General features: G+C 65.3%; 30 protein-coding genes and 3 pseudogenes (1 of these 33 running past the window's edge). 10 read left to right on the plus strand and 23 right to left on the minus strand.

Annotated features, from left to right (window positions below; all coding sequences use genetic code 11):
- Positions 1-85: 85 nt before the first annotated feature.
- The 3 genes from dnaA to gyrB all read left to right on the plus strand — a co-directional run bounded on the left by dnaA (position 86) and on the right by gyrB (position 5,271).
- Positions 86-1,486: a chromosomal replication initiator protein DnaA gene (gene dnaA, locus FLM21_RS00005; protein ID WP_148713608.1), complete on the plus strand. Its 1,401-nt coding sequence runs from the start codon at positions 86-88 to the stop codon at positions 1,484-1,486.
- A 155-nt stretch (positions 1,487-1,641) separates the two neighbouring features.
- Positions 1,642-2,748, plus strand: coding sequence for a DNA polymerase III subunit beta (gene dnaN / locus FLM21_RS00010; protein ID WP_148713609.1), 1,107 nt, complete (start codon positions 1,642-1,644; stop codon positions 2,746-2,748).
- 96 nt (positions 2,749-2,844) lie between these two features.
- On the plus strand, positions 2,845-5,271 hold the full coding sequence (gene gyrB / locus FLM21_RS00015) for a DNA topoisomerase (ATP-hydrolyzing) subunit B (protein WP_148713610.1): 2,427 nt from the start codon (positions 2,845-2,847) through the stop codon (positions 5,269-5,271).
- 590 nt (positions 5,272-5,861) lie between these two features.
- On the opposite strand, the gene FLM21_RS00020 is transcribed toward gyrB, so the two are convergent.
- The 4 genes and pseudogenes from FLM21_RS00020 to FLM21_RS21155 all read right to left on the minus strand — a co-directional run.
- Positions 5,862-6,518: a hypothetical protein gene (locus FLM21_RS00020; protein ID WP_148713611.1), complete on the minus strand. Its 657-nt coding sequence runs from the start codon at positions 6,516-6,518 to the stop codon at positions 5,862-5,864.
- A 15-nt stretch (positions 6,519-6,533) separates the two neighbouring features.
- Positions 6,534-7,613, minus strand: a pseudogene (locus FLM21_RS00025) (IS3 family transposase).
- The gene (locus tag FLM21_RS00035) at positions 7,553-8,584 is read right to left on the minus strand and encodes an IS3 family transposase (protein WP_246120704.1); all 1,032 of its coding nucleotides are present in this window, start codon (positions 8,582-8,584) and stop codon (positions 7,553-7,555) included. The pseudogene FLM21_RS00025 and the gene FLM21_RS00035 overlap by 61 nt, the downstream one beginning before the upstream one ends.
- Positions 8,512-8,661, minus strand: a pseudogene (locus FLM21_RS21155) (transposase); the annotation flags it as partial. The gene FLM21_RS00035 and the pseudogene FLM21_RS21155, both read right to left, overlap by 73 nt.
- Before the next feature lie 493 nt (positions 8,662-9,154).
- Between FLM21_RS21155 and FLM21_RS00045 the strand changes: the two are divergent.
- A pseudogene (locus tag FLM21_RS00045) lies at positions 9,155-9,332 on the plus strand (IS3 family transposase); the annotation flags it as partial.
- Here the strand turns inward: FLM21_RS00045 and FLM21_RS00050 are convergent.
- The 3 genes from FLM21_RS00050 to FLM21_RS21010 form a co-directional block, all read right to left on the minus strand.
- The gene (locus FLM21_RS00050; RefSeq protein WP_222846736.1) at positions 9,313-10,485 is read right to left on the minus strand and encodes a Fic family protein; all 1,173 of its coding nucleotides are present in this window, start codon (positions 10,483-10,485) and stop codon (positions 9,313-9,315) included. The pseudogene FLM21_RS00045 and the gene FLM21_RS00050 overlap by 20 nt on opposite strands.
- A gap of 208 nt (positions 10,486-10,693) precedes the next feature.
- Positions 10,694-10,921: a type I restriction-modification enzyme R subunit C-terminal domain-containing protein gene (locus FLM21_RS21005; protein WP_222846737.1), complete on the minus strand. Its 228-nt coding sequence runs from the start codon at positions 10,919-10,921 to the stop codon at positions 10,694-10,696.
- A 28-nt stretch (positions 10,922-10,949) separates the two neighbouring features.
- The gene (locus FLM21_RS21010; protein ID WP_222846738.1) at positions 10,950-11,150 is read right to left on the minus strand and encodes a hypothetical protein; all 201 of its coding nucleotides are present in this window, start codon (positions 11,148-11,150) and stop codon (positions 10,950-10,952) included.
- A gap of 180 nt (positions 11,151-11,330) precedes the next feature.
- Between FLM21_RS21010 and FLM21_RS00060 the strand changes: the two genes are divergently transcribed.
- Positions 11,331-12,701, plus strand: coding sequence for an amino acid permease (locus FLM21_RS00060; protein WP_148713614.1), 1,371 nt, complete (start codon positions 11,331-11,333; stop codon positions 12,699-12,701).
- A gap of 176 nt (positions 12,702-12,877) precedes the next feature.
- Here FLM21_RS00060 and FLM21_RS00065 read toward each other — a convergent pair whose 3' ends face one another.
- On the minus strand, positions 12,878-14,305 hold the full coding sequence (locus FLM21_RS00065; protein ID WP_187360018.1) for an Ig-like domain-containing protein: 1,428 nt from the start codon (positions 14,303-14,305) through the stop codon (positions 12,878-12,880).
- Between the two features lie 166 nt (positions 14,306-14,471).
- On the opposite strand from FLM21_RS00065, the gene FLM21_RS00070 reads away from it, so the two are divergent.
- Positions 14,472-14,705 carry a hypothetical protein gene (locus FLM21_RS00070; protein WP_187360019.1) on the plus strand — a complete coding sequence of 78 codons (234 nt, stop codon included), beginning with the start codon at positions 14,472-14,474 and terminating at the stop codon, positions 14,703-14,705.
- Between the two features lie 74 nt (positions 14,706-14,779).
- Here FLM21_RS00070 and FLM21_RS00075 read toward each other — a convergent pair whose 3' ends face one another.
- Together FLM21_RS00075 and FLM21_RS00080 are read right to left on the minus strand one after the other, a co-directional pair.
- On the minus strand, positions 14,780-15,256 hold the full coding sequence (locus FLM21_RS00075; RefSeq protein WP_148713617.1) for an FKBP-type peptidyl-prolyl cis-trans isomerase: 477 nt from the start codon (positions 15,254-15,256) through the stop codon (positions 14,780-14,782).
- A gap of 130 nt (positions 15,257-15,386) precedes the next feature.
- The gene (locus FLM21_RS00080; RefSeq protein WP_148713618.1) at positions 15,387-17,039 is read right to left on the minus strand and encodes a cyclic peptide export ABC transporter; all 1,653 of its coding nucleotides are present in this window, start codon (positions 17,037-17,039) and stop codon (positions 15,387-15,389) included.
- Positions 17,040-17,201: 162 nt separating this feature from the next.
- On the opposite strand from FLM21_RS00080, the gene fhuF reads away from it, so the two are divergent.
- Entirely contained in the window at positions 17,202-17,966 is a 765-nt protein-coding gene (gene fhuF, locus FLM21_RS00085) for a siderophore-iron reductase FhuF (protein WP_148713619.1), read from the plus strand.
- Here fhuF and FLM21_RS00090 read toward each other — a convergent pair.
- Positions 17,944-20,319 carry a penicillin acylase family protein gene (locus tag FLM21_RS00090; RefSeq protein WP_246120785.1) on the minus strand — a complete coding sequence of 792 codons (2,376 nt, stop codon included), beginning with the start codon at positions 20,317-20,319 and terminating at the stop codon, positions 17,944-17,946. The genes fhuF and FLM21_RS00090 overlap by 23 nt on opposite strands.
- Before the next feature lie 68 nt (positions 20,320-20,387).
- The gene (locus tag FLM21_RS00095; protein ID WP_148713621.1) at positions 20,388-21,254 is read right to left on the minus strand and encodes a formyltransferase family protein; all 867 of its coding nucleotides are present in this window, start codon (positions 21,252-21,254) and stop codon (positions 20,388-20,390) included.
- Between the two features lie 261 nt (positions 21,255-21,515).
- Here FLM21_RS00095 and FLM21_RS00100 point away from each other — a divergent pair, with 261 nt between their 5' ends.
- The 3 genes from FLM21_RS00100 (at position 21,516) to FLM21_RS00110 (ending at position 26,215) form a co-directional block, all read left to right on the plus strand.
- Positions 21,516-22,607, plus strand: a complete 1,092-nt coding sequence (locus tag FLM21_RS00100) for a GNAT family N-acetyltransferase (protein WP_148713622.1) — start codon at positions 21,516-21,518, stop codon at positions 22,605-22,607.
- Positions 22,607-23,905 carry a lysine N(6)-hydroxylase/L-ornithine N(5)-oxygenase family protein gene (locus FLM21_RS00105; RefSeq protein ID WP_148713623.1) on the plus strand — a complete coding sequence of 433 codons (1,299 nt, stop codon included), beginning with the start codon at positions 22,607-22,609 and terminating at the stop codon, positions 23,903-23,905. The genes FLM21_RS00100 and FLM21_RS00105 overlap by 1 nt, the downstream gene beginning before the upstream one ends.
- A 171-nt stretch (positions 23,906-24,076) precedes the next feature.
- A complete protein-coding gene (locus FLM21_RS00110; RefSeq protein ID WP_148713624.1) occupies positions 24,077-26,215 on the plus strand; it encodes a TonB-dependent siderophore receptor in 2,139 nt (712 codons plus the stop codon).
- A 103-nt stretch (positions 26,216-26,318) separates the two neighbouring features.
- Here FLM21_RS00110 and FLM21_RS00115 read toward each other — a convergent pair whose 3' ends face one another.
- The 11 genes from FLM21_RS00115 to FLM21_RS21580 form a co-directional block, all read right to left on the minus strand.
- Positions 26,319-33,554 carry a non-ribosomal peptide synthetase gene (locus FLM21_RS00115; RefSeq protein WP_148713625.1) on the minus strand — a complete coding sequence of 2,412 codons (7,236 nt, stop codon included), beginning with the start codon at positions 33,552-33,554 and terminating at the stop codon, positions 26,319-26,321.
- A gap of 3 nt (positions 33,555-33,557) precedes the next feature.
- On the minus strand, positions 33,558-40,109 hold the full coding sequence (locus tag FLM21_RS00120) for a non-ribosomal peptide synthetase (RefSeq protein ID WP_148713626.1): 6,552 nt from the start codon (positions 40,107-40,109) through the stop codon (positions 33,558-33,560).
- Positions 40,110-40,246: 137 nt separating this feature from the next.
- Entirely contained in the window at positions 40,247-43,594 is a 3,348-nt protein-coding gene (locus FLM21_RS00125; protein WP_148713627.1) for a non-ribosomal peptide synthetase, read from the minus strand.
- A gap of 10 nt (positions 43,595-43,604) precedes the next feature.
- The gene (locus tag FLM21_RS00130) at positions 43,605-48,128 is read right to left on the minus strand and encodes a type I polyketide synthase (RefSeq protein ID WP_148713628.1); all 4,524 of its coding nucleotides are present in this window, start codon (positions 48,126-48,128) and stop codon (positions 43,605-43,607) included.
- Positions 48,125-53,407 carry a non-ribosomal peptide synthetase gene (locus FLM21_RS00135; protein ID WP_148713629.1) on the minus strand — a complete coding sequence of 1,761 codons (5,283 nt, stop codon included), beginning with the start codon at positions 53,405-53,407 and terminating at the stop codon, positions 48,125-48,127. The genes FLM21_RS00130 and FLM21_RS00135 overlap by 4 nt, the downstream gene beginning before the upstream one ends.
- Positions 53,408-53,431: 24 nt before the next feature.
- Positions 53,432-54,418 (minus strand): TauD/TfdA family dioxygenase, encoded by a 987-nt coding sequence (locus FLM21_RS00140; RefSeq protein WP_148713630.1) that lies wholly within the window; start codon positions 54,416-54,418, stop codon positions 53,432-53,434.
- 103 nt (positions 54,419-54,521) lie between these two features.
- Positions 54,522-55,241 (minus strand): thioesterase II family protein, encoded by a 720-nt coding sequence (locus FLM21_RS00145; RefSeq protein WP_148713631.1) that lies wholly within the window; start codon positions 55,239-55,241, stop codon positions 54,522-54,524.
- An 8-nt stretch (positions 55,242-55,249) separates the two neighbouring features.
- Positions 55,250-55,486 carry an MbtH family protein gene (locus FLM21_RS00150; RefSeq protein WP_148713632.1) on the minus strand — a complete coding sequence of 79 codons (237 nt, stop codon included), beginning with the start codon at positions 55,484-55,486 and terminating at the stop codon, positions 55,250-55,252.
- A 242-nt stretch (positions 55,487-55,728) separates the two neighbouring features.
- Positions 55,729-55,920: a FecR/PupR family sigma factor regulator gene (locus FLM21_RS00155; RefSeq protein ID WP_148713633.1), complete on the minus strand. Its 192-nt coding sequence runs from the start codon at positions 55,918-55,920 to the stop codon at positions 55,729-55,731.
- A gap of 117 nt (positions 55,921-56,037) precedes the next feature.
- Positions 56,038-56,562 (minus strand): sigma-70 family RNA polymerase sigma factor, encoded by a 525-nt coding sequence (locus tag FLM21_RS00160; RefSeq protein WP_148713634.1) that lies wholly within the window; start codon positions 56,560-56,562, stop codon positions 56,038-56,040.
- A 363-nt stretch (positions 56,563-56,925) separates the two neighbouring features.
- On the minus strand, positions 56,926-57,671 hold the final stretch of the coding sequence (locus FLM21_RS21580) for a carbohydrate-binding protein (protein ID WP_308418775.1). It continues 1,999 nt past the right edge of the window; only the last 746 of its 2,745 coding nucleotides appear in the window; the start codon falls outside the window, past its right edge; the stop codon is at positions 56,926-56,928.

Here is a 57,671-nt window from a genome sequence, read left to right on the forward strand (position 1 = left end):
AACTTTGCCAGACAGCACATGCTGTCCGGCGTGGGAATGCTTTGCCTTGGCGGGTCGATTTACCGCACGTTCAGAAAAGCACGCCATGTCCGCACTGGAACACTGCTGGTCGCATTGCCTCTCCTCGCTGGAAGAGCGCCTGGGCGCGGACCAGTTCCGCATCTGGATCAAGCCTCTGATGGCTGAGGTCAGCGCGGACGGGCTCAACCTGATCGTGCCGAACCAGATCTTCCTGCAGTTCATCCGCGATCGTTACCTCGGTCTGATCGAGGAAGCTGCCGGTGTGTTCATGGGCGGCGAGGCACCGCCGATTGCACTCAAGGTCGGCAGTGCCGCCAAGAAACCGGCGCCGGTGCGCGCCGCCGCGCAGCCGACTCAAGCCAGCCCGGCGGCCGCTGCGACTCTCGACACCCCCGTTGCACCGCCCGCGCCCAAGCCCATGCTGGCAAGCGGCGCCAACCATGAGACCACGCGGCTCAACCCGAATTTCACCTTCGATACGCTCGTCACCGGCAAGGCCAACCAGCTGGCACGCGCCGCGGCCCAGCAGGTGGCCGAGAACCCAGGCGTCAGCTACAACCCGATGTTCGTCTACGGCGGCGTGGGCCTAGGCAAGACTCACTTGATCCAGGCCATCGGCAACCTGGTGCACCAGCGCAATCCGGCCGCCAAGATCCGCTACATTCACGCCGAGAAATACGTGGCCGACGTGGTCCGCGCCTACCAGCACAAGGCCTTCGACGAGTTCAAGCGCTACTACCATTCGCTGGATTTGCTGCTGATCGACGACATCCAGTTCTTCGTCGGCAAGGACAAGACCCAGGAAGAGTTCTTCTACGCCTTCAACGCCCTCGTCGAGGCGCACAAGCAGATCATCATCACCTCGGATCGCTATCCCAAGGAGATCGATGGCCTGCAGGAGCGGCTGACCTCGCGCTTCTCCTGGGGCCTCACGGTGGCGATCGAGCCGCCGGAACTGGAAATGCGCGTGGCCATCCTCTTGAAGAAGGCCGAGCGCGAGAACTTCAAGCTCGATTCCACCGTGGCGTTCTTCATCGCCAAGAACATCCGCTCCAATGTGCGCGAGCTGGAAGGCGCACTCAAGCGCGTGCTGGCCTACGCCCGCTTCACCAACCAACCGCTGACGCTGGAAGCGGCGCGCGAAGCGCTGCGCGACATCCTGGCCGCCGGCAACCGGCAGATCTCGGTGGAGAACATCCAGAAGACCGTGGCGGATTTCTACAAGATCAAGATCGCCGACATGCACAGCAAGAAGCGCACGCGCGATATCGCCCGGCCGCGCCAGATCGCCATGGCACTGACCAAGGAAATCACCCAGATGAGCCTGCCCGCCATTGGTGATGCCTTCGGCGGGCGCGACCACACCACGGTGCTGCACGCATGCCGCACCATCGAAGACATGCGCCAGAACGACAACGAGCTGGCCCATCAGTACGGCGTGCTGCTGCAGATGCTGCGCAGCTGATCACGCACCAGCTTGCGCGTGCCGCAAGCGGATGCATGCGCAAGGCATGGGCTGCGCCCCATGTCGCGCGCAAGCCGGCACCGGGCCAGCTCGGTCGAAATCAGCCCCCGATTCGGGTAACATCCCTCTGTTCAACTTCCTGCGGATTCATCGACATGCAACTGCTGCAAGCCGAACGCGATGCGCTGCTGAAACCGCTCGCCACCGTCACCGGTATCGTCGAGCGTCGGCACACGCTGCCCATCCTTTCCAACGTGCTGATCCAGAAATCGGGCGACACGCTTACCTGCACCGGCACCGACCTGGAAATCCAGATCGCCGCCACGCAAAGCGAAGGCTTTTCCGGCAACGATTTCGCCATCACCGTTTCCGCCAAGAAGTTCTCCGACATCCTGCGCGCCATCCCGGACAAATCCGTGGTGACGCTGGAAGAAAACGAATCGCGCCTCACCGTGAAGGCCGGCAAGAGCCGCTTCGCGCTGCAGACGCTGCCGGCGGGTGACTTCCCCACGCTGTCGGTCGATACCAGCCTCAAGGCCACCGTGCGCATGCCACAGGGCCAGCTGAAGGCACTGCTGGGCCGCGTGCAATACGCCATGGCCCACCAGGACATCCGCTACTACCTGAACGGCCTGTTCCTCGTCACCGAGGGCAACCTGCTCAAGCTGGTCGCCACCGATGGTCACCGCCTGGGCTTTGCCAGTACCGAGCTGCCGACCAGCTTCGACAAGAACGAAGTGATCCTGCCGCGCAAGACCATCCTCGAGCTCTACAAGCTGTTGCAGGATGTGGACGACGAAGTGACCGTCGACATCGCCGGCAACCAGGTGAAGTTCAGCTTCGGCAATGTGGTGATCCACTCTAAGGTGGTGGACGGCAAGTTCCCCGACTACAACCGCGTGATCCCGCAGAACAACGACAAGCTGCTCAATATCGAACGCCAGCTGCTGCTGGCCTCGCTGCAGCGTGCCGCCATCCTCTCCAACGAGAAATTCCGCGGCGTGCGCTTGGTGCTGACCGATGGCCTGATCAAGATCCTGTGCAACAACAACGAGCAGGAAGAAGCACAGGAAGAAGTGGAAGTCGCCTACACCGGCGCCCCGCTCGATATCGGCTTCAACATCCAGTACCTGCTCGATGTGCTGACCAACAGCCAGGTGGAGAACCTCAACTTCACCTTTGGCGACGTGAACTCCTCGGTGCTGGTGACCATTCCGGACAACGAGCACTTCAAGTACATCGTGATGCCGATGCGCATCTAAAGGCGCGAGGTGTGAGGGGTGAGGTGCGAGGGAAACCCCGCCTCACCCCGAAGTTTTTTATGCCCCCGCCTCTCTTCCTCTTCCGGCTTTGAAGCAATGAGCGAAAACAACGATCTCCCGCAAAACCCCAACCCGCAGGAATACGGCGCCGACAGCATCCGCATCCTCAAAGGCCTGGAGGCGGTGCGCAAGCGCCCGGGCATGTACATCGGCGATACGCAGGACGGCACCGGCCTGCACCACATGGTGTTCGAGGTGCTGGACAACGCCATCGATGAAGCACTGGCCGGCCATTGCGACACCATCCGGGTGATCATTCATGCCGACAACTCGATCAGCGTGGAAGATAACGGCCGCGGCATTCCCACCGCAATCAAGGAAGACGACGAGTTCAAGCGCTCCGCCGCCGAAATCGTGATGACCGAGCTGCACGCCGGCGGCAAGTTCGACCAGAACAGCTACAAGGTCTCGGGCGGCCTGCACGGCGTGGGCGTATCGGTGGTGAACGCGCTCAGCGACTGGCTGCGCGTCACCATCCGCCGCGATGGCCATGTGCACAGCATGGAGTTCCGCCGTGGCGAGCGCGTCGAGCCGCTGAAGATCATCGGCAACAGCGACAAGCGCGGCACCGAGGTGCACTTCCTCGCCAGCGAAGAAACCTTCGGCGTAGTCGAGTTCCACTTCGAAATCCTCGCCAAGCGCATCCGCGAGCTCTCTTTCCTCAACAACGGCGTGAACATCACGCTGCTTGACCGCCGCAACGGCAAGGAAGAGAACTTCAACTACACCGGCGGCGTATCCGGCTTTGTCGAATACATGAACCGCAGCAAAAGCGTGCTGCACGGCAAGATCTTCCATGCCATCGGCGAGAAGGACGGCATGACGGTGGAAGTGGCGATGCAATGGAACGATTCCTACCAGGAATCGGTGCAGTGCTTCACCAACAACATCCCGCAGCGCGATGGCGGCAGCCATCTGACCGCGCTGCGCCAGGTGATGACGCGCACGCTGAACCAGTATATCGAACAAGCCGAAGTGGCCAAGAAAGCCAAGGTGGAAACCAGCGGCGACGACATGCGCGAAGGACTGACCTGTGTGCTGTCGGTAAAGCTGCCTGATCCCAAGTTCAGCAGCCAGACCAAGGATAAGCTCGTCTCCAGCGAGATCGGCCCCGTGGTGAACGAAGTGATCAGCAAATCGCTGGCCGATTTCCTGCTGGAACACCCGAACGACGCCAAGATCATCTGCGGCAAGATCGTGGAAGCAGCCCGCGCCCGCGAAGCCGCGCGCAAGGCCCGCGAGATCACCCGCCGCAAGGGCGTGCTCGACGGCCTGGGCCTGCCCGGCAAGCTGGCGGACTGTCAGGAAAAAGACCCGGCGCAATCCGAGCTCTACCTGGTGGAGGGTGATTCCGCCGGCGGCACCGCCAAGCAGGGCCGCGATCGCAAGTTCCAGGCCATCCTGCCGCTGCGTGGCAAGGTGCTGAACGTGGAACGCGCCCGCTTCGACAAGCTGATCGGTTCCGAGCAGATCGCCACGCTGATCACTGCACTCGGCTGCGGCATTGGCAAGGACGAATTCAACATCGACAAGCTGCGCTACCACCGCATCATCATCATGACTGATGCCGACGTGGACGGCGCGCACATCCGCACCCTGCTGCTCACCTTCTTCTATCGCCAGATGCCGGAGCTCGTCGAACGCGGCTATGTGTATATCGCCCAGCCGCCGCTGTACAAGGTGAAGCACGGCAAGAGCGAGACCTACCTGAAAGACGATCAGGAGATGAAGCAATTCCTGCTGCGCGCCGCGATGAACAACGCCGAGCTGCTGCCCGGTGGCGACGCGCCCGGCATTGCCGGTGAAGCGCTGGAGCTGCTGGCACGCCAATATTTCGTGACCGAAGCCGTGATCGAGCGCGAAAGCCGCTTCCTCGACCCGGCCATCCTCAACGCCCTGCTCAACGCCCCCGCCATTACGCTGGACGACGAAGCCAGCGCCCGCACTGCCGCCGAAGCACTTGCCGGCCAGGTGGATGGCGACGTCTACGCCATCGAAGCGGTGGTGGATGAAGAAGGCCTGCGCTGGACGCTGAAGATCGAACGCCGCCAGCACGGTGTGGTGCACCTGCAGTACATCGACGACAACTTCGTGAAGAGCGGTGACTACGCCCAGCTGCGCAAAACCGCCGATATGCTCACCGGCCTGCTACAGGCTGATGCCAAGGTGCGCCGTGGTGAAAACGTGCAGCCAGTGGCCAGCTTCAGCGAAGCCATCAACTGGCTGCTGAACGAAGTGCGGCGCAACATGAGCATCCAGCGCTATAAAGGCCTCGGCGAAATGAACGCCGAGCAGCTGTGGGAAACCACTATGGATGTGACCGTGCGCCGGCTGCTGAAGGTGACCATCGACGACGCTGTTACCGCCGATGAAATCTTCACCACACTGATGGGCGACCAGGTGGAACCGCGCCGGCAGTTCATCGAACAGAATGCGTTGATTGCGCGGAATATTGATGTTTGATTTGTCGGGTTGTCGGGTGACACAGAAAGTGGAAACTGTGCCAGGTAAGTGAAAAACTGCTGTCTAAAGGTAATGAAAAATTTCGCATGGCGCTTCAAGATTGGAGCGCCATGTTGAACATTGAGAGGGCGTATTCTCTCCCCTTTGAGAAAAGGTGAATTAAAAAATCCGCATTTAAATGCGGATTCTGGCGGACATGACCATCCGCTCTGTGGACTGACTAATTGTGATCGCATCGCCGATGACTTGTGCGCAGCCTACTGGTGATTTAACCGGCAGCTTTTTGTCTGCAATTCGGCCGAAGCAGACGTTCGAGACCTCGCCCGATAGCTACCGCATCTGATCCCAAGCGGTAGTCCGAGCACAACGAAAGCGGCCTTCTAGAGTTGAAAGTAACGGACAATCGGAGCCATGCAGCAGTAGAGGAATGGTTTGTCGGTCCTCGCGTCGTGAGCGCGCTTAACCCCAGTCGCCGTCGTGGTAGGCTTCAGAATCGTCGTGGACATACAAGCCCCCATCGACGTTTGAGAAGCCGAACTGCTTATGTAGGTAAGCGACCCCAGTCCGTAGTCAGTCCAACAATGCAATTATTAGCTTTGACTCTGCGTCAGAGTCGCGTGGTACATCTTTTTTAGGAGGGGCTCCACAAGTGCCAACGTGGGTTCCCAGTCCCTTTCGGTGAGCATGCTGTATTTCTCTGTGAGTATCTCTTCTCGATCGAAGGAGAAATCGGTAGGCGTCTCTAAGCCGACAATGAGTTGCATGCCGGCTGGTAGATCCTTCGCGATGAAGCTCAGGACGGCGGGCAAGTTGAAATCGTCTTGAGCCTGCTGGTTTGGGGAGTCGATGACCACCGGGACATCATAGGTGCCCGACTGGCTCTGAACGGTGCGCCAGATTGCAGCGTAGTAGGCCAAGATGGAGCGGGGGCCCCCACTGCCCGAAAGGGAAGGGCGGGACGCCAACTGCATGGTCTTAGTCGGCACGGGGTGCAGCTGCAGTGCGATACGGCTAGCTGCATAATGCTCGCGGAAATCAGTCAAGATTGCCTTCGTGCGCTTCGCCGAGCGAAGTTCGTTCATCCTGGTCTCAAGCGCATCGACGGTAAGAACCACGTCGTCAATTGCTGCCTGAATCTGCTTACGTTCTTCTTCGAAGGTCGCGAATGCGGACTCGGCGCCAAGGCTGTCGACCACATCCTTGAACTTCAGCTCTCCCTTGCGCGAATCCAGTTGACCTTCCCCCACGGAGTGAACCACTAATTAGTTAGCGATTTGCTCATGTTGGGGTTGATGGGTTTCCCAATACTGCATCGGGGTCTGGTACTGCAGGGCACTATGCGGCCGGACATGATTGTAGTCCTGTCGCCAAGATTCGATCATGGTTCGGGCTTGGGCCAGGTTGTGAAACACCAACTGGTTCAGGCACTCCTCCCTTAGTCGGCCATTGAAGCTCTCGATGAAGGCGTTCTCCACCGGTTTGCCGAGCCGGATGAATTGCAGCTTCACCCCATGGCGATGCGCCCATTCATCCAGTGCCCGACTGGTGAACTCCGGACCATTGTCGACCTGAATCAGCGCGGGCAAGCGGCCACCCAGGCGCAGTTGCTCCAGTACCCGTGCCACTCTGACACCAGAGAGTGAGTGATCCACTTCGATCCAGACGGCCTCACGATGCCAGGTGTCGATGATCGCCAGCAGGCGAATACGTCGGCCATTCCATAAACTGTCTGCCACAAAATCCATCGCCCAGCGCTGATCAGGTCCGGCTGCCAGCGGCAACACCACGCGCAAGTGACTGGGGCGTTTCTTGCGATGACGTAAACGCAACGACAAGCCTTCTTCACGGTAAAGCCGCTCCACCCGCTTGTGGTTGATACGCCAGCCTTCCCGCTGTAGCAGCACATGCAGCCGCGGCGCACCAAAGCGCCGCCGTTGTGCAGCCAGCTCACGCAGGCGTTGCCGCAATACCGCATTGGGGTCAGGCGGTGGCTGATGGCGCAGGGTATTGCGCGCGATCTGGACCAATGCACAGGCCCGCCGTTCCGAGATGCCGTGCGCCAGCATCAACTGGCGTGCAACAGTACGGCGTTGAGCGGGCCGGCTCAGTTTTTTGCCAGCACTTCCTTGAGCATCTGGATGTCGAGGGCTTGGTCAGCGACCAGCCGCTTGAGGCGATTGTTCTCGTCTTCAAGTTGTTTGAGGCGCCGCGCTTCGGGGACGTCCATGCCGCCGAATTTGGCGCGCCACCGACGTCACCCCCTCATGAATAGCATTTCGCTTTAGAGTCCGGCCCCCGATATTACCGGTTTCTTCCTCGCTAGCTGCCGGGCATAGGCCGATGGCGTCAGCCCGCCCAACGCCTTCTTCGGCCGCTCCTCGTTGTATTCCCGTCGCCAGGCTTCGATCACCACCCGCGCATGCGCCAAGCTGGTGAACCAGTGCTCGTTCAGACATTCGTCCCGCAGCCGGCCATTGAATGATTCGATGTAAGCGTTCTGGTTCGGTTTGCCCGGTTCAATCTGCCGCAGCGTGATGCCGCGCCGGTACGCCCAGTGCAGCATCGCTCGACCGCAGAACTCCTTGCCGTTGTCAGTGCGAATCACCTGCGGCAAGCCGCGTGAGACCGCTAATCGATCCAGTTGCCGCGTCAGAATTTCGCCACTGATGGCTCGCTCCGGGATCACCGCAATGGCTTCATGCGTGGCATCGTCGACAACGGTCAGGCATTTGATCACTCGTCCTTCGGCCGTGCGATCAAACACGAAGTCCATCGACCAGACCGCATTGGCGACCTGCGGCCGGATCAGCGGCTGCCGCTCCGATGGCGGCACCTTCTTGCGCTTGCGTCGCCGCACTTGCAGCCCGGCCAGTGCATATAGCCGTTCTACCCGCTTGTGGTTCACTGCCCAGCCGCTCTGGCGCAGCTTCAGATAGATCATCCCTGCACCGTAGCGACGATGGCGCTGCGCCAGTTCGACGATCCGCTGCCGTAACATGCCGTTCCGATCCGGCTTGGGCCGGTAGCGCAAGGCGCTCGGACTCATTCGGGCGATGCGCAACGCCCAGCGCTCACTCAGACCCCGTCCGGCGAGGAACCGCACCAGCTCGCGTCGCGTTGGTGCGGTCACCACTTTTTTTGCAGTGCTTCCTTGATGACCTCGTTTTCGAGCATCGAATTGGCCAGCATGCGCTTGAGCCGAGCATTCTCGGCCTCGAGTTCCTTGAGCCGCTTGGCGTCGGAGACGCTCATGCCACCGAACTTGCTGCGCCAGAGATAGTAACTGGCTTCGGAGAAACCGTGCCGGCGGCACAGTTCCTTGATGGGCAAGCCCGCTTCGGCCTCGCGCAGGAAGCCGATGATTTGTTCTTCGGAAAAGCGTTTCTTCACGTCCAGTCTCCTTGATGGAAGGGATTGGACTCTAAAGCTGCGTGCTACTCAAACTTGGGGGGACGTCGCACCTTACCGGGATGGCTTCGTTCAGCGTGAATCAAAACATGGGAAGCATTAATAAGAAATCTCTGAAATACAGAAAGCCGATTCGTCCAACGGAGAAGGTTTTAGTATTGCAACGCTTCGCTTGAGTATCGAGTCATTAAGAGAAGGGCAATTTAGGGGCGGACCACGATTCTCATTGCCGATTGTTGACACCTCCAGGATTAACCGGCTGGCCCACAGTTCGAGCCGTCCCGGTGAACATGTTTTGCGACGCACGCTGAAGCGAACGCAGATAGCGTCGTTTGCCTACATGGATGCCGGAAACTGGCTTGGCGCCGCTTGCGCTGCAGTCAACCAAACCGATTCAGCAGCCGTACCCCGGTCTGCGCGAAGTCATCCACGTTGCGTGTCACCAGCGCCAGGTCATGGATCAGTAAAATATCGGGATAATGCGGTGGCGGAGTCCTTCTTCAGTAGCCTGAGGGAGGAGTGCATCCGCAAGCGGATTTACAAAACCCGCGATCTGGTCAAGTCGGATGTGTTTGACTACATTGAGACGTTTTACAGCCCGCCGCCATAGCCACCTCGGCGATGTCAGCCCAATCATTGGGTTTCCTGGTTGAGCAGCGCGATATAGGCGCTGTAGGCAAAAATGCGGTTGCGCTTGTTGCCGGTGACTTCGCGCACGATGGCCAAGGTTTCGAGTGCGTCGAGCGCTTTGCCTATGGTGGCAGGCGTGAGGCCGGTGGTGGCGTTGAGCGCGCTGATATTGGCGACGGGGCGGGCAAACAGCGCGTCGAGAATCTGCGTGGCCGAGCCGGCCAGCCGGCCCAGTTCGGACAGTCTGGCTTTGTCGTCCGCCAGTAGGCGTCGCAACGCTTGCGCGGTGGCGACGGCCTGTGTAGCGGTGGCGGTGATTGCATCGACAAAGAACAGCAGCCAAGCCTCCCAATCGCCTTCGGTTCGCACCTGTTGCAGCAGCGCGTAATAGGTCTGGCGGTAGTGCTTGAAGAAAACCGAGAGGTAGAGCAGCGGTTCTTTGAGCACACCCGCTTCGACCAAAATCAGCGGAATCAGCAAGCGCCCCAGCCGGCCATTGCCGTCCATAAAGGGGTGGATGGTTTCAAACTGCACGTGCGCCAGCGCGGCCTTGATGACCGGCGCAGTGGCGACGGGCTGATCGTTGATGAACTGCTCCAGCGCGCCCCAGCACTCGGCCAGATGGTTGGCGGGTGGCGGTACAAACGTCGCTTCGTCGGCACGGTGGCCTCCGATCCAGACTTGATTGCGGCGAAACTCGCCGGGGTTACGTTGCAGGCCGCGGCCTGAAGTCATTAAGGCCTGATGCACTTCGCTGATCAGGCGCAAGGTAATGGGGTAGCCCTGACGGATGCGCTCAACGCCGAGCGTCAGCGCCTGCACGTAGCAAGACACTTCCTGCACGTCGTCCATCGGCACGCCGGGCAGGCCTTCCATTTCGTACAGCATCAGATCGCTTAGCGATGACTGCGTGCCCTCAATCTGCGAAGACATCACCGCTTCCTTGCGCACATAACCGTACAAAAACAAGTCGGCGTCCGGCAGCAGCGTGCTGATCGCATCCAGCCGGCCCAGCGCCAGCAAAGCGTCGTTCAGCCGCGCTTGCAGCTTGTCATTGAGTAGCAGCGGTGGTTGCGGCGGCAGCGATGCTGGAATGAAGGCCTGGCAGGCAATGCCCCCGGCGATGCTCGGTGTGTAAAGCCCGGTTAAACCACGCTGCATGGTGACCCTGATCAAGTTGAAATAAGCACAGCGCCATTTTAACTTAAAAAGAAAATTAAAATAACGCTGTGGCTTGTTTTACTCAGCGCGGCGGGTCAGCGTCGAAGCACGCCCTATTGGACTTAGGCCACTTGCGGCCCGCAAGCGTCTCGAGCACCTGCGGCAACTGCTGACCGAGCAACTTGTCGAGCTGGGCTGCACCGCCATCCTTGGCAAGAGTGAGTTATTTGGCCAGGCACTCTAGCCAGCGCCGCTGGACAGGTGCCCAGCTTTGCATGACATAAATACACTGGATCGCTTGCGCCACGCGCTGCTCGAAAGGCAATAGCGCCTCGGCCAAAGCAGCCTGACGGATGTTGCCGATGATGCTTGCAGCGATGCCCTGATTAGTGGCATTTCGCCAAGCGGCTTTCAGGCTAGCTTCGTTGAAGTGATGCTCGTCGAGCAGCACAGGCGCACTTCCTTGAGCTGGGCGCATGTCAGGTCTTTGGGGCGATTGACACCACCGATAACGCCACCGACTGGTTAACGTTGTGGGCGATAAAGTCTTTGAAACTATCGAGATAATCGGCGGGCTTGTGATACTGGCCGTAGCTTTGCTTACGCAGCACCAGTTCGTCTTTGTGTTGCGAGATTAGCGGCCGGTAGTCGGTGCCGATCAATTGGTGGGACTTGCGCATGCGGGCTCCTTGACCATGCTAACTACACCTGGAGGGGGAAGGTCAGGTTGACCCATGGCAATACGCTGCAAACCATTCACGCATATCGTATTGGCCATACGACCTTTGGATGGGTCCGTTGAGCTTCGGTACGTGGGTCAACAACGCTTACGAGTAATTTTTCGGCGTAAGGATGGAAGAATGGGTGTTCAACAAAACGGCGAAGCGCTGAAGCGCGGCCTGAAAAACCGCCATATCCAGCTGATTGCATTGGGCGGTGCCATCGGTACCGGCCTGTTTCTCGGCATCGCCGACACCATCAGGATGGCGGGCCCTTCGGTGTTGCTCGGCTACGCCATCGGCGGCTTCATCGCCTTCCTCATCATGCGCCAGCTCGGCGAAATGGTGGTGGAAGAGCCGGTCGCCGGCTCCTTCAGCCACTTCGCCTTCAAGTACTGGGGGGACTTCGCGGGCTTCGCCTCCGGCTGGAACTACTGGGTGCTCTATGTGTTGGTGAGCATGGCCGAGCTGACGGCGGTCGGTATCTATGTGCAGTACTGGTGGCCCGATATCCCGACCTGGATGTCGGCGGCTTTCTTCTTCGTGCTGATCAACGCCATCAACCTCACCAACGTCAAGGCGTTCGGCGAGATGGAATTCTGGTTCGCCATCGTCAAGGTGGTGGCCATCGTCGGCATGATCGGCTTCGGCGGCTGGATGTTGTTCTCCGGCAGCGGTGGCCCCGAGGCCACGGTCAGCAACCTCTGGGCCCAGGGCGGCTTCTTCCCCAACGGCGTGGGCGGTCTGGTGATGGCCATGGCCTTCATCATGTTCTCCTTCGGTGGGCTGGAGCTGGTCGGCATCACAGCCGCAGAGGCCGATGATCCCGAAAAGAGCATCCCCAAGGCGACCAATCAGGTGATCTACCGCATCCTCATCTTTTATATCGGCGCCCTGGCCGTGCTGCTCTCCCTCTACCCGTGGGGCAAGGTGGTCGAAGGCGGCAGCCCGTTTGTGATGATCTTCCACGCGCTGGACAGCAACCTGGTGGCCGACGTGCTCAATCTGGTGGTGTTGACCGCCGCGCTCTCGGTCTACAACAGCTGCGTCTACTGCAACAGCCGCATGCTGTTTGGCCTCGCCAAGCAGGGTAACGGCCCCAAGGCGCTGCTCAAGACCAACACGCGCGGCGTTCCGCTGACTGCGATCACCATCTCGGCGGCCGCCACCTTGTTGTGCGTGCTGATCAACTACCTGATTCCGGGCAAGGCCTTTGGCCTCTTGATGTCCCTGGTGGTCTCTGCCTTGGTCATCAACTGGGCCATGATCAGTTTGGCGCACCTCAGGTTCCGCAAGGCCAAGGCGGCCGAGGGCGTCACCACCAAATTCAAGGCACTGTGGAGCCCGCTTGGCAACTACCTCTGCCTCGCCTTTTTGGCCGCCATTCTGGTGATCATGTCCATGAACGAGGGCACTCAAATCTCGGTCGAACTGATCCCCGCCTGGCTGGTGGTGCTCGGCATTGGCTACCTGCTCAAGCAAAAGCGTCAGGGGGCTACCAACCTGGGCTAGCTGCCGCGCCCGCTCCCCGAATGCCGGTCACTGACCGGCATGTTTGGTTTATCTGTTGCCGCCGATGAATGTTGCCCACCTGCCAGTGCCTAACTGCACCATCCAAAAGTCGTTTTTCCCCAAAACAAAACCGGCCCGTACACGAGCATGTGCGGACCGGTCGTCTTCAGTGAAGATCAGTTTGCGATGGTAACGGTCCGCGTTGCCGCTGCCGTGCCGCCGCCAGCAGCTGGCTTGCTCTTCACGTTCGCCTTGATCGTATAGCTGCCGTTGCGCACCGTCGCGGTATCGAAGTACCAGTCGAACGGCTGCAGGTTTTCCTGGCGGGAGGCAATCACTTCACCGTTGCGGATCAGCTGGAACGTGACGCTTTCAATGCCTGCACCATCCGCCGTGCCCGCATCGCGATCGCTGGCGAAGGCGTTGATGTGCACCGATCCCTTCAATGTGGCCCCAGCGCGCGGCGCGGTGAAAGCGACGGTAGGGGGCACCGTCTGCACAGGCGGGGTGGTCGGTTTCGGGGTAGGCACTGCCGTAGGCCGTGGCGTGGGTATTGCGGTGGGCTTGGGCGTCGGCGTGGCGGTGGGCTTGGGCGTGGGGACCGGGGTGGGTTTTGGGGTAGGTGTTGCAGTCGGTTTCGGCGTGGGTGTGGCGGTCGGTAATGGTGTGGGCGTGGCCACCGGTTGCGACGGGCCAATTTCATAGATCACCGCTTCCAGTCCCTGCAGCACATCGGTGAGTGCGCCGGAAGCCACCGCGCGGGTCTGCCCTGCCCTGGTGCTGCCGGCGCTGGATAGGCCAACCAGCGTGGCAGTGGCGTTGCCAAAGCCATTGAGCGAGAACGTGATGGTCTGTGCGCTGGGGCTCTTGTTCACGGCAACAAGATACGACTTGCCGTTGTGGTTCTTCAGAATGGCATCCACGTTGCTGGAGCTATACGCCAGATTGGGATTCTTGCCGCCGAGGAACACCGGCGAGAGCTGCTTCAATTCCGCGATCAGGTTTTTCAGGAAGGCGGGATCACCGTCTTTCTTGATGTTGTGCACGCCGCCTGCGTCTTCCACATCGTAGGAATAGAAGATCAAACCGGTGGAGCCGAGCGCGATCGATAGATAGGTTTCAGCCCGGATTTGCGCATTGGTCGGCATGCCAAACTGGCTGCCGGTTTGAATGATCAGCCAGACGGGCTTGGGCGCCACCTGGCTTTGCATGAGCTTTAGTTTTTCCTTGATGTCGTACAGTGGGTTTCTATCGTTGTTGAACGGATATTGGTCGTTCAGGAAGATATCGGCGGAATTTTTGTATTCGCTGATATCACGTGCGTAATCGGTGAGGAATACCGGGTGGTTGGGATCGGCGGCCTTGATCACGTCGTAGGCCCACTTGGTATCCGCCGGGCTCAGGTTGGTGGCGGAAACCGGCTCATCCGGCAAGCCGTAGCCGAACAGGAAATCGGAACCCTTCACCTGGTTGATACTGCTGATGAAGCCGCTGGCATCCCTCCTGCGGATGGCCGCCGCATTTTCGTAATCACACGCCGGACCAGCGGTGTAATGTAGATACAGCCCGTTGCTTTCTCCTTTCCTGAATGCATCGTTGTTCACGCAGAAGGGGCGCGATGCAGTATTGATGCCCAGGCTTTTGGCCCCGGCCCAATCGGATTGGATGTATACACTGATCGGAAAGAACTTTGACCCATTCACCGATATGGTCTGATCGGGGTTTACGGTCACCACACTCTGGGCATGTACGCTGTGCATATACAATGCCGTGAAAATCAAAATCAGGTTTTTAATGGATTTTTTCATGGGTTATTCCCAATTGATTAAGATTTTATTGCGCAAAAAAACAAGCAGGGAAAATCAGCGTTTGATTGTGCGGCATGCGGCAATCCGCTCACGTGCCCTTCGTCAGGGCTTTGCGGCCTTCCGCGCCAGCGCGGCAAGCAATGAATGGTGGCTGAATCGTTCACCCTCCCAGGGAAGCAACGGCGGCCGGCCTTGATACCCGCCTATGCAACGCCGCAGCCATAAAAAAACCCTCCGCGAACGGAGGGCTTTTTTCAGCTGGGCAGCAGCTCAGTGGTGATGCCCGTGCTCACCGTGCACATGCTGGTGGGCAATTTCCTCGGCCGTAGCCTCGCGCACATCCAGCACCTTGAGGGTGAAACGCATGGTCTTGCCGCACAGCGGATGATTGCCATCCAGCAGCACGGTGGGGCCCTTGATCTTGGTCACGAAGTAATAGCGCGGCTCGCCATCCGGGCCGGGGCGCTGGATCTGGCCACCCACTTTGACGCCCGGCGGGAATTCGGCCTTGGGCATGCTGGTGACCAGCGCATCGTCGCGCTCGCCAAAGGTATCCGCGGAGGCCAGCTCCACCGTGGTCTGGAAACCCGCTTCCTGGCCTTCCAGCGCGGCTTCCAGCTTGGGGAACAGGTTGTCATAGCCGCCGTGCAGGTAGGCCATCGGGTGCTTGCCTTCGTCGTAGACGAAGCCATTGATGTCGGCGACTTTCAAACGCAGGGTAACGGCAGTGTTCTGGGTGATCTTCATAAGGCAATTCAGGCTGGGAACAAGGCCGAAAGGGTGGCCGTTCTGCCGGGGAGTGTCAACGGAAGCCACGTTGCTGGCGCTGCGCGGAGCCGGGCTTGGGCAACAAGCATCGCCAGCGTGGCGGGATGCGCTACGGCTGCGCCTCCAGCGCTTCCTGCCGGGCGGGTTGCACCGCAGCCGGCGCCACACCCTGCCCCACCACCTGCCCGCTCTCCATGCGGATCAGCCGGTCCGCCAGATCGAAATAGCGGTCGTCGTGCGAGATCACCAGCACCGTCTTGCCCTGCGCCTTCAGCTCCGGCAGCAGCTCGCGGTAGAACACGTCCTTGAACAGCGGGTCCTGATCGGCGGCCCATTCGTCGAACACCAGGAAGGGCCGATCCTCCAGATAGGCCACCACCAGCGCCAGCCGCTTGCGCTGCCCCTGCGATAGCGCGCGGGTGGTGAAGGCACCGCCCGCTACCTGCACCTTGTGATGCAGCTGCAGCTTTTTCAGCAGGCGGTTGCCCTGCTCGTCCAGATCGTTGGAGGCCACGTCCAGCAGGCGATCGAACAGATGGAAATCCGAGAAGATGGCGGAGAAGGTCTGCCGGTATTGGTCGCGATGCGTGACCGGCTGGCCATCCAGCTCGATGCTGCCGTGCTCGGGCTCGTAGAGCCCCACCAGCAGTTTGGCCAGCGTGGTCTTGCCGCTGCCGTTGCCCCCTACCAGAAACACGATCTGCCCCGGCTCGAAGTTGAGGTCCACCGGCCCTAGCGTGAAGAGATCGTCCATGCCCTCGTGAAAATAACGGTGCGATACCTGCCGCAGGGCCAGCTGCTGGAAACAGCGCGGCGCCGCAGCAGCAGCGGGCTGCTCGGCCTGCGCCAGCGCAGCGGTGATCTCCTCGATGCGCCGGGCGGAAACGCGGGCAAGGTTGGCGCGCGGCAGGCTGAGCAGCAATCCTTCCAGCGGTGCCATCAGGTAGATGAAGATCAGTGCGAAGCCGGTCATCACCTGGGTGCTGCCTGGTGCATCGCCCACCAGCGCGAACAACACCAGGCCGATGAAGGCATAGATCAGGAAGCTGCCCCAGCCGGATGCCGCCAGGAACACCGACATGCCACGCTCGCGCTCGCGCCGCACCACATCGATCGATCCACCCAGCACCTCATCGGCAAAGCGCGCCCGCTTGCTGGCATGCAGCCGAAGCTCCTTGGCCCCTTCGATCAGCGAGCGGAAATGATCGAACAGGCTGTCCTGCTCGCGCGCGGCCACATCCAGGTGGCGGATCGCCTTGAGGTGTGCCAGGTGATAGCCCAGCGAGCCCAGACCGATCACCACGATGGCCACCAGGAACACCGGCCAGGACAGCCACGCCAGATAGGCAAGACCGCCGATCACGATGATGGCGTTCACCAGGATCACCGGTACGTTCACGAAGAACGAGGCCACGCTGGCGCTGTGCTCGGAAAGCGCCGAATGCACGCGTGGGCCGCCGATTTCCTCCAGCTGGCGATAGTCGGCGCCGATGGCCTTGTCCGCAATGAAGCGCCGCAGCAATGCCTGCGCGCGGATGCTCAGCCGCTCGAACAGCACGGCAGATACCGTGTGCGCCAGTGCCGCCGCCACGGCAATGGCTGCAAAGCGCCACGCCAGCGCCGCCCGTGCTGCGGCATCCGGCGCGGTGAGTGCGGCGTTGATCTGGGTGACCAGCAGCACGCTGCATACCCCGGCGATCACACTGGCCACCGTGGCAGTGATCAGGGCGGCACGGGATTGGCGGATCAGATAAGCAAGCACGGCGAAACCTATGGCTGGAGCACGATGCCTGATATGACGGACTCGCGGCGCTGGCGTTTAGGCCACGACAGGTACACATGGCCGGCAAGGCTAAACAACGGCGCGCGCTCCGCGTCTGGCAGGTCAGGAAGGCATCCGCCTTGCACACTCTGGTAAGCCTTGATGATCCCGTTGTTGCAGCCGCTGTTTCGCGGCGATTGGTCCGCCTATGCGGAAACGCTGGTCTGCGCGCCCGCACCAGCCGACGCCATCCCGGTTTCCGCACTGATCGGCCAACCGCCGCTGCTGCAGGATGTTTTGGCAAAACAGGCGCGCTACCGGCGCGCGCACGGCACCGACCTGCGCGCAGTGGCCTCGGCCTGGGCCATGGACTACCTGTGGGCCTTGCTGCCCGGCGTGGTCGCGGCCGCCAGCGTGCTGCAGCACCGCTTTGCCATGGCGCCGGATACGCTGGCCGTGCAATTCAACGCCATCGGCCTGCCCACGGCCTTTTACCTGCGCGACGAAGGTAAGGCGCTACCGGGCAGCGACACCATGGCACGCTACGGCGAGCTGCTGCATGGGCATCTGCTGCCACTGTTCGCGGCACTCACCGCGCAGAGCCGCGTACCACGCAAGATCCTGTGGGGCAGCGCGGCGCGCTATATCGAAGGCATCCTCGATCAGGCACAGGCCCAGCTCGGCCGGCTGCCGGGACTGCTGGCCGATCGCGATCTGCTGTTGGAACAGCCCACCTGGCCAGGCGGCGAGCGCAATCCCATGCACGCCCGGCGCCGTTGCGTGGCGCAGCCGGACCAGGCCGCACCGCTGGCGTTGCACCGGCAGTGCTGCCTGTATTACCTGCTGCCTGGAGAGGATTACTGCGGCGCCTGCCCGCTGGCGCCGCAGTTCAGGCCCGCTGCGCTTACTGCAGCACCCGGCGGCTGAAGCCTGCATCGCGGCGGATGTCGGCCTCGCTGAACGGGAAGCTCAGCCAGGCCTTGTCCGCATAGCGCTGCACCGGCGCACTGCCGGCGCCGCCGCTCACCGCATCCTCATCCTGGCCGTGCGCCAACAGCGTGCGCGCTTCCACGCCACCACGCCGATCAAAGCGCACCAGCTGCAGATAGCTGTTGGCCACGGCATCCGGTCCTACGTGGCCGTCGTCGGCCAGGCCGCAGGTCACAGTGAAATAGCCCATCACATGGCAGCCGCCATAGAGCGGCACATTGCTGCCGCCGCTTTGCACATAGCGCCGTGCGCCCAGTGTTTCATCCGGCGTGATGCCCTGCACCGCCAGTGCCTCGATCGCGCCGGCCAGTGCCTGCTGCTGCGCGTCGTCGCTGAGCTTGATGCCACTTGGCGTGGTCAACGGCGCGGTCGGCGAGAACGGCACCTGATAGCGCTCGCTGTCCGGCAGCTCGTTCAAACGCTCCCAGAAGGCTTCCCACAGCAGTGGGCCACGGGCGTCGGCATCTCCGGTATTGCGCCATGCGCGCAGCACCTGGCAAGCCGGCGCCACCGTCACTTGGCGCACCGCACCAGCACTTGCGGCCTCGCCTTGTGCCGCCAGCTTGGCCGATTGCGGCCGCAGCGCCACCACGTCGTTGCGGCAGGCGCCCTGCAGTGCCTGTTCCTTGAACAGCACGGCCGAATACACCTCGGCGTCCAGCACTTCGCGCTCCAGCCGGCGCAGCACGGTAGCGGGCGCCTGGGGTGAGCCAATGAAGTTGCCGGCGATGTGGTGGCCCAGCCGGGTACGCAGCGACAGCGGCTGGCGCTCGCCGCCCAACACGGTGGCGTAGCCCTCCAGCGGTTGCGCAGCATTGCTCAGCCAGTAGCTGTCGTTCATGTTGGCCACGTAATCGGTACGCAGCAGGCTGGGCAGCCGGTCCACTGGCATGGCGCCCGGCTGCACCGAGCCGGCCTCGGTCAGCCAGTTGCAATCGGGCTTGCTGCCGTCGAGCACCGGGGTCAGTGGGTCCAGCGTGGCAAAGGCCTGGCCCAGCGCGGTGCCGCAGCGGGCGCGCAGGGCATCAGGCGCGTTGGGCACGTTGCCCACGTCCGCGTACCACACGCGCTGGTCGTTGCGGCCGATCGCCACGGTGTTCACCCAGGGGATGCCGGCCTCGCGGCGCTGGATGGCGATGAAGTCATCCAGCGATTTCGCCTGGTTCCAGTAGAAGAAGTTGCGGAAGATGCGAAAGTTTTCCGCGTTCACATCGCGGATCGCCAGCGCCTTCTGCGCGCTCCAGCCAAAGGCCGGGTGATGCCCGCCCAGATCCACCACCGGGCCGTAGCGCGTCTGGTGCAGCGTGCGGGTCTGCACTTGGCGGCTACCATCGGCCGCGCGCACGTCCACGCTGACTTCGCGCGCCGTCATCGGCTCGTCGCCCTCGCCCAGCCGGTAGCGATACGCCTTGCCGTCGGCCAGCGTGAGGTCGAACAGGCCGAAGCGGCGGGCCGCCGAAACGGTATGACTCCAGGCTACATGCTCGTTGAAGCCGACCATCACCACCGGAATGCCGAGGAAGGCCACGCCTGCCACATTGAGCTTGCCGGGGATGGTGAGGTGCATCTGGTAGAAGCGGTCCGGTCCGCCCCAGTACCAGTGCGGGTTGCCGAACAGCACGGCACCCTGCTGTTGCGTGGCGTCGCCACCCAGCGCCAGCGCATTGCTGCCGAGACCCGGCTCGTCGCCGATGCGCATCGACAGCTTGTAGCGCAGTGCGTCGGCATCAGCTGCATCCGATTGCGTGGGCGCAGCGGCGGGATGGGCGTTGACGATCTCCGGAATGAAGCGGGCGTAGCCAGCGGCGACCTGGGCCGAATACATGCGGCGGTAGATGTCCACGGCGGTGATCTCGCGGACCCAGGGCGCGTTCAGGCAGCTGCGCCGGGTGTCGCCATTGCGTCGTGCCTCAGCCAGATACCGGTTGTAGCCAGCGGCATAGCCTTCGATCAGCTGGTTGAGCTCGGGCGGGTGTGCCGCGCGGTAGGCGGCCACCACCTTGTCGTCGGCAAAGCCGCGCCAGAAGAAATCCAGCTCCAGATTCAGCGGTCGACCAAAGGTGGAAAGCCGCGCCGGGCGGCCATCGGCGCCGAAGAACCAGCTGCGCCTTCCTTCATAGGTGACGAAGGCTTCGGCCAGCGAGCACAGGGCATCTTCCGCCTGTACATAACCGACGCCGCGTCCCAGCGCGGTCCAGCTGGCGGCCTTCAGATGGGGGATGCCATCGGTGGTACGGCGAATTTCCACCGCCAGCGATCCAGGAGGCGCCGCCGTAGCGAAACAGGGCATTCCCACCAGGACAAGCGCCATCAGCGCTGCGTTGTATCTGCTCATCTCGTTATGCTCGGTAGTTGGAATCAGGCCGGGACGGCACTGCGGGCCAGCAGCGGCTCGGCCAAGCCAGCGCCAACCATGTGCGCCAGCCCTTGGGCCAGCGCGGGGAACAGGCTGCGGTTGAAGTTGTTCCAGCGCAGCTCGAGGATGGTGTCGGCGGGATCGATGTGGGTATCGAGCACGTCCACGATCACTTCGCCCGAGTCGATGCCGTTGTCCACGTAGTGAAACGAGGCGCCCGTCATCGGCACGCGGGCAACCGGCATCGTTGCTTTGGTCTGCCAGTCGATCACCTTCAGGCCACGCGCGCCGTACAGCGCGTCGAGCGTGGCATAGGCGCCGCGGCGCTGGTATTGCGAATCGGGCCGGGTGATGCCGGGATGGATGTTGACGATCTTGCGATCGAACCGGCTGCCTGGCCGCACCAGGGCGTCGAGGATGATCAGCAGGCCGTCGAGCACCACCAGCTCGGCCCCCAGCGCCATGAGCTTGTCTTCCAGCCGCTGCTCGAACTCCCGCTTGCCCGGCGCGCGCTCGGGCGCGCCCAGTGGCAACTGGCGATAGCGTGACGGTACGGCGATCAGCAGTTCATCGAGCGACCGGCCCTGCACCGCAAGCCCGACCGGATAGAACCATGGCGCGCCGGCGCTGCGGCTGAAGCCATAGTCGCGCAGCGCGGCGCAGTCGCGCGGCGATTGCGCGTCGTCGTCATTGATCACGCCGGCGAGCGTATACACGTCGCCCAGCCAGGTCTCATTCAGCAACCAGGCGAGGTGCTCGAGCGGCGACTGCATGTAGCGCTGCTCACCCTTGTAGTCGATGTAGCGGCCGGCCTGGTCGGCGGCGGCGTTGCGCAATGACCAGATGTAGACGAGTTTTGTCTTCGACATATCCACGCAAATTTAGGCAGGTTGCAGGGCGCAGCCTCCCGCGCGGGAAGCCGTTCTGCACAAGACGGCGACGCGGCGCGTTTGTTTAGCCCGCCAGCCAGACCACACCCCGCCTGCTTCGCACCCTTGCTAAACAAATCCGTCGGTACGTCGTCTTGCTTGGACATGAGATCGGCCCCCTGGCCGTGGTGCGCCATGGCAGTGCCGCATGGCACGGTCTCGCCCCGTTATCGATGCCGGCAGCGACAAGGAACCGCATGCATGAACCCGACCCACGCTCTCTCGACCGATGATCCGCTGGATTGGCATCGCGCCGAGGCCCTCACCAGCTACCCGCATGGCCGCAAGCTCCGTGTGGTGAAAGACGGCGACACGCTCAGGCTGCGCGACGGTGACAGCGAGATCGGCGCTTTCAGACTGGAAGCGAACCAGGTCGGGCTCGCCCTGCACTGGCAGAAGCAGGCGGGCCGCCAAGCCACGGACGAGACAGTGCTGGCGGCGCTGGAAGCGGCGTTCACCTTCCAGCCGGAACACGCGCAGTGCCGCGTTGTCGACGTGGTGCCATCGCGCGCATTGTGGCAAGCGGGGGCGCTGATCACAGATGCCGAAGGCGTGAGCGCACATCGCGACCTGCTGTGGCAGCAGCCGGCACTATGGTTGCCACAACCACAGCCAGCGATGGCCCAGCAGTATGTGCTGAGCCGTGGCATGCGCCACCCGCTGCGCCGCCCTAAGCCCGAAGGCCTGCTGTACCAGCGCTTCATCCCTTGGCTGGGCCGCACATTCTCGTTCCGCGCGCTCGATATCGAGGCCGATCTCTCGCTGTTCAACCGCTGGATGAACGACCCGGCGGTGGCGCAGATCTGGCAGGAGGAAGGCGACCTCGCCAAGCACCGCGCCTACCTGGAAGAGCTGGCGGCCAATCCGCACATCTATCCGATGATCGCGAGCCTGGATGGCGAGCCGTTTGCCTACTTCGAGGCCTACTGGGCCAAGGAGAACCGCATCTCGCCGTTCTGCGATGCAGCCGATTACGACCGTGGCTGGCACGTGCTGGTGGGCGAGCCGGCCTATCGCGGCAAGGCGGTGGCGGTGGCCTGGCTCACCTCGATCTCGCACTACCTGTTCCTCGACGATGCGCGCACCCAGCGCCTCGTTGGCGAGCCGCGTGCCGATCACGCGCAGCAGATCCGCAACCTCGACCGTTCCGGCTACGCCAAGGTCAAGGAATTCGATTTCCCGCACAAGCGCGCGCTGCTGGTCACGCTGCTGCGCGAGCGCTATTTCGTCGACGCCTTCTGGTGGCCGCGCCGCGATGCCGCCGCCCTTCCCTCATCCACAAGGAGCCAGTGATGATGGTTCATGACTTGATCGGCATCGGCTTTGGGCCATCCAACATCGCGCTGGCCATCGCGCTGGACGAAGAGCGCCAGACCGGCAAGGCGCTCAATGCGCTGTTCATCGAAAAGCAGCCGGGCTTTGCCTGGCACAAGGACATGCTGCTCGGGCATGCGCACATGCAGATTTCCTTCCTCAAGGATCTCGTCACGCTGCGCAACCCCACCAGCGCATTCACCTTCGTCAACTACCTGCACCAGAAGTCGCGGCTACCGGATTTCATCAACCTGAAGACCTTCTTCCCCAGCCGACACGAGTTCAACGACTACCTGGCCTGGGCCGCGGCGCATTTCGACGACCAATGCGCCTATGGCGAAGAAGTGTTCGACGTGCAGCCCGAGCACGCCGGCCAGGAAGTGACGCTGCTGCGGGTGCGCTCGCGCGATGCGAAGGGCAACGTGCGCGAGCGGCTGGCACGCAACCTGGTGCTGGGGCTGGGCGGCACGCCGCGCATCCCGGAGGATTTCCGGGCACTGCGCGGCGATACGCGGGTGCTGCACTCCAGCGGCTACCTGCGCGATATCGCGCGCAACCCGCAGGCCCGCCGCATTGCGGTGATCGGAGCCGGCCAGAGCGCCGCCGAAATCTTTATGGACCTGCACGGCCGCCACGCCGATACCGAGGTCGATCTGATCATGCGCGCCCGCGCGATCAAGCCAGCCGACGACAGCCCATTCTCCAATCAGATCTTCGACGCCGAATTCGTCGACCACGTGTACAACCGCAGCACCGCCGAGCGCGACGAGCTGCTGCGCGAGTTCTGGCATACCAACTACGCCTGCCCCGATCTGAACCTGATCGAGCAGATCTTCCAGGTGTTCTACCACCAGCGCGTGAGCGGCAACCTGCGGCATCGCTTCCTCAGGCGGCACCAGGTGGCAGCCGTGCAGGCGCAGCAGGACGGCATCCGGTTGACGCTGCACGATCTCAACAGCGGCCTTGAGCAATCGGTACGCTACGACGCCGTGGTACTCGCCACCGGCTACGAGCGCGCCCAGCACCAACAGCTGCTCGCCCCGCTCTCACCTTATCTGCAGGGCTTCGACACCGAACGCAATTACCGGCTGAAAACCCATGCCAGCTTCCGGCCGCAAATCTTCCTGCAAGGTGCATGCGAGCATAGCCATGGCCTGAGCGATACCTTGCTTTCGTTGACCTCCGTCCGTAGCGGGGAAATTTGTGAGGCAATGCTGGCAAAAACTGCGAGCAAGGGTCAGCTCCATGTAGAAAAACTGGGCAGCATGCTGGCGTAATGCCCATTTTTCCTTCAGAATGAGAAACATTCTTATTAATAGACGCTGATTCTGCCTTCCTGCCCGATGCTTGGACGTGCCTCGGTGCGCGTCCAAACTCGCACTCAGGGATAAGGGCCACAACGGCAAGTGAGCGTCTGCTTTCTTGTTTCTTGTTAACCCACCCTGACCATGAAAAACCGCAACCCGCACATTCTTCGCCTCAAGCCGGTCGTCCGTGCGATCGGCTTCGTTTCCCTGGGCCTCGCCTTCACACCGGCCGCATTCGCCGCCCCCGAATCCACGGCGGTGACGCTGCCAACGGTGACCGTCACCGCGCCGACCGAGACCGCCACCGGCCCGGTGGTGGGCTACACCGCCAAGCGCAGCGCCACCGCCACCAAGACCGACACCGCGCTGGTCGAAACCCCCCAGTCGGTTTCGGTCGTCGGCCGTGAGGAAATGGAGGACCGTGGCGCCACCACGCTGCTGGAAGCCATCCGCTACACCCCCGGCGTGACCGTGAGCAACTGGGGCTACGACATCCGCGGCTACGACTGGCTGCTGCTGCGCGGCTTCAACGCACAATCCACCAGCAGTTTCCGCGATGGCCTGCGTCAATCGGGCCTGGGCTACGTGGAGCCGATCACCGAGGTCTATGGCCTGGAGCGTGTGGAAGTGCTGCGCGGCCCGGCATCAGTGATGTTCGGCCGCGGCGATGCCGGTGGCGTGGTCAACCGCGTGAGCAAGGCACCGAGCGTGGATGCACCGCGCGAGATCGAGGTGCAACTGGGCAGCTTCCAGCGCAAGCAGGTAGCCGCGGACATCGGCGGTGCGTTCAACGCCGACAAGAGCGTGCTCTACCGCGTGGTCGCGCTGGGCCTCGACAGCAACAGCCAGGAGGAATACCCGAACGGCGACGATGCCTACCAGAAACGGCTGTACCTCGCGCCGTCGCTGCGCTGGGATCTGGCGCCGACCACCTCGCTGACGCTGTTGGCCGAAGTGCTGCGCAACGAGGCCTCGGATGACATCAACTACATCACCGGCCCCAACGGCGAGCTCACCAACATCAAGGAAGGCGATCCGCGCTACAGCATCATCGAGATCGACTCGACCACGCTGGGCTACCAGCTGGAGCACCGTTTCAGCGATACCTGGCAGTTCCGCCAGAACCTGCGCTACGCCAACCGCGAGGCCGACAAGCACCATATCAAGTCCTCGCTGGAAGCCGACGGCCGCACACTGTCGCGCACCGCATACTACGAGGACGAAGACCTCGACCAGTGGACCATCGACACCAACGTGCAGGGCAAGGTGTTCACCGGCCAGATGGCGCACACGCTGTTGTTCGGCTTCGATTGGGATCGCATGTCGGGCGACGCCGTGTCGAAATCGAGCGCCAACACCCCCAGCCTCGATATCCTGAATCCGATCTACGGTCAGGACATCCCCGAGCCCGACCAGGTGGATGCCGACGGCACCCGTACCATCAAGCAGTTCGGCCTCTATGCGCAGGACCAGATCCGCATGGGCGAACAGTGGCTGCTGACTGCCGGCGGGCGCTGGGACAAGGTGGAGCTCGACTATGACGACCACCTGGGCACCAATTCCGCCAGCCAGTCCGATTCCGAGTTCACCGGCCGCATCGGCCTCACCTACCTCGCGCCGAATGGCGTGGCGCCCTACATCAGCTACGCGCAATCCTTCCTGCCCAACTTCATCGACGAATACGGCACGCTGTTCGACCCCACCCGCGCCGAGCAGATCGAGGCCGGCGTGAAGGTGCAGCCAGCCGGCGCCAACTGGATGTTCACCGGTGCGGTCTACTCGCTGACCAAGCGCGACGTGGTGACCTTCGACGCCGACTGGAACGCCAGCCAGACCGGCAAGATCCGCTCGCGCGGCCTGGAACTGGAAGCCAAGGCGCAGCTCACACCACGCTTCAAGGCTGTGGCGTCCTACACCTACAACGACGTGGAAGTGCTGGAAAGCACCGCCGCAGCGGAAGTCGGCAAGACGCCGATGCAGGTGCCGGATCAACAAGCCGCCTTCTGGCTGGATTACACGTTGCCGACCGAAGTCGGCGCCTTCGGCTTCGGCGGTGGCCTGCGTTATGTGGGCGAGCGCTTCGACGATGCCGAGAACACCTCCAAGCAGGGCGGCTACACGCTGGCCGATGCGGCAATCCGTTGGCACCAGGGTGCGTGGTCGGTGGCATTCAACATCAACAACCTGTTCGACAAGGAATACTTCGCCGCCCGTACCTACGGCAACTACCAGTTGGGCGAGGAACGCAGCTACAACCTGACGGCCAAGTACCGCTTCTAAGCCGGCACATCCGCCACAGCGAAGGGCCACGCGCAAGCGTGGCCCTTTTCATTGCACCCCAGGGTATGCACCGGGCCGGGCGGATGCCCGGCCCAGCCACCCGCTACAGCACCACCGCGCGCGGTTCCGCGGCCTGCGCCAGCGCTGCGGCAAAGCTTGTGAGGAAAGCCGGCGCGCGCACGATATCGAGGTGGCCCACCCCGTCGATCATCACTTCGCGCACCGTGTCGGCATGCCGCGCCCAGGCGCGGCGCTTTCCGGCCGCCACGGTCTGCTCGGCGTGCCATGCATGCAGCGGCGCTGCGATGCGGCCATGCCGGTGCAGCGCCACCGCGTTGTTGACGTTGATCTCCGCCCACAGCTGGTATTCACGCGCCTGGATGCCGGCACCGTCGCATGGCAGCGCATCGCCGACATCGGCCACCTCATAGCGATACTGGTCACGCTGCGCCGGGGCGAGCCGCTCGAACAGCGCCTGCCATTGCGCACGCATGCCGGAGCGAGCAAGCCACGATGCGACGGTATCATCGACCAGCTGCAGCTGTTGCGGCGTCAACGGCGGTCGGTTCGGCGCCAGCGGCTGCGCCACATCGATCAGGCCGACGAAACTGACCTGGATGCCGTCGGCCTCCAACTGCCGCGCCGTCTCCAGCGCAAGCTCTCCACCCAGCGACCAGCCAGCCAGCGCGCAGCGACCATCACGCACCCTGGTACGAATGTAGGCGGCATAATCAGCTGCCATGCCAGCCACGGTGAAATCGCGCCAGCGCTGCGCGGTCAGCGCATGGCTGACGAAGCCGTACACCGGATTGTGCCGCGCCAGTGCACCGATCAGCGCCTTGTATTCGGCAGTGTTCACGAAAAGGCCGGGGAACAGGAACAGCGGCACGCCAGCGGCATCGCGATTGACGATCAGCACATCACGGTCGTCGTCCTCGGCACGCGCTACCATCGCCGCGGCGAGCGAGGCCACATCCCGGGCGCGCAGCACGTCGAGCAGGCTGACGCTGGTTTCGCCCCACTGCGCCTGGATGCGCTGCACCAGCTGCAACGCCAGCAGCGAATGCCCGCCCAGCTCGAAGAAATTGTCGTGCCGGCCCACGCTCGCCAAGCCCAGCAATTCGGCCCAGAATGCCGCGAGCGCGGTTTCCAGCTCGCCAACGGGCGCCACCTGTTCAGCAGCCTCATCGACCGCTGGCAGCGCCTTGCGATCGATCTTGCCGTTGGGATTGAGTGGCAACCGTGGCACCACCACCACGGCAGCGGGCACCATGTAGTCCGGCAGGGCTGCGGCGAGGTTGGCGCGCAACGCGGGGCCACCGAGATCGAAACCTGATTCGATCGCGGCATAGGCGAGCAGCCGGATGCCGGTAGCCCCTTCCTGCGCCAGCACCACCGCCTCGCGCACCCCGGTGATGGCCAATAGTTGTGCCTCGATCTCGCCCAGCTCGATACGGAAGCCCCGCACCTTCACCTGGAAATCGATGCGGCCCAGGTATTCGAGCTGGCCGTCGTTGCGCCAGCGCACCAAATCGCCAGTGCGGTACAGCCGGCCACCGGCCGCATCGAACGGATCGGCGACGAAGCGCTCGGCGGTCAGGCCAGGGCGGCCGCCGTAGCCGCGTGCCAGCAGCGGGCCACCGATGCACAGCTCGCCCGGCACGCCAGGCGGCACCGGGTTGAGATCGGCATCGACCACGCGCAGCCCGCGACCCGGCAGCACCTCGCCGATCGGCATCTGCGCCGGCATGGGTTTGGCACCGCTCACATACGGCGCGCAATCGAGCACAGAGGCAGTGACGGTGGCTTCGGTCGGCCCGTAGGTATTGAGCAGCTTCACATGCGCGAGGCCTGCTGCCTGCCACGCCCGCACACCCTCGGGCGGCATTGCTTCGCCACCAGCGTGCACCTGTCGCAGCGCGCCATAGTCGCGGATGCTCATGCGGGCGAAATCCTGCACCAGCACCAGCCAGTAGGCAGTGGTCAGGTCGACCACGCTGATGCGCCGGGCCAACAGCTCGTGGTGGAAGGTGGCGCTGTCCCACAGTTCGGGGCCGCGCAGCACCACGGCCGCACCCGTCAGCAGCGGCGGGAACAGTTGCTCGACAAAGCCATCGAAATTGAGCGTGGAGAACTGCAGCATGCGATCGGCAGCACTCAGGCCAAAGAAGCCGATGGACGCATGGCTGTGCTGGTGCAGCGCCGCGTGAGGAATGCCCACGCCCTTGGGCTTGCCGGTCGAGCCCGACGTGTAGATCACGTAGGCGAGGTTGTGCGCATGCACGGCCACCTGCGGATCGGCGGCGGCCTCGTCCTGTGCCAGTGCATCGAGCAGCAGTACCGGCAGTCCATCAGGGACGGGAATGCCTTCGCGCACAGCGGATTGCGTCAGCAGCAGCGCAATGCCGCTATCCGCCATGATGTAGGCCAGCCGCTCGGCCGGGTAATCCGGGTCCAGCGGCACGTAGGCGCCGCCTGCCTTGAGGATGGCCAGCAGGCCAACCACCATGCCGATCGAGCGCTCGACAGCGATGCCCACGCGCGCATCCGGCGCCACGCCTTGCGCGATCAGCCGCACGGCCACGGCGTTGGCGCGGCGGTTCAGCTCGGCATAGCTGAGCTCCACCTCGCCATGGACCAGCGCGATCGCATCGGGCTGCTCAACCACCAGCCGCTCGAACTGCGCCTGCACCGGCTCGAAACCATCATGCAGCACCGGCGCCACGCCCCAGCGCTGCAGAGAGGCCTGCTCGGCTTCATTCAACAGCAGAAGATCACCCACGGCCTGCTCCGGCGCCGTGGCCAGCGCGTGCAGGATCGCTTGCAACTGCCGCGCCCATCCCGCCACGGTATCCGGCTCGAACAACTCGGCCGCGTAGTTGAACAGCAGGTCGACCCGACCGTCGGGGTGCTCGTGGCTGTTGAGCGTCAGCTCGAACTGCGCCTCCTGCTCCGACAGCGGGTAGCCATCGATGGTCAGCCCCGGCAGGCTGGACAGCGCACGCAGGTCGCCGCGCTGGTGGTTGAACATCACCTGGAACAGCGGCGTGCTGCCGAGGCTGCGCTGCGGCTGCAGCGCCTCCACCAACTGCTCGAAAGGCAGGTCCTGATGCGCCTGCGCGCCGAGCGCCGCCTGCCGCGCCTCGGCCAGTACCTCGTGCAAGGCGCTGCGGCCATGCAGCCGGCCCCGCAGCACCTGGGTGTTGACGAAGAAGCCGATCACGCCCTCGGTCTCCACCCGCTGGCGATTGGCGATGGGCACGCCGATGCGGATGTCCGGCTGGCCGGTTTGCCGGTGCAGCAATACCTGGAACGCCGCCAGCAACACCATGAACAGCGTGGCGCCTTCGGCCTGCGCGCGGCGCTGTACGGCATCGACCAGCGTAGCGGGCAGGCTCAGCGCCAGATCGGCACCACGGTAGCGGCCATCGGCGCGCCGCGGGCGGTCCGCCGGCAACTGCAGCACCGGGTGGACCTCGCCGAGATGTTCGCGCCAATACGCCAGTTGCCGCGCCTGCTCGCCCGCTTCCAGCCACTGCCGCTGCCACAGCGCGTAGTCGGCGTACTGGATGGCCAGTGGCGGTAGTGCCGCCGCCGGCCCCTGACGTTGCGCCAGGTAGTGGGCGGCGAATTCATCGACCAGCAGCTGCATCGACCAGCCATCGGAGACGATGTGATGCATCACCACCACCAGCACATGCGATTGCGTGCTCTCGCGGATCAGCGCGGCACGCAGCAACGGGCCGCAGGTGAGATCGAACGGCGTGGCATTCACCGCCAGCGCAGCTTGGCGTACCGCGGCATCACGCTCGGCCGGCAGCAGCGCCGATAGATCGGTCAGCGGGATCTCCAGCGGCCCAGCCGGCTGGATGCGCTGCAGCGCCAGTCCTTGCTCAGCCGCCTGGAACACCGTGCGCAGTGATTCGTGCCGTGCCAGCGACGCATCAAAGCTGGCACGCAGGGCAGGCACGTCGAGCTCGCCCGTCAAACGCAGCGCGCCGGCGATGTGATAGGCGGTGCTGTCGGGCTCCAGTTGCCAGAGAAACCATAGCCGCGACTGCGCATACGACAGCGGCAGCCACTGGCTGCGCCGCTCGGCGGGCAGCCTCGGGATGCCCATCGCGGGCGCCGTCGCCGGCTGTACTGCGGCGGCAATGGCCGAGAGCGTCTGCAATTCGAAGAACTGCTTGGCGGTGAGCTTGAGACCGCGCTTGCGCGCCCGCGCCACCGCCTTCAGGCAGAGGATGGAATCGCCGCCGAGGAAGAAGAAGGAATCGTCTCTGCCGACACGCACCACGCCCAGCAACTCGCACCAGATCTCGGCCAGCACCGTCTCCATCTCACCCTGCGGTGCTTCGTGCTGCGTGGCAGTGACCGCCAGCGGCGCCGGCAACGCCTTGCGGTCAAGCTTGCCATTGGCCGTCAGCGGCAGCGCCGCGAGCGCGGTCAGCGCGCTCGGCACCAGGTAGTCCGGCAGTTGCGCGGCCAGTGCAGCGCGCAACGCGCTGAGGTCCAGCGTATCGGGTGTGAGGTAAGCCAGCAGCTGCGCGCGGCCATCGGCAGCAGCACCGGCGATCACTTGCGCATCCATCACACCGGGCTGCGCCAGCAAGGCGGCACGTACCTCACCCAGCTCCACCCGGTAGCCACGGATCTTCACCTGGTCGTCGGCCCGGCCGAGGAACTCCAGGCTGCCATCCTGCAGCTGGCGCACCAGGTCACCACTGCGATACAACCGCTCGCCATCGCCAGCAGGGTGGGCGACAAAGCGCTCCGCGGTGAGGCACGGCCGGCCCTGATAACCGCGCGCCACGCCGGCACCACCGAGATACAGCTCGCCACTGGCGCCGGCTGGCACCGGATTGAGCGTGGCATCGAGCACCCAGGCCTCGATGTTGGCCAGCGGCACGCCGAGCGGCAGCGCAGCAGCGGCGCGGCTGGCCGAGGCAGCCGGCTGCGTCAGCACGCCCACCGTGGTCTCGGTCGGGCCATAGTGGTTGATCACCCGGCACGCCGGCTGCAGCGCAGCGATGCGTTCGAGCAAGGGCCAAGACGTGGCCTCACCACCAACAACGAGTGCGTGCGCCGGCAACACGTCCTCGGGCCGGGCAGCCTGCAGCAGCGCCTGCAGGTGGCTGGGCACGATCTTCAGCACGTCAATGCGCTGTTCGGCGATGTAGCGGGCGAAGCGATCCGGGTCGAAGGCACTGGCGGCATCGATCAGATGCAGCGTGCGGCCGCTGCAGAGCGCGCCGTAGAAGCTGGTATGGCCAAGGTCGGCCGACACCGTCGACACCATCGCCACATTGCGCGCGGCTTCCGGCAGATCGAGCGCGGCGAGCACCGACTGCGTGTAGTTGGCGAGCGCGCCATGGCTGATCACCACGCCCTTGGGCTGACCGGTGGAGCCCGAGGTGTAGATCAGGTAGGCCGCCTGTTCCGGCGCGATCACCGGCCAGGACCCGTCGGCCACGGCAGGCGCTGCGACAAAGCGCAATGGCAATACCGGCACGGCGCCGGGTGCCGATTCCGGCTGTGTGGACAACAACAGCCTGGCACCGCAATCGCCGAGCAGGAAAGCGAGTCGCTCGGCCGGCAGCGCCACGTCGAGCGGTACATAGGCGGCACCAGCGCGCAGCACCGCCAGTACGCCGAGTACGAACTCGGCGCCGCGCGGCGCATGCAGGCCCACTCGCGTTTCCGGCCCGACGCCGGCTTCTCGCAACTGCATGGCGAGCGCCGCCACCTGTGCATCAAGCGCGGCATAGCTGTAGGCCTGTGCCTCGTCCTGTACCGCCAGCGCATCCGGCGTGCGCGCCACTGCCGCATCCCAGCCTTCCAGCACGGTGCGGTACTGGTGCGCGATGCGCGCCCCCGCCAGTGCCCCGGCTGCCCTCGATACAGCCCAGTCGGCGAGCCGACTGCCCGGCGCAGCAACCGCCTGCTCGGCAAAGGCCAGCAACGTATCGGCCAGTTGTTGGACCGTGGCAGCATCGAGCCGCTGTGCCGCGTAGGCGAAATTCAGCGTGATGCCATCGCTGCCGACCATGAAATCGACGCTGAGATCGAAATGCGCCTCGCCGGCCGCGGCACTCGCCAGCTCGATCTGCAAGCCGGCCACAGTGCGACGGGTCTCGGTCGCGGCCTGCTGCGTGCATTTCACCTGGAACAACGGATGCTCACCGGCACGGCGTGTGACCTGCAGCGCATCGACCAGCGCATCGAACGGCAGGTCCGGATGCTGCTGCGCGCCCAGCGTGCTATCGCGCACCGCCGCCAGCAGCTCGATGAAGCGCATGCGCGCGTCGACCCTGCCGGCCAGCACCTGTAGGTTCAACAGGTAGCCGATCAGGCCTTGGGTCTCCGCCTTCTGCCGGTTGGCCATCGGCGTGCCGATGCGGATTTGTTCCTGCCCGGTATGGCGGTGCAGTGTGGCCTGCAGCAGCGCGACGATCACCATGAACAACGAAGCGCCTGATTCGCGCGCCAGCCGTTGCAACGCGGTAGCGGTATCCGCCGGCAACGTGAGCGTGTGGCTACCATCGCCACTGGCCGGCGTCTGCGGGCGCGGCAGTGACAGCGGCGCATGCTCGCCATCGTCGAGCTGCCGCCGCCAGTAGTCGAGCTGCCTGTCCTTCTCGCCCGCCTCCAGCCAGTTGCGCTGCCAGACGGCAAAGTCGGCGAACTGGATGGGCAGAGGCGCCAGCGCGGCGGACTTGTTACTCGCCGCCGCTTCGTACAGCGCCAACAGTTCGTCGACCAAAAGTCCGATCGACCAGCCATCGCCAGCGATATGGTGCAGCACCAGCCCCAGCGTGTGGTGCGCTTCGCCAGTTCGCCACAGCGCGGTGCGGAATGGCGGCTCGCGATCGAGCGCGCACGGCGAGCCGACCAGTGCCTGTTGCAGCTGCAACAACCGGACATCGCGCTCGGTATCGGCCAGATCACGCAGATCAGTCTGGGGCAAGGCCAGCGGCGACGGTGGCAGGATGTGCTGCCACGGCTCGCCATCGCCTTCCGCCAGGTAGACGGTGCGCAGCACCTCGTGGCGCGCAATCAGCTGCGTCAGCGCCGTTTCCAGCGCGGCCACGTCGAGCGCGCCGCTGAGCTGCAACACGCCGCCCATATTGTAGGCGGCACTGTCCGGGTCCAGCCGCCAAGTGAGCCACAGCCCGCGCTGGCCGTAGGACAACGGCAGCCGGCCCTCGCGCGGGGCCGGCACGATGGGCAGCTCGGTGAACTGGAGCCCGGCTTCCTGCAACTTGGCGAGGAAGCCGCGCCGGGCTTCCGGCGCCAGCGCGGCAAAACGATGGGCGATTTGGGATGCGTCGAACGACATGGATCAGACCTCGAATTCGTCGAGCAGAAGGCTCATTGCAGATAGGCGTTGGTTGCGGTCCTGACCACCAAGGCCTGCCGCGGCGAGGGGCTGGGCCAGGGCAGCCAGCGTGGGATGGTCGAACAGCGTGCGCACCGGCACGGTGACCGCGTGACGCTCACCGAGCAGTGCCGCCACCTGCAGTGCCAACAGCGAATGACCGCCCAGCTCGAAGAAGTTGTCGTGCCGGCCGATGCGTGCGGCGCCCAGGAGCTCGGCCCAGATCTCCGCCAACGCCTGCTCCACCTCACCCTGCGGTGCTTCGTACTGCACCTGACCACCGAGCTCCGCCGCCGGCAGCGCCTTGCGGTCCACCTTGCCGTTGGGGTTGAGTGGCAAGGAGTCCAGCACCGTCAGCACGCTGGGCACCATGTAGTCCGGCAGGCGCGCGCCCAGCGCGGCGCGCAACCCGGCCGGATCGAGCTCGCTCCCGGCCTGTGCCGACACATAGCCGACGAGGCGTGCGCCAGCCAAGCCATGCTGCGCCACCACCACCGCCTCACGCACGCCCGGCTGTGCCAGCAACTGCGCCTCCACTTCGCCGAGCTCGATGCGGAAACCGCGGATCTTCACCTGATGATCGATGCGACCCAGGTAGTCCAGCTGGCCGTCGCCATTCCAGCGCACCAGGTCACCGGTGCGGTAGAGCCGACCACCCGCTGGATCGAACGGATCGGCGACAAAGCGCTCGGCAGTGAGCCCCGGCCGACCCAGATAACCGCGCCCCAGGCCCAGGCCGCCGAGGTAGAGCTCGCCGGCCACGCCTTGCGGCGCGAGGTTGAGATCGGGATCGAGCACGTAGGTGGCGGTCTGGCTGATCGGCGCGCCGATCGGCACGGCATGGCCCGCTGCTTCGGCACGGCAGGTCCAGTGCGTCACGTCGATGGCGGCTTCGGTCGGGCCATACAGGTTGTGGAGCTGCACCCACGGCAGCCGGTCGAATACGCCATGCTGCGCTTCCAGCGGCAGTGCCTCGCCGCTGCAGACGATACGGCGCAGGCCGGTGCATGAAGTGATGCCGGGATGAACGAGGAAGGCCTGCAGCATCGGCGGCACGAAGTGCAGCGTGGTCACAGCATGCTGCATGATCAGCGCCACCAGCCGTGCCGGATCGCGATGATCGCCCGGCGCCGCCACCGCGAGGCGGGCGCCGACCATCAACGGCCAGAAGAACTCCCACACCGAGACGTCGAAGCTGAACGGCGTCTTCTGCAGCACGGTGTCGTCCGGCCCCAGTGCGTACGCCTGCTGCATCCAGGCCAGCCGGTTGAAGAGCGCAGCATGGCGATTGCCTGCACCCTTGGGGCGGCCGGTGGAGCCGGATGTGTAGATCACGTAGGCAAGCTGCTCGCCGTCGATGGCGAGGTCCGGGTCGTGCGCCGGCGAGTCGTCGAGGCGCAGTGTATCGAGTGTCAGCGATGGCAAGCCGGCATCGCGCTCGATCAGCCCGGCAAGCCGGCTGTGCGTCAACAGCAGCGACAGGCCGCTGTCTGCCACCATGTAGGCCAGCCGGTCCTGCGGGTAGTCCGGATCAAGTGGCACATAGGCAGCGCCCGCCTTCAGGATGGCCAGTAGCGCCACCACCAGCTCCACCGAGCGCTCGACCGCCACACCGACCAGCGCCTCGCGCCGCACGCCCTGGGCGATCAGGTGATGGGCCAGCTGGTTGGCACGCCGGTTGAGCTCGGCATAGCTGAGCGCAGTGTCGCCGAACAGCAGTGCCACGGCATCGGGCCGGCTGCGCGCATGTGCCTCGAACAGCCGGTGCACCGGCTGCATGCCCGGATGACGTTCTGGATTCACGCTCCAGCGCTGCAGCGCGGCACGCTCCGCATCGCCGTGCAGCACGATGTCGCACAGCGGCCGTGCCGCCTGGGTGGAGAGCGCATCGCTCAGTGCCTGCAGCGCGGCGGCCATGTCATCGCACACGCGCTGCGCCGATACCGGTCGGGCGGACTGGACCTCCAGCGTGAACGCATCGCCCAGATCGTCGATCGAGATCGTCAGCGGATAGTTGGTGCGCTCGCGCGCCGCCAGGATCTCCATGCCTTCCCAGCGCTGGGCGGGTGCCGCTGCGTCGTGCGCCGAGTAGCGATAGTTGAGCAGACTCGAGAACAACGGCGTGCCGCCGGGCAGTGCACTGCAGCGCTGCGCCAGCGACAGGCTGGCGTGCTCGTGCCGCAGCAGTTGCGCCAGCCGCTGGTGCGCTTGGCGCAGGCCATCGGCCACGCCATCACTACCGACGTCGAGCCTCAGCGGCAGCGTGTTGATGAACAGGCCGAGCGCACGGCGCGCACCCTCGCCCTGCATGCGGCCGAACAGCACCGTGCCGAACACCACATCACGGCGGCCGGTGGCACGCGCCAGCACCAGCGCCCATGCCAAGTGGCACAGCGTGGCAGCCGACACACCATGGCGCCGTGCCTGCTCGCGCACCGCAGCGGCCAGCGCAGATGGCAGCGGCGATGTGGCAGTATCGAGATCACCACCATCGCCCTGGATATCCAGCAGGCCAAATGGCGCTGTCGGCTCGGCCAGATCCCCAAGCTGCTTGCGGAAGTACGCCTCGTGCTCAGCCTGGCTCACACCGAGCCGCGCCTGGGCAACGAAATCACGGAATGGCACCGGCTGTGGCAGTGGGTCGCCGCGCTGGATCAGGTCGATCTCCTCGACCAGCAGCTCCAGTGTGGTGTGATCGGTGATCAGGTGATGGCAGGGCAGCTGCAGCAGCCAGCGCCCGGCTGCGGCATCGTGTGCGGCAATGGCGTGGATCAGCGGCGCGCGCTGTACATCGATGCGGTAATGGACGGCATCGACATGGCGCGCCAGCCGCGCAGTGGCGTCCTCGCCTGCGGCGATGTCGAGCCATTGCAGCCGCAGTGGCGCCTCGCGCCATACCACCTGCAGCGGCTCGGCAAAGCCGTCCCACAGCACCGAGGTACGCAGGATGTCGTGCCGCGCGATCACTGCGTCGAGGCTGGCGGCGAAGTGCTCCAGGCGCTCGCGGCTGTCGAAAGCCAGTGCCTGCGTGGTCACATACACGTCACCCTGCGCCTGCAGTGCGTGATGGAACAGGATGCCTTCCTGCAGTGGCGCCAGCGGGTAGATATCCTGGATATTCGCCGCGCCGCCCGGCACCAGCGCGGTGATGCGATCGAGCTGCGCCGCCTCCAGCGCCACCAGCGGCAGCATATCCGGGGTGATGGCGGTGCAACCCGGGGGGATGCCATTGGGCGGCACCACCACGGCGGGCACCGTCTCCGCCACCATGATCGCCGCAGCCAGCTCGGCCAGTTGCGGATGCTGAAACAGCGCGCGCACTTCCATGACCCAGCCGCGGCGCTGCACCGCTTCGACCAAGCCCAGCGCCAGCAGCGAATGGCCGCCCAATTCGAAGAAGTTGTCATGCCGGCCGACACGCTCGATGCCGAGCAGCCCGGCCCAGATCGCCGCCAGCGCGGTTTCGATCTCGCCTTGCGGTGCTTCGTAGTGGGCATCGCCGCCCAGCTCCACCGCAGGCAGGGCCTTGCGGTCCACCTTGCCGTTGGGGTTCAGCGGTAGCGATGCCAGCACCATCAGCGCACTCGGCACCATGTAGTCCGGCAGGCGGGCGGCCAGCGCCGCACGCAGTGCGGACGAAGCCAGTGACTGCCCCGCCACGTACGCGACCAGCCGCGCGCCAGCGGGGCTGCCCTGCGCCACCACCACCGCCTCGCGCACGCCCGGTTGCGCCAACAGTTGCGCCTCCACCTCGCCCAGCTCGATGCGGAAACCGCGGATCTTCACCTGATGATCGATGCGGCCGAGGTATTCCAGCTGGCCATCGCCATTCCAGCGCACCAGATCACCGGTGCGGTAGAGGCGGCCGCCTTGCTCGAACGGATCGGCGACAAAGCGTTCGGCAGTGAGGCCGGGTCGACCGAGATAGCCGCGACCGAGGCCCAGGCCGCCGAGGTAGAGCTCGCCCGTGCCGCCCTGCGGCACCAGATTCAGATCGGCATCGAGCACATAGGCGCTGCGCTCACCCATCGGCCGGCCGATCGGGGCATAGGCCGAATCAATGCCGCGATCGGCATCGGCCTTGAACAGCACGGGCGTCACCACCGCCTCGGTGGGGCCATAGCCATTGATCAGCCGTTGCGGGCGCAGATGGGCGCGCACGGCATCGTAGCCTTCGCGCGGCATCGCTTCGCCGCCGAAGGAATAGAGCGCCACCGGCGGGCAATGGCCGTCCTCGCGAGCACTCTCGGCCAGTTGGCGCAAATAGGCAGGCGGGAAACCCGCGTTGCTTACGCCATGCTCGGCCAGCGCCCGCAGCGTGGTCTGTGCGCTCCACAGCGCGTCGTCGCGCAGTAGCACGGTGGCACCGCAGCACAACGCCGTGAACAGCCGCTCATGGGCGCCATCGAAGGAGAACGACAAAAAGTGCAGCTCGCACGACTGTGCATCCATGTCGTAGCACGGCGCCGTTTCCTGGCAATGCATGCTGAACGGACCGTGCGCCACTGCCACGCCCTTGGGTTGGCCGGTGGAGCCTGAGGTGTAGATCACGTAGGCCAGCTGCGCATCGTGCACCGGCAAGCCGGGGTTGTATGCCGGCTCGCCGGCCAGGTCGGCCTCGTCCAGCGCCAGTACCGTAAGGCCAGCGAGCTGCGGCAACTGCCCGAGCAGCGTACCGTGGCTGAGCAGCAGCGCGATACCGCTGTCGGCCATCATGTATTCGAGCCGCTCGGCTGGATAGGCTGGATCGAGCGGCACATAGGCACCGCCTGCCTTGAACACCGCCAGCAAGCCGATCACCAGATCGAGCGAGCGCGTCATCGCCACGCCGACGCGGGTTTCCGCGCCCGCACCCAGCTGGATCAGCCGGTGCGCCAGCCGGTTGGCACGGGCATTGAGTTCGCCATAGCTCAGGCGCTCGCCGCCAAGGATGATCGCCGTGGCATCGGGCCGGCTCTCAGCCTGGTGCTCGACCAGCTGCGGCACAGGGGCCTGCACCGCCACCTTGGCGTGGCTGCGGCCCCAATGCGCAAGGTTGCCAGCCTCGGCAGTACCCAGCAGCGCAACGTCGCCAACAGTCAGGTGCGGCGTATCGGCGATCGCCGCCAGCAGCGCCTGGTAGTGCTCGGCCCAGCGGGCAATGGTAGCGGGCTCGAACAGCTCGGCGGCGTAGTCGAAGCGCAGGCTGAGGCTGCCATCATCGTGCTCGTGCGTGGTCAGCACCAGCTCGAACTGCGCTGCCTGCCCACCAAGCGGATAGTCCTCCAGCGCCAGCTCCGGCAGTTGCTGCAACGCACGCAAATCACCCTGCTGATGGTTGAACATCACCTGGAACAAGGGGCTGACACCAAGCGTGCGCTCGGGCTGCAACGCCTCGACCAGTTGCTCGAATGGCAGATCCTGGTGCGCCTGTGCCCCGAGCGTGGCCTCGGCCGTGGCCTGCAGCAACGCGCCAAGACCGGTGCGGCCATCGAGCCGGCCACGCAGCACCTGGGTATTCACGAAGAAGCCGATCAGCCCGGCCGTCTCCTCGCGCTGGCGATTGGCCGTAGGCACACCAATGCGCAGGTCACCCTGGCCGGTATGGCGATACAGCAGCGCCTGGAACGCAGCCAGCAGCGCCATGAACAGTGTCGCGCCCTCGGCCTGCGCACGCAGGCGCAGGCTGGCCGCGAGCTGGAGTGGCAGTATCACCGCATGGCTGGCACTGCGATACCGTGCGCTGGGCAGGCGGGGACGATCGGTGGCGAGCTGCAGTACCGGTTGCGACTCGCCCAGCTGTTCACGCCAGTAGCCGAGCTGGCGCTCGCGCTCGCCGGCATCCAGCCAGTTGCGCTGCCAGGCGGCGTAGTCGGCGTACTGGATCGGCAATGGCAGCAGCTGCACCATGCTGCTGTCGCAGTGCGCGCGGTAGTTCGCGACGAACTCGTCGACCAGCAGCTGCATCGACCAGCCGTCCGACACGATGTGGTGCATCACCACCACCAGCACGTGATCGTCCGCGGCGAGCTGGATCAGTCCCAGCCGCAGCAAAGCGCCCTGCGTCAGATCGAACGGCATGGCGTTGAAGCGCTGTGCTGCAGCGAACGCCTCATCCTCGCGCCGCTCGGCGCCGAGCTCGCTCAAGTCGATCACGGTCAGATCGGGCGCCGCAGCTGGACGGACATGCTGCACCACACCACCTTCGGCCCCAGGCCGGAACACCGTGCGCAGCACCGCATGGCGCGCAACGATGGCGGCGAAGCTCGCCTGCACGGCATCGTGCGCCAGCGGGCCGCGCAGGCGAATCGCGCCAGCGATGTGGTAGGCGGTGCTCTGTGGCTCCAGCTGCCAGAGGAACCATTGCCGCAGTTGCGCGAACGACAGCGGCAACGCGTCGTCAGCGTGTGGCGCCGGTACGATGGGCAAGCTGGAAAAGTCGAGGCCCTGCTGCTGCAGGGCTTGCAGGAACACGGCCTGCTTGGCGCGCGGCAGCCGGGCGAAGCGCTGCGCGATGTCGTGTTTGTCGAAGGTCATGACGGGGCCTGCGATGGATGGAGCAATGGGTGGGCGATGCGCAACCGGGCAAGCAGGTTCAGGCGCGGCATGGCGGACAGGAGGCACCAGCGGCACCTCCCGGAATGACCGGATCGCGAACGGGGATAGCCATGCGGCTAGCCTTCCAGCGTGTCGAGCAAGGCCTGCATCTGCGTCAATGCGGCGGTATCTGCCCCCACGCTGGCCGCGCGGTTCGCCGCCAGCGTGGCCGCGAGTTCGGCGAGGCGTGGCTGACGGAAGTAGTCGGACAACGGCAACTTCACGCCGAGCCGCTGCTGCACACGCGTCTGCACCTGCAGCACCGCCAGTGAATGGCCACCCAGCTCGAAGAAGTGATCGTCGCGCCCTACCCGCGTAAGGCCCAGCACCTCTGTCCAGATTGCCGCCAGCCCCTCCTCCACCTCGCCCTGCGGCGGTACGTGGCTGCGCGCGACGGCATCCGGCTCGGGCAAGGCCTTGCGATCGACCTTGCCGTTGGCATTCAGTGGCAGCGCATCGAGCACCACGAAGCGCGCCGGCACCATGTAGTCGGGCAGCGACTGAGCCAGCGCGGTACGCAACACGGCAATATCGGGCGCATGATCGCGCTGCGCCGAGACATAGGCGACGAGCTCCGGCCCGGCCACGGCCGGGCGCGCCAGCACCACCGCCTCGCGCACGGCAGGCTGCACCAGCAACTGCGCCTCGATCTCGCCCAGCTCGATGCGAAAACCGCGGATCTTCAGCTGGTGATCGATCCGCCCCAGGTATTCCAGCTCGCCCGCCGCGCGCCAGCGCGCCAGATCGCCACTGCGGTAGAGCCGCCCACCCAGCGCATCGAATGGGTCGGCAACGAAGCGCTCGGCGCTGAGCCCCGGGCGATCAAGATAGCCGCGCGCCAGGCCGGCGCCACTCACGTAGAGCTCACCCGGCACGCCGATCGGCACCGGGTTCAGCGCGCCATCAAGCACCCGCACGCCCAGGTCCGGTATCGCCACGCCCACCGGGCTGCGCCCGGCACCCAGGTCAGCACTGGTGATGCGGCGGTAGGTCACATGCACGGTGGTCTCGGTGATGCCGTACATATTGATCAGCTGCGGCGTATCGTCGCCAAAGCGCGCGAACCAGCCGCGCAGCGTTTCCGGCTCCAGCGCCTCGCCACCGAAGATCACATAGCGCAGTGCCAGCTCGGGCCTGCCGCCCACCACCTCCACCGCGTGGGCCAACTGCCCGAAGGCCGACGGCGTCTGGTTCAGCACGGTGATACGCTCGCGCACCAGCAAGGCGAGGAAATCCTCGGGCGATCGGCTGACCCAGTACGGCACCACGACCAGCCGGCCCCCGCTGCACAGCGCCCCGAAGATCTCCCACACCGAGAAATCGAAGGCATAGGCGTGGAACAGGGTCCAGCTGTCGCCAGGGCCAAAGCCGAACCACGGTGCGGTGGCGGACAGCAGCCGCGTCACGTTGTCGTGCGTGAGCTGCGCACCCTTGGGCCGGCCGGTCGAGCCCGAGGTATAGATCACGTAGGCAAGATTGGCGCCCGCTACCGTCACGCCCGGGTTGTCGGTCGATTCGGCGGCAAGGTCCAGCGTATCCATCGCCAGCACCTGCAGGCCAGCCTGATCGGCAAAGCGCGGCGCCAGCTCGTGCTGGGTGAGCAGCAGCGCGATACCGCTGTCCTGCGCCATGTAATCGAGGCGCTCCTGCGGATAGGTCGGATCGAGCGGCACATAAGCGCCGCCTGCCTTGAGGATGGCGAGCAGCCCCACAACCAGCTCAACCGAGCGCGCCACGGCGAGGCCGACCCGCACTTCGGGGCGCACGCCGAGCGCGATCAGCCGGTGCGCCAACCGGTTGGCGCGGCGGTTCAGCTCCGCGTAGTCGAGGGCAGCATCCTCGCAGCGCAGGGCCGGCGCATCCGGCCTGCTGGCCGCATGGTGCTCGAACAGCCGGTGCAATGGCGACTGCGTGGTACTGCCGTTGCGTACGGCACCCCAGTCCTGCAGTTGCGCGGCTTCGGGCAGCGCCAGGAGGTTCACCTCCTCGACCGGCAGCTCTGGCTGGTCCGCCAGGGCGGTAAGGAGGCGCAGGTAGTGGCCAACCCAGCGCTCCGCCGTTGCCGGCTCGAACAATTCGGCGGCGTACTTGAATTGCAGCTCGACCTGGCCGGTTTCGTCCTCGAAGGTCTGCAGCGTCAGCTCGAACTGCGCGGCGGGCTGCATCAGCTCCAGCCGCGTCACCTGCAGTGCTGGCCAGCCGGAGAGTGCGCGGCGATCGTGCCGCAGGTGATTGAACGCCACCTGGAACAGCGGCGACACGCCCCAGCTGCGCTCGGGCTGCAGCGCTTCGACCAGCTGCTCGAACGGCAGGTCCGGATGTGCCTGGGCGCCAAGCGCCGCATCGCGCGTTTGCGCCAGCAATTCGGCCAGCGTGGTGCGCGGCGCCAGCTGCACGCGCAGCACTTGGGTATTGGCAAAAAAGCCGACGATGCCGGCGGTGTCGGCATGATGGCGGTTGGCAGTGGGCACGCCCACGCGCAGGTCGGTCTCGCCGGTATGGCGATACAGCAGCGCCTGGAAGCCTGCCAGCAACAACATGTAGAGCGTGACACCCTGCGCTTGCGCGCACTGACGCAGCGCCTGGCCCAGCAATGCCGGCAACGGTACGCATACCTGCGCCTGGGCATAGCGCGCGTCGGCCTGCCGCAGGCCATCCACCGGCAACTGCAGTACCGGCTGGTCCTCGCCCAGTTGGGCGCGCCAGTAGGCCAGCTGACGCTGGCGCTCGCCGCCATCGAGCAGGCGGCGCTGCCACGACGCAAAATCGAGATACTGCACCCGCAGCGCAGGCAAGGGCGACGCGATGCGCTGACGTTGCGCACGGTAAAGCGTGGCCAGCTCGTCGAGGATCAGCTGGGTGGACCAGCCATCGGACACGATGTGGTGCATCACGACCAGCAAGCGATGCTGGTCAGGGGCAAGCCGCAACAGGCTGAGCCGGAGCAGCGGTCCGTGTTCGAGATCGAACGGCATGGCGCACAGGCGATGCGTTTCCTCGGCCAGCATCGCCTCGCTCGCTGCAGCATCGCGCCCACCAAGGTCCAGCCATTGCAGCATGTCGTTGCCGGACGGCTGCACCTGCTGCGTGAGGCTGCCATCGGCCGCCTCGCAGAACACGGTGCGCAGCGATTCATGCCGGGCCACCAAGGCCTGCAGCGCAGCGCGCAGCGCCACCACGTCGAGCGTGCCGTCGAACTGCAAGCCGCCACTCAGGTGGTAGGCGGCGCTGTCAGGGTCCATCTTCCACATCAGCCATTGCCGCTGCTGGGCAAACGAGGCCGGTGCCGCTTCGCGCGCGGCAATGCGCTCGATGTGCGGCGCAGCAGGCGCGGCCCCGCTGCCGCGCAGCCGCTGTGCCAGTTGCGCGCGTTGCGCGTCGCTCAGGCGGGCGCGACGCTCGGATAGATCATGCAGGTCGGACATTCGGCTTTCCTCAGACTGCGAGTGGCGCCGGCTCGGCCGGCTGCACGTTTTCCAGTTCTTCGATCAGGTGTGTTTCGATCTGCCGCGCCAGCGCGGCAATGGTCGGCGCGCGGAACAGCGTTCCCGGGTGCAACTCCACGCCATAGGCCTGCCGTACCCGCGCCAGCAGCTGGATTGCCAGCAGCGAATCGCCGCCGAGCTCGAACAGGCTGTCGTCCGCCCCGATTCCGGTGATGCCGAGGAATTCGCTCCAGAGCACGGCAAGGTCGGCCTCCAAGCCCTCCTCCGGCGCCAGGAACGGCGTGGTGAGCATCGGGCGTGGATGGCCGGCGCGACGCGGTGGCGTCTCGCCGCCCAGGCGCTCGGCCAGCGCCAGCGAAGGCTGGCCGGCAAGCAAGGGCTGCAGCGGTGCGGTCGAAACCGCCAGCTGCGATGCCGCCGGCATGGCCAACAGTTGTTCGAGCAGCGGGCCGGCGTCGTGTGCGCCGATGCCAATGCCGTCAGGCAATTGCTGCGCCGCTGCCATGCCCAGGCCGCGCCATACGTCCCAATTCACGGTGAGCACCGGACGCTGTGGCGTGGTGGTTTCCGCAGCCAGCGCATCAAGAAAACCATTGGCTGCGCAATAATCGAGCTGGCCGAAGCCACCGGTCAGCACGCTGAGCGATGAGCACAGCAGTACGAAATCGAGCGGCGCATCACCGAGTGCATCGAGCAGGCCGCGCGCTGCGAGCTTGGGCGCCAGCACCGCCTCGGCATCCGCGCGACTGCGTTGCGCCGCGATGCCGCCCCCGGCGATGCCCGCCGCGTGGATCACGCCATGCAGCGCGTCAAAGCGCTGCCGCACAGCTGCCAGTACCACAGGCCAGGCGGATGCATCGGCCACATCGGCGGCGAGCACCAGTACCTCGGCACCAGCGGCTTCCAGATCCAGCACCGCCTGCAGTCGTGCCGCCTGCGCGGGCTCGCCCTTGGCAATCAGCGCCGGCCATTGCTCACGCGGCGGCAGCGCACTGCGGCCCAGCAGCACCAGTTGCGCCCGATGGCGCCGGGCCAGATGCCGAGCCAGTGCCAGCCCCACGCCGCCCAAGCCGCCCGTGATCAGGTAGACACCGCCCTCGCGCAACCGCGAGGACGCCGCCGGGGCAGTCACCGCTTCGTAATCCTTGAACCAGCGATGCCGGCCGCGCAGCGCCAGTGGCGACGGCCCGTCGGCCACGGCCATCTCGGTGCAGACAGCCTCCAGCCACGCCGCATCCGGCATAGCCGCCGCGATCACGTCGACCAGCCGGCAGGCCAAGTGCGGATATTCCTGCGCCAGCACCTTGCACGCGGCCGGTAACGTCGCCTTCTCCGCACACAGCCGCTCGCTGCCGTCGACATCCTCGACGCCGTCGGCCAGCACAGTCAGCCGCAGCGGCTGCCCGGCGAGCCCTGCCGAATCGAGCGCCTGCGCCAGCGCCAGCAGGCTGTGAAACCCGCGCGCCAACAGCTCGGCCGTTGATCGACGCTGTGTGCCATCCAGGCTCCACAAGTGGACGATATCGGTGATGGCGCCGACCTCGCTCAGCAGCGCCGCAAAGTCGTTGCGCTCGGCGACGCGTACCTGGAAATGGTCAGCACCGACCCGGTCAAACCTGGAACCTGGCTCCGCCACGATCACACGCCGACCGGCAGCACGCCAGCGCGCAGCAAGCTGCGTGGCAATGCCGAGCGCATCGGCCAGCAACAGCACCGGGCCATCGCCCGTTGGCAGGGCATCCGGTTGCGGCACAGCGCGGCGCCACAGCGGCGCATACAGCCAGCCAGCGGGGCCCGTCTCGCGCGCCGGTGCAGCGGCCACACCAGCTGCTGGGGTGATCCAGTACGACGCGCGCTCGAATGGATAGCTCGGCAGCGGCACCCGCCGCATGCCGGCCGTATGCCGGGCCAGCACGTCAAGCTCGATGCCCGCCACCCACAGCTGTGCCAGCGCGCGCAGAGGCTGGCGTGCGTTCTGCGCGCGACGGTCCGGATGGCACTGGCTGGCAATCGCCGGCCGGCCGGCCAGCGCCGGGTGGCGCCGCGCGAGGCTGGTCAGCGTTTCTCCCGGCCCCACTTCCAGCAAGACGCGGTCCGGACGCGCCAGCAGTGTGGCCAAGCCATCGGCGAAGCGCACCGTACCCCTCAGGTGCTCCAGCCAGTAGGCGGGATCGCAGGCCTGCTCCGGCGTGATCCAGCGGCCGGTGACATTCGAAGCGATGGGAATGCGCGGTGGCTGCATTGCAATGCCGGCAAGCAGCGCGCCGAACTCGGCCAGCATGGGCGCTACCAGCGCAGAGTGGAATGCGTGCGACACGCGCAGCCTGCGCAGCGCCACACCGTTTGCTGCATAGGTGCGCTCGGCGGCGTCGATGGCGTCGGCGGGCCCGGCGAGCACGCACAAGTCGGGGGCATTGATCGCCGCCAGATCGCAGCCGGCCGGCAAGGCAGTACGCAGCGACTGCTCGGGCAGACCCACCGCCAGCATGGCGCCGGGCGGGCAGGCCTGCAGCAAGCGGCCACGGGCGGCGACCAGGGCCAGCGCATCATCGAGCGTGAACACGCCGGCAATGCATGCCGCCACATATTCGCCGATGCTGTGCCCGAGCAATGCATCGGGCTGAGCGCCCCAGCTCAGCCACAGCTGGGCCAGCGCGTACTGCTGCACGAACAGTGCGGGCTGGGTCAATGCAGTCTGGCCGAGCTGAGCTGCAGCGGCGTCCTCATCACCCGGCTGCGGGTGGAACAGCGTGCGCAGGTCCAATCCGAGCTGCGGTTGCAGCCGCTCGCAGCAGTAGTCGATCGCATCACGGAACACCGGCTCGTCGCGATACAGCGCCTCGCCCATTCCGGCGTGCTGCGCGCCCTGACCGGGGAACAGCAGTGCGAGGCCCGGCGCGGCGGACAATGCCTCGCCGGCATACGCTTGGCCAGTGCGCGTGTGGCACAGTGCGTCGATTGCACCGGCGTGATCGTCTGCCAGCACCACCGTACGCTGGGCGAAGCGCTTGCGCCCCAGCCGCAGCGTGTGCGCCACATCCGGCAGCGCGAGGCCAGGCTGCCCGGCCAGCGCATCGGCCAGGCGCGCCGCGGCAGCATCGCGTGCTGCCGCGCTGCGTGCGGACACCAGCAGCAGCTGCGTGCGTTCGGCCGCAGGGGTGGCCATGTGCTCGGGCGCCTCTTCCAGTACCAGATGCACGTTGGTGCCCCCCATGCCAAAGGAGCTCACCCCGGCGCGGCGCGGCGCGGCGCCAGCCGGCCACGGCCGGGCGCTGGTGTTGACATAGAACGGGCTCGCCGCGAAATCGATATTGGGATTGGCGCGACGGAAATTGAGGCTGGGCGGCAGCGTGTGATGCGCCAGCGCCAGCGTCGTCTTGATGAGGCCGGCGACGCCGGCTGCGGCGTCCAGATGGCCGATGTTAGTCTTCACCGAGCCGAGGGCGCAGTAACCCAGCCGTGGCGTACTGTGACGGAAGGCTTGGCTCAGCGCCGCGATCTCAATCGGATCGCCCAGCGTGGTGCCAGTGCCATGTGCCTCCACATAGCCGATGGAATCGGCCGGCACCTCGGCGATCGATTGCGCGGCGAGGATGACCTCGGCCTGACCGTTCACGCTGGGCGCGGTATAGCCGACCTTGTCGGCGCCATCGTTGTTCAGCGCCGAGCCCTTGATCACCGCGTGGATGGTGTCGCCGTCGGCCAGCGCATCGGTGAGCCGCTTGAGCACCACCACGCCGGCGCCGCTGCCGATGGCGGTGCCCGCCGCTTGCTCGTCGAAGGCGCGGCAGTGGCCGTCCGGCGACAGGATGGCACCCTGCTGGTGGCGGTAGCCTTCGCCCTGATGCAGGTTCAGCCACACGCCGCCGGCCAGCGCCAGATCGGCCTCGTGGTTGAGCAGGCCACGGCAGGCCAGGTGCACCGCCACCAGCGAGGTCGAGCACGCGGTCTGCACCGACAGTGCCGGGCCGCGCAGGTCGAGCTTGTAGGCCACGCGTGTCGCCAGCGAATCCTTGTCATTGCCGTTGAGCGCGCCGAGGAAAGCGGCGATGTCCTGGCTGCCATTCAGCGCCAGCGCCGGCATCAGCTGGCGCGTGAGATAGAGGTTGGCGCCGCTGCCGGCATGCACGCTGACAACGCCAGCCTGCGCCGGATCGCCATAGCCGGCATGCTCCAGTGCCTGCCATGCGGTTTCCAGGAACACTCGCTGTTGTGGATCGAGCATTTCGGCATCGCGCGGCGTATAGCCGAAGAAGCCGGCATCGAACTGGTCCATGCCGTCGAACACGACGCCGGCCTTGACGTAGGCTTGGTCGGCCAGCGCGGCCTCGGACACCCCGCGCTGTCGCAATTGCTCGTCGCTGAACCGGCGGACCGATTCGACGCCATCACGGATGTTGCGCCAGAAGGCATCGATGCCGTCGGCGCCGGGAAAGCGCCCGGCCATACCGACGATGGCGATCTCCATCCCGGTCAACGCATCGAGCGGGTCGTCGCAATGGCGCGCGTTCATGAAGGCGTCCTTTCCAGGTTGGGCTTGCGTTGCATCATCGATGCGCGCTGGCGGCGGGCGCGCTCCTGGGCCTCGTCCAATGCCGCAACCTGGCGCGTGCTGCCCTGTTGCAGGAAATCGGCCAGCGCCGCGATGGTCGGGTACTGGAACAGCTCCACGACGCTGACCGGACGTGGCAACACGTCCTCAGCCCGCCGCAGCACTGCCAGCAGCAGCAGTGAATGGCCGCCCAGTTCGAAGAAGTTGTCATGGCGGCCTACGCGCTCGGCGCCCAGGAGCTCGGCCCAGATCGCCGCCAGCGCCTGCTCGACTTCACCGTGTGGTGCGGCGTAATGGCTGCGCAAACCCAGCTCCGCCACTGGCAGGGCCTTGCGATCGACCTTGCCATTGGGGTTGAGCGGCAATGCATCGAGCACCATCAGCGCGCTCGGCACCATGTAGTCGGGCAGCTGGGCCGCCAGCGCGGTGCGCAGTGCGGCGGAGTCGATCGCTTCTCCAGCGTGCGCCGCCACATAGCCGATGAGGCGTGCACCGGCCGGACCATCCTGCGCCACCACCACCGCTTCGCGCACACCGGGCTGTGCCAGGAGTTGTGCCTCGACTTCACCCAGCTCGATGCGGAAGCCGCGGATCTTCACCTGGTGGTCGATCCGGCCCAGGTACTCCAGCTGGCCCTCGCCGTTCCAGCGCACCAGATCGCCAGTGCGATAGAGCCGCCCCCCCTCGGGATCGAACGGATCGGCGACAAACCGCTCGGCAGTGAGGCCAGGTCGGCCGAGATAGCCGCGTCCCAGGCCCAGGCCGCCGAGATAAAGCTCGCCCGCTACCCCCGGCGGCACCAGGTTGAGATCGGCATCGAACACATGGGTGCTGGTGTGGTGGATGGGCCGCCCGATCGGCACCTGGGTCTGGCCATCGATGCGGCAGGTCCACTGAGTGACGTGGATGGTGGTCTCGGTCGGGCCGTACAGGTTCTGCAGGCTGATGCCGGCCAGCCGTTGCAATGCCTCGCGCTGGGTATGCGCCGGCATCGCCTCGCCACCGCAGATCACGTAGCGCAGGCGGGTACGGTGCTCGATGCCGCGATGGGCGAGGAAGGCCTGCAGCATGGCCGGCACGAAATTGAGCGTGGTGATCTGGTGCCGCTCGATCAGCTGCACGATGCGCTCCGGATCGCGATGGTCACCCGGCTGCGCCACCACCAGCCGCACACCGGCGGTCAGCGGCCAGAACAGCTCCCACACCGAGACATCGAAGCCGAACGGCGCCTTGTGCAGCACGGTGTCCCCATCCCCCAGGGCGTAGACATCCTGCATCCAGCGCATGCAGTTGGTCAGCGAGCGGTGGCGGTTGGCCGCGCCCTTGGGCCGGCCGGTCGAGCCCGAGGTGTAGATCACATAGGCGAGCTGATCGCCATGCACTGTCACCTCGGGATCGCCGTCGCGCTCGGCCGAGAGATCCAGCGCATCGAGCGTCAGTACTGGCACATCGGTACGCTCCGGCAGCAGCGACAGCAGGCTGCGCTGGGTGAGCAGCAGGCTGATGCCGCTGTCGGCCGCGATATAGGCCAGCCGGTCGGCCGGGTAGTCCGGATCGAGTGGCACATAGGCCGCACCGGCCTTGAGGATGGCCAAAAGGCCGACCACCAGCTCCACCGAGCGCTCGAGCGCCACGCCGACGCGGCTTTCCGGTCGCAGACCCAACACCAGCAACCGGTGCGCCAGTCGGTTGGCACGACGGTTCAGCTCCCCGTAGCTCAGCGCCACCTCGCCGAACAGCAGCGCCGTGGCATCGGGCCGTTGCCGTGCATGGCGGGCAAACAAGCGGTGCACCGGCTCGATGTCGTCGTAGCGATGCCGGTTCACGCCCCAGACATCGAGCTGGGCCCGATCATCGTCATTCAGCAGTGCCACATCGCCGATCGCGATGTCGCCGGTGTTGGCGAGTGCCGCCAGCATCCGCTGGTAGGCATTGCCGAAGCGCGCCATCGTCGCCGGCTCGAACAGCTCGGCGGCGTAGACAAGTTCCAGCGCCAGCACACCATCACTGCTCTCGCGCACTTCCAGCGTAAGGTCGAACTGCGCGTGCTGCTCCGGCAATGCCAGGCGGCGCACGGCCATGCCAGGCCAGCGGGCGAAGGCGCTGAGGTCCTCCTGCACGTAGTTGAATGCCACCTGGAACAGCGGCGATTGGCTGAGGCTGCGTCCCCGCTGCAGAGCGCCCACCAGTTGCTCGAACGGCAGGTCCTGGTGCTCCTGCGCGCCGAGCGCGGCCTGGCGCACCTGCGCCAGCAGATCGGCGAGCGGCATGCGGCCATGCAACTGGGCAGGCAGCACCAGTGTGTTGACAAAGAAACCGATCAGGCCCGCCAGCTGCGGGTGGTTGCGTGCCGCCACCGGCACGCCGACGCGGATGTCGTGTTGACCCGTGTGGCGGTACAACACTGCCTGGTAGGCCGCCAGCAGCACCATGAAGGGCGTGGCATCGGCTGCCTGCGCGGCGGTGCGTACGGCCGACTGCAGCGTTGCCGGTAGCTCGATGCGCTGCCGACCGGCCCGATAACGGGCCTGCGGCTGGCGGGGATGGTCAAGCGGCAGGGACAGCACGGGCTGCTCCTCGCCCAGTGCCGCACGCCACCAGTCCAGTTGCTGCGTGGCAAGCCCGGCGGCCAGCCGCTCGCGCTGCCACAGCGTGTAGTCGGCGTATTGCAGCGGCAAGGGCTCGGACGAGCCTGCACCGGCGGCATGCGCGAGGTAGCCGGTGGCGAGCTCGTCGACGATCACCTGCATCGATGCGCCATCGGCCACGATATGGTGCAGGGTGACCGCCAGCACCTGTTCGTTGGGACCCAGGTGCACCAGCGCAGCCCGCAGCAGCGGACCTGCGGTGAGGTCAAACGGCGTGGCGTGCAGCGCCTGCAGCGCATCGCGAGTCCGTTCTTCCCGCGACGCGGCCGGCATCTGGCTCAGGTCGATGCGAGCCAGCGCGAACGATGTCGCCGGCAACACGCGCTGCCAGGCGCTGCCATCCGCATGCTGGCCGAACACCGTGCGCAGCGACTCATGCCGGGCGACCAGATCGTTGAACGCCGCCTCCAGCCAACGCGCATCGAGCGGCCCGGACAGCTGCAGCGCAGCGCTGATGTGATAGGCGGTGCTGTCGCGATCGAGCTGCCACAGAAACCACTGGCTTTGCTGCGCATGGGACAGTGGCAACAGCTCGCCCTGCTCCGCGCGGCGCGGCGCAATGGCAGCGGGTGCCGGCTGGCCGCCGGCTTCGCGGGCGCGCAGCAAGGCTGCGGCCATGTCGGCAAGGCGCGGCTGTTCGAACAGTGTGCGCAGCGGCATCGCCAGCTGCCAGCGCTCGGCGACCAGCGCCGCCAGTTGTGCAGCGGCGATCGAATTGCCGCCGTGGGTGAAGAAATGGGCATCGCGCGCCAGCGCAGCATGCTCGGGCAGGCGCAACACGCGACGCCAGAGCGCCGCCAACTCGGCTTCGAACGGTGCCAGGGGCACCTTGTCGGCCACCGGCACGGTCGAACCGCCCGACGCCCAGGCGCCGAACTCGTGGATGGCGTAGGCATCGAGCGTACGCGCCTGCCAGCCCTTGCGGCAGGCACTGCGCTGCAGCTTGCCGCTGGAGGTCTTGGGCAGTGCACCGGGGTTGAGCAGCACCACCACCGACAGCGGCTCGCCGCACAGCTCACTCACCACGCTGCTCAGCACCTCGACCAGCGCATCGGCCGATACCAGCCTCTGCGTACCGCGCGGCAGCTCGGCGGCCACGCCGATGCCCTCGCCCGCCGCGCCCTTCATCGCGAATGCCGCAACGCGCCCCTTGCGCACCAGCTCGACCTCGGCCTCGATCGCGCGCTCAATGTCCTGCGGGTACAGGTTGTGGCCGCGGACGATGATCATGTCCTTGGCGCGACCGGTGATGTAGAGCTCGCCAGCGTGGACAAAGCCCAGGTCGCCGGTACGCAGCCAGCGGCGACCACCGTGCTCGACGAAGGTCTCGCCAGTGGCATCGGGCCGGTTCCAGTAGCCCACGGCAATACTCGGGCCAGCGGCCCAGATCTCGCCGACCTCGTCGTTTGCAAGCACGCGCAGCGTGGCCGGATCGACGATCTGCACGGCGTGGCCGGACGGTGCATGGCCGCAGCCCACCAGCGTGGTGCCATCCCCGGCGATATCGGCCCGCCCTGCGGCGAGGCCCGCGGCAGCAAAGCGACCGGCGACCATGCCATGCCCGCGCGTGCCACCGGTGACGAACAACGTGGCTTCCGCCAGGCCATAGCAGGGGTAGACGGCGCCGGACGCAAAGCCGGCGGCTGCGTAGCGCTCGCAGAATTCGGCCAGCGTATCGTGGCGTACCGGTTCGGCACCGGAAAAGGCCAGCCGCCAGCTCGACAGATCGAATGCCTGGGCCTGCGTCTCGTTGATCCGCTCCAGGCACAGCCGGTAGGCAAAGTCCGGCCCGCCGCTGATGGTGCCACGATGGCGCGCAATGGCTTCCAGCCAGCGCGCCGGCCGCTCCAGGAAGAAGCGTGGCGTCATCAGCACCAGCTTGATGCCGCGGTGGATCGGTTGCAGCATGCCGCCGATCAGGCCCATGTCGTGGAACAGTGGCAGCCAGGAGACAAATACGTCGTCCGCGCGCACGGCCAGCCCCTCTTCGATGGCGCGCTCGTTAGCCATCAGGTTGCCGTGGCTGACCATCACGCCCTTGGGATCGGAGGTGGAGCCGGAGGTGTACTGCAGGAAGGCAATGTCGTCGGCACGCGGAATGTGTTCGATCCAGTCCTCGGCGCAGGTGTCGCCGGGTTGGTCAACCACCAGCACCGATACCGCATTCAGCCGCTGCGCCGCGCCTTCCACCAGCCCATGCATTGCCTCGATGGTGAGGATGCAGCAGGCCCTCGCATCGGCGACGATGCCGAGCAGCCGCGCCACATGCTGCGGCCGCGAAGACTCGGGTGGGAACACCGGCACGGCAACGAGGCCAGCATAGAGGCAGGCAAAAAAGGCAACGACGTAGTGATCGTCGTTGTCCAGCAGCAGCAGCACGCGCCCGCCCGGACCGAATTGGCGCTGCAACGTGGCGGCCAGCGCCTTCACCCGCGCGTCCAGCGTGCGGTAGTCGATGGCGCGGTCACGCGCGACGCCGTCCACCTCGTCCACCACCACCAGCGCAGTGTCGGTGGGACGTTCAGCGGCCAGCTGGCGCAAATGGGCGACGAAGTGGTCGGGATGGCGGCGTTCAGCCGGTGCGACGTTCATTGCTCGTCCTCGATAAGCAGGGATTCATTGGAAATCGGCCACGCCCAGGTTGCCGTGCGGCTCGGCCATGGCGACCACCACCTTGCGCGGTCCCTGGAACGGCGCGCGGGCGTGGGCGACCAGCATGTTGTCGAGCATCAGCACGTCGCCCGCTTCCCAGCGGAAGGACACGGTCTCGGCCGCGAGCACCTGCCGCACCTCGGCCAGCACCTCGTCGGGCATCACCGAGCCGTCGGCGAAATAGGTGTTGCGCGGCAGGTTGTCCTCGCCCAGCAGCTCCTCCAGCGATTCACGCACCTCTGCCTGCAGGTTCGAGACGTGGAACAGATGTGCCTGGTTGAACCACACCGCCTCCCCGGTGACCGGGTGGGTGGCGATGGCCTGGCACAGCTGGGTGGTGCGCAGCGCATCATCCTCGCCCCATGCCCAGCGGATACCGGCGCGCGTGCAATAGGCCTCGACCTCGGCACGGTCCTCGGTGTTGAACACCTGCTGCCATGGCACATCGAAATCGCCGTAGTTGCGCACATAAAGCACGCCCGGCTCGAAGCGGCGGCGGATCGATGCGGGCATCCGACGGTAGATGGCACGGCTGTCTGCGATCGGCGTCTCGCCGCCAACGGGCGAGGCCGTCACGCAGTGAAACCAGATCTTCATCGGCCACTCGCGGGTATAGGCCTGCTCGTTGTGCAGCGGGATATGCTGGTGCGCCGGGTATTCGGTAGAGGTGTATACGCCACCACCCACCGCCGAGCGCGGCGTGGAGCCGAATTCGTAACTGAGCAGCGGATGGCCGAAATCAGCGGCGAACTGGCGGAAATGCTCCACCGACGGCACGGCGAAGCCGCGCAGCAGCACGCCCCCCAACCGCGGCAGCAGGCGCTCGATCTCGCCCTTCAGGCGTGGCAGTGCGGCCTGCAAAGGCTCGCCGGCGTACTCCGGCGTCAGCAACACCGGTAGCTCGGACGCAGCCGGCCCAGTCCGCTCGAATCGGGTCAATAGCACATTCATCTATCCATCCTCGGTTTGCCACGACACTGCATGGCCAAGGGGAGCCGGCTAGCCGCAGCGGGCAGCCTGCCGGCAGCGACAGGGGAAGCGATCGCAGGCGACATCAGCAAGGCACGGCACGATGCAGTCCCTCCCGCAGCGTCTCGAGCGCGCGCACCAGCGTGGCGAGGACGGCGGCTTCGTGTTGGCGGATGAAGAAATGCCCACCGTCGAACCAGTCGATATCGAAGGCCGCCGTGGTCTCGAGCCGCCATGCGGTGATGTGGTCGGGTGCGATGTCATCCGCCCGCCCCGCCAATACCCGGATCGGCAGGGAAAGTGGCAGCGACGAAGCATGTCGATAGCTGGCGCAGACACGGTAGTCCGCCGCCAGCGTATCGAGCGTGAGCCGCCGCAGGTCCGGATGGGCCAGCACCGCTTCGGGCGTGCCACCATGCCGGCGCAAGTCGGCGATCAGCGCGTCGTCGTCGAGCACCTGGTAGCGCAGCGGATCGCGGCAGGCCGGCGCCGGGCTGCCGGACACCCATAAAGCCAGCGGCAGCGGGCCGCCACTGGCCTGGGCTCGCCGCACCAGCCCATGAGCCAGCAAGGCACCCATGCTATGACCGAACAGCACATACGGTCGGGCAGGCAGGCTCGGATACAGCTCGCGTACCAGTCGCCCGAAATCCTCGATCAGCGGTTCGGCCATGCGCGTACCCCGACCGGGCAGCTCCAGCGGCACCAGGCGCACCCAGTCCGGCAGCATCAGGCGCCAGCGCGCATACATCGTGGCGCTGGCACCGGCGCACGGCAGCGCCAGCAGATCGACGACCGGGGGCATCGTCATCCTCAGCCGGCGGCCTGACCGGCCTGCTGATCCATCCAGACGCGCAGCGACAACGGGCGCATGTCGGTCCAGGCCTGCTCGACGAAGGCAAGCACCTGCTGCTTGTTGCCGCGAATGCCCTCCACCGCACGCCAGCCACCGGGGACCGCCTTCCAGTGCGGCCAGATCGAGTATTGCTCCTCGTGATTGACAAGGACGATGAAGGTTTCGTCTTCGCGATCGAAACAGCTGGTGGACATGCCGGGCCTCTTCGTATGGGTGAGCAATGCATCCGCGTCAGCACGCACGCGGGTTCTGCCTCAATGACGAAGAGCACGGGGGTTTGTTTAGCTGCGAGTCGCGCGCCCGGCGCGGCACAACAAAAAACCCGCGGTGCATCGTGCATCCGCGGGTTGATTGAGGCGATCCGGCAGGTGGTCAGGCCAGTGGATCTGCCTAGGGTTCAGGGACATCGCTCATCGAGCAGCGGCACACACCGAGGCTAACCCTCGTTCGCCGGTGGTACGAAGCCGGTCAGCAACCAGATTTTTCCGGCATCGTCGTATGCCGTGCGATGGTCGGCGCTGGCTTGCAGCCACGCCGCGAATTCGGCCTGTGCCGTCGCATCGAAATCCCCTTCGTGCTGACGCATCACCCAGGACCAGGCGGCCTCCCAGATCGGATCTTCTCGCATCGCTTGTTCATCCTTTGTCTTGTCACGCGTTGCACATCAACCGCAACGCACTCCCCACAGCCAAAGGATACACACAACGGCAAGCCCGTCGAAGACCGCCGCCAGCGGCGCTGTCACTCAAGCTGGATGCAACAGCTGCCTGCAATTGGCGAGCACAAGGCCTACGTCGCGCAGCATGAAGTTCACCAGCGTGGCCGAGCAGCCGAGCTGAGCGGCGATCTCGCGCTGGGTCAGCCCGCCGAGCCGATGCAATTCGAACACCAGACGCGTACGCGCCGGCAGCGTGGCCAGTGCCTGCTCAATCGCGTCGAGCAGCTTGCGCTCGTCCAACCCCTGGTCTGGCAGCGTACCACCCGCCACCTGCGGCAGTTCGCCATCTTCGGTATGCACGCGATAGGTGTTCTCGACCGCCTGGCGCCGCAGATGATCGAGCGCGAGGTTGCGTACCACTTGGGCGCAATAGCCCAGCGGGTTCTTTACCTCACGCGCGCAGGCGCCCGTCACCAGCTTGAGGTAGGCATCCTGCAGGATTTCCTCGGCCACGTCGGCATCCCCGGCCACCCGCTTTGCAATGTTGAGGAGCTGGTTGCGATGCTCGAGAAATACCGGCTCGAGCGACGGGACGACGACTGCTTCGGGCATCAGGGCCTCCGGGTGCGCTGGGAACAGTTGCCCAGCCTTAAAACGTAGTTGAGAACCATTATCATATTTTTTGTTTTGCGCCGTCCATGCATCACGATGCAAATTGGTGCAGACAAAGTCAGCTGATCAACAATTTAACCTCAATGAAACCTCCATCTTTCCAACGAAATAAGTCAGCAAAATTTATCCGGCTCGCGTGCTGTTCCACCTGATGCCCCTCTCCCTGCAAGGCGCGGTACAGCCGCACCAAGCGGCGACGAGCCAAGCAATACGCCCCGCTTTTGCAGGTCGATGATCTGTACAGGCAATAAAAAACCGGCACGGTGACCCGTGCCGGTTTCGTCGCTACTGCAGCGCCTGGACTTACGGCAATGCGTTCAGCGCAGCCTTGGTCGGCTTCGAGAAGTTAAAGCCATCCGTGCGATCCCAGTTGATCGACCACGTCATCACACCACGGTATGTCGGGTACGCCTGCTTCGGCTTCACCGTGCCGCAGTTCTGCAACTTGGTCAGGCAGTTCAGCGCGTTCGACACCGTCGCCGAGGTCACGAAGCCGGTGTTGGCCGACCGCGAGCCGCTCGGTACGCCGAATGCCACCTGATCCGGACGCAGGCCCTTGAACTCCCAGCCCGTGCCGCCGACCGTCTTGAAGCCTTCGATCAGCATCAGCGAACCACCGACCAGCGCATCCACGGTGCCTTCGTTCAGTGCGCCGTTGGCGTACGGGCTGTAGAGGCCGCCGTTGTTGTAGTACTGCACGTGGATCATGTTCAGGTCGTCACGCAGACCGTCGATGATCGGCAGGTAGGCGCCCCAGATGCCCGAGTAGGCGACGTAGCCACCCTGCACGTACGGGTGTTCCGGTGCCATCGACAGGTAGAACGTCGGGCCGACCTTGGCCTTCAGTTCCTTCATCGCGGTGATCAGGTTGTTGATGATCGGGGTGCCGAGCACCACGCCTGCGCCGCTTTCCAGGTCGAGGTCGATGCCATCCAGGCCGTACTTGTTGATGATGCCGTGCAGGCTGTTGACGAAGTTGGTCACGTTCTCGCGGGTGTTCAGCGTCATCCGGCCTTCCTGGCCACCCAGCGACAGCACGACCTTCTTGC

The organism is Chitinolyticbacter meiyuanensis, assembly GCF_008033135.1.
In the GTDB taxonomy this organism is placed as follows: domain Bacteria; phylum Pseudomonadota; class Gammaproteobacteria; order Burkholderiales; family Chitinibacteraceae; genus Chitinolyticbacter; species Chitinolyticbacter meiyuanensis.

Coding starts and splice junctions, on each gene's coding strand:
- dnaA (WP_148713608.1), top strand. CDS start 86: ATGTCCGCACTGGAACACTGCTGGTCGCATTGCCTCTCCTCGCTGGAA.
- dnaN (WP_148713609.1), top strand. CDS start 1,642: ATGCAACTGCTGCAAGCCGAACGCGATGCGCTGCTGAAACCGCTCGCC.
- gyrB (WP_148713610.1), top strand. CDS start 2,845: ATGAGCGAAAACAACGATCTCCCGCAAAACCCCAACCCGCAGGAATAC.
- FLM21_RS21010 (WP_222846738.1), bottom strand. CDS start 11,150: ATGCGCAAGTCCCACCAATTGATCGGCACCGACTACCGGCCGCTAATC.
- FLM21_RS00060 (WP_148713614.1), top strand. CDS start 11,331: ATGGGTGTTCAACAAAACGGCGAAGCGCTGAAGCGCGGCCTGAAAAAC.
- FLM21_RS00075 (WP_148713617.1), bottom strand. CDS start 15,256: ATGAAGATCACCCAGAACACTGCCGTTACCCTGCGTTTGAAAGTCGCC.
- fhuF (WP_148713619.1), top strand. CDS start 17,202: ATGATCCCGTTGTTGCAGCCGCTGTTTCGCGGCGATTGGTCCGCCTAT.
- FLM21_RS00090 (WP_246120785.1), bottom strand. CDS start 20,319: ATGCCCTGTTTCGCTACGGCGGCGCCTCCTGGATCGCTGGCGGTGGAA.
- FLM21_RS00095 (WP_148713621.1), bottom strand. CDS start 21,254: ATGTCGAAGACAAAACTCGTCTACATCTGGTCATTGCGCAACGCCGCC.
- FLM21_RS00100 (WP_148713622.1), top strand. CDS start 21,516: ATGAACCCGACCCACGCTCTCTCGACCGATGATCCGCTGGATTGGCAT.
- FLM21_RS00105 (WP_148713623.1), top strand. CDS start 22,607: ATGATGGTTCATGACTTGATCGGCATCGGCTTTGGGCCATCCAACATC.
- FLM21_RS00110 (WP_148713624.1), top strand. CDS start 24,077: ATGAAAAACCGCAACCCGCACATTCTTCGCCTCAAGCCGGTCGTCCGT.
- FLM21_RS00115 (WP_148713625.1), bottom strand. CDS start 33,554: ATGTCGTTCGACGCATCCCAAATCGCCCATCGTTTTGCCGCGCTGGCG.
- FLM21_RS00120 (WP_148713626.1), bottom strand. CDS start 40,109: ATGACCTTCGACAAACACGACATCGCGCAGCGCTTCGCCCGGCTGCCG.
- FLM21_RS00125 (WP_148713627.1), bottom strand. CDS start 43,594: ATGTCCGACCTGCATGATCTATCCGAGCGTCGCGCCCGCCTGAGCGAC.
- FLM21_RS00130 (WP_148713628.1), bottom strand. CDS start 48,128: ATGAACGCGCGCCATTGCGACGACCCGCTCGATGCGTTGACCGGGATG.
- FLM21_RS00135 (WP_148713629.1), bottom strand. CDS start 53,407: ATGAACGTCGCACCGGCTGAACGCCGCCATCCCGACCACTTCGTCGCC.
- FLM21_RS00140 (WP_148713630.1), bottom strand. CDS start 54,418: ATGAATGTGCTATTGACCCGATTCGAGCGGACTGGGCCGGCTGCGTCC.
- FLM21_RS00145 (WP_148713631.1), bottom strand. CDS start 55,241: ATGCCCCCGGTCGTCGATCTGCTGGCGCTGCCGTGCGCCGGTGCCAGC.
- FLM21_RS00150 (WP_148713632.1), bottom strand. CDS start 55,486: ATGTCCACCAGCTGTTTCGATCGCGAAGACGAAACCTTCATCGTCCTT.
- FLM21_RS00155 (WP_148713633.1), bottom strand. CDS start 55,920: ATGCGAGAAGATCCGATCTGGGAGGCCGCCTGGTCCTGGGTGATGCGT.
- FLM21_RS00160 (WP_148713634.1), bottom strand. CDS start 56,562: ATGCCCGAAGCAGTCGTCGTCCCGTCGCTCGAGCCGGTATTTCTCGAG.